Source organism: Amycolatopsis mediterranei (assembly GCF_026017845.1).
GTDB lineage: Bacteria > Actinomycetota > Actinomycetes > Mycobacteriales > Pseudonocardiaceae > Amycolatopsis > Amycolatopsis mediterranei.
This window is the reverse complement of the sequence record NZ_CP100416.1, coordinates 2,010,902-2,067,250: the sequence shown is the minus strand read 5'-3', so window position 1 is coordinate 2,067,250 and position 56,349 is coordinate 2,010,902. Positions and strand designations below refer to the sequence as shown.

The following is a 56,349-nucleotide window of genomic DNA, read 5'->3' as shown; positions in this document are numbered from 1 at the left end:
CCAGCACGACTTTCTGCTGGTTGCCGCCGGAGAGGTCCGACACGGGCTGCTCGGCGCTCGCGGCCACGATGTCGTAGTCCTTCAACGCCTGCGACGCCCTCGCGAACCGGGTGCGCGGCGACGCGATCCCGCCACGGCCCAGCTTGTCCAAAATGGACATCGTCGCGTTGTCGGCGATCGAGTGCTCGAGGACCAGGCCTTCGTGGTGCCGGTCGCGCGGCACGCAGCCGATCCCCGCCCGCAGCGCCGCCGGGATGTCGCCCGGCCGCAGCGGCGAGCCGTCGACGCGGATCGTGCCCGCGGACGGCGTCCGCAGGCCGTAGACCGTCTCGGCGACCTGGTGCTTGCCGCTGGCGTTGCTGCCCGCGAGCCCGACCACCTCGCCGCGGCGCAGCCGGAAAGAGACATCACGGAAGCTGTCGCCGGACAATCCGTCCACCGAAAGGATCTCCGCGGCGTCCGCTTCCAAGGACTCCCGGGAAGCGGCGTCCCGGACCGAAAGACCGCCGGGTTCGCCCGTCATCGCGTCGACCAGCTCGGCCTTGCCGACCTCGGCCACCGGTGCGGTGAGCACGTGCTTCGCGTCGCGCAGCACGGTCACCGCCTGGCAGACCTCGTAGACCTCGTGCAGGTGGTGCGAGATGAACAGGAACGTCACCCCGCCCGCCTGCATCTGGCGCATCCGCTCGAAGAGCCGCTCGATGGCCTGGCTGTCCAGCTGCGCGGTCGGCTCGTCGAGGACGATGAACCGGGCGCCGTAGGACAGCGCGCGGGCGATCTCGACGAACTGCCGGTCCTCGACCGACAGGTCCCCGGCGGGGGTGTCGACGTCGACGTGCACGTCCCACGAGTCGAGCAGCTCGCGGGCCTTGCGCCGCAGGGACCTCCAGCCGATCGAGAACCCGCCGCCCGCCTGCCGGTTGAGGAACAGGTTCTCGGCCACGGTGAGCTGCGGGACGACCATCGCGTGCTGGTACACGCAGGCCACGCGCGCCTTCCAGTCGTCCTGCCTGGTCAGGGGCGGGGCCGGCTCGCCGCCGAACTCGACGTGCCCGGTGTCCGTGGCGGACAGGCCGGTGAGGATGGAGACGAGCGTCGACTTGCCGGCCCCGTTGCGCCCGACGAGCGCGTGCGACTCGCCGGGGTGCACGGTGAGGCTGACGTCGTGCAGTGCCACGGTCGGGCCGTAGCGCTTTCCGACACCGACAGCGCTGACCACCGGGACGGCGGATTCGCCGGCGGGCAGCGCGGTCACAGGTTGTTCCCCCAGAGGGCCTTGTCGTCCACGTTGTCCTTGGTGATGACGGGCGCGGGCAGCTGGTCCTCGAGGATGCCGGGGCTGATCTCGACGATGGTGCTGGCGTGGTCGGTCGGGCCCGGCTTGAACGTCTCGCCCGCCATGGCCTTCTTCAGCCAGTACAGGCCGTACTTCGCGTACGCGTCGGCCGGCTGGGACACCGTGGCGTCCAGCTCGCCGGCGCGGATCGCGGCCAGCTCCTGCGGGATGCCGTCGTTGGAGACGAGCACGATGTGCTTCGGGTCCCCGACCGGGAAGAACAGGTTCTTGCGCTTGAGCGCCTGCTCGGTCGGGGCCAGGTAGACGCCGCCGGCCTGCATGTAGACGCCCTTGATGTCCGGGTTCGCGGTCAGCATGCTGTCGAGGCCGGAAGAGGCCTTGTCGGCCTTCCACTCGGCCGGGATCTCCAGCACCTGGATGCCGGGGTACTTGGACTTCATGCAGTCGCGGAAGGCTTCCGAGCGGTCGCGGCCGTTGACCGAGGCCAGGTCGCCCATGATCTGCACGACCTTGCCGGACTTGACCTTCTCGCCGATCGCTTCGCAGGCCTTGGTGCCGTAGGCCTTGTTGTCGGCCCGCACCACCATGGCGACCTTGCCGCTCTCGGGGGCGACGTCGACCGCGACGACCGGCACGCCCTTGTTCTCCGCCTGCTTGAGCCCGGCGACGATGGCGGCCGAGTCCAGCGGCGTCACGACCAGGCCCTTGACGCCCTGGTTGAGGAACGTGCCGATGTCGGTGATCAGCTTCGCGGGGTCGCTGTCGGCGTTGACCGTCGGGAGGACGTCGACGCCCTCTTCCTTGGCCATCTTCGGGACGTAGTTGTTGTAGGCCTGCCAGAACGGCGAGGTCAGCAGGGGCAGCGTCGCGCCGACCTTGCCGCCCGCGCCGCCGCCTGCCGCCGGGGCGGCCGCATTGTCCTTGGTGGACCCGCACGCGGCCAGAACCAGGCCGCAGACGGCGGCCGTGGCGGCCACCTGGATCACTCTGTTGTGAAATACCACAGCGCGCACCGCATCCTCCTTGATGACAGCGGAAATCAAGTCTTGTTAGTCGTGGTGAACGGGACCGCGAGGACGCAGGCCGTACATGCCGCCGTCGACCGCGAGCGCGGTGCCGGTGGTCGAGGCGGAAAGGGGACTGGCGAGGTAGACGATGGCGTTCGCGACCTCGTCGGCGGTGACCAGCCGGCCCATCGGCTGGCGCGCCGCGAGGGCCGCGCGTTCGGCCGCCGGGTCGTCGGCGGTGTCGAGCAGCCGGCCCACCCAGGGGGTGTCCGCCGTGCCCGGGCACACGCAGTTGACGCGGATCCGGTCGGGCAGGTGGTCGGTCGCCATGGCCAGGGTCAGTGAGAGCACGGCGCCCTTGCTGGCCGAGTAGAGCGCGCGGCTGGGCAGACCCGCCCAGGCCGCGATGGAGCAGGTGTTGACGATCGCCGCGGACGGCGAGTTCTTCAGGTGCGGCAGCGCGGCCCGGGCGAGCCGGACCATCCCGACGACGTTGACGTCGAACACGCGGTGCCACTCGTCGTCGCCGTTGGCGGTGACGTCGCCCTGCGCGCCGATCCCGGCGTTGTTCACCAGGATGTCGAGGCGGCCGAACCGTTCCACGACGGCGTCGATCGCCGCGCGCACTTCGTCGTCCGAGGAAACGTCGCAGCGGAAGCCGTCGTCGTCCGGCTGTGCTGATGAGCCCTCAGCGGTAGAGCGCGCTTCGGGCTTGAGATCGAGCACCGCCACCTGCGCACCGCGTTCGGCCAGCAGGGTGGCGACGGCCTTGCCGATCCCCGAGGCGCCTCCGGTGACGGCGGCCACCAGGCCCTCGAATTCACTCACTTGCGGTCTCCGTCCACTCGGGACCGTCCGGGAAGCGGAACCGGCGCAGCGTGGCGTCGTGCATGCGCGCGGAGAACCCGGGTGCGGTCGGGGCGAGGTAGCGGCCGCGCTCGACGACGGCCGGGTCGGTGAAGTGCTCGTGCAGGTGGTCGACCCACTCGATGGACCGGTCCGCGTCGGTGCCGGACACCGCCACGAAGTCGAACATCGACAGGTGCCGGACGAGCTCGCAGAGCCCGACCCCGCCGGCGTGCGGGCACACCGGGACGCCGAACTTGGCCGCCAGCAGCAGGATCGCCAGGTTTTCGTTGAAGCCGCCGACGCGGGCGGCGTCCAGCTGCAGCACCGAAATGGCGTCCGCCTGCAGCAGCTGCTTGAACACCACCCGGTTCTGGACGTGCTCGCCGGTGGCGACCTTGATCGGCGCCAGGGCTTTCGCGATCGCCGCGTGGCCAAGAACGTCGTCCGGCGAGGTCGGCTCCTCGATCCAGTACGGGTCGAACGGCGCCAGCGCGGTCATCCAGGTGACCGCGGCGGAGACGTCCCAGCGCTGGTTGGCGTCGACGGCGATCCGGATGCCGTCGCCGACCGTCTCGCGCGCCAGCTTCATCCGGCGGACGTCGTCCTCGAGGTTGCCGCCGACCTTCAGCTTGATCATCTCGAAGCCGTCGGCGACGGCCTGCTCGGCCAGCCGCACGAGCTTGGCGTCGGCGTACCCGAGCCAGCCGGGTGAAGTGCTGTAGGCGCGGTAGCCGTTCGCCTGCAGCTGCTTCTCCCGTTCGGCGCGGCCGGGTTCCGCGCGGCGCAGGATGTCCAGGGCTTCGGTTTCGGTGAGCGCGTCGGTGAGGTACCGGAAGTCGACGAGCGACACGAGTTCTTCGGGGGTCATCCGCGCGGCGAACTGCCAGACCGGCAGGCCGGCGCGGCGCGCGGCGAGGTCCCACGCGGCGTTGACCACCGCCCCGACGGCCATGTGCGCGACCCCCTTTTCCGGGCCCAGCCAGCGGAACTGCGAGTCGCCGACGAGCGTGCGGGACAGGTCGCCGAGCGCGGCCGCGTCCTCCGGGACCTCGCGGCCGACGACGTGCGGGGCCAGCGCGCGGATCGCGGCCGCCTGGACGTCGTTCCCGCGGCCGATGGTGAACGCGAGGCCGTAGCCGTCCGGGCCGCCGTCGGCGTGCAGCACGACGTACGCGGCGGAGTAGTCCGGGTCGGGGTTCATCGCGTCCGAGCCGTCGAGCTCCTTCGACGTCGGGAACCGGACGTCGAGGACCTCCATGCCGATGATCTTCGCCATGGTCAGGCCTGCCTCGCGGTCTGGCGCTGCCGCCCGAGACCGTCGATCTCGAGCTCGATGACGTCGCCGTCGCGCAGGTACGGCTTCGGGTCGGGCTGCCCGAGCGCGACGCCCTCCGGGGTGCCGGTGTTGATCAGGTCGCCCGGCCGCAGCACCATCACCTGGCTCAGGTGGTGGACGATCTCGGCCACGCCGAAGATCATGTCCTTGGTGGACGAGTCCTGCTTCTTCTCGCCGTTGACCCACAGCCGCAGGCCGAGGTCCTGCGGGTCGGGCACCTCGCCCGCCGGGACCAGCGCCGGGCCGAGCGGGTTGAAGTTCTCGCACGACTTGCCCTTGTCCCACTGCGGGGTGCGGAACTGCAGCGCGCGCTCGGAGACGTCGTTCGAGACGACGTAGCCGGCCACGTGCTCCAGGGCGTCGTCGACGCTCTCGAGGTAGCGGGCGGTATTGCCGATCACGACGCCGAGCTCGACCTCCCAGTCGGTGCTGACCGACCCGCGCGGGATGAGGACGTCGTCGGACGGGCCGACCACGACGTCCGGCGCCTTCATGAAGACGACCGGTTCGGTGGGCGGGGTCGCACCGGTTTCCTCGGCGTGGCGGCGGTAGTTCATGCCGATGCAGACGACCTTGCCGGGCTGGGCGATCGGCGAGCCGACGCGCAGCCCGGTCTCCGAAGCGGCCGGCAGTTCTCCCGCGGCAAGGGCGGCGGCGGCGCGCGCGATCCCGTCCGCGGCGAGGAAGCCGCCGTCGATGTCGGCGGTGAGGCCGCCCAGTTCGTAGGTCGTGCCGTCGCCGGCGCGCACGAACGGACGCTCACTCCCCGGCTCCCCGAGACGCAGCAGCTGCACGGATGTTTCCCTTCACCCACACCGACCAGACATCCGATGTATATCGCAGTCGAGACCGTCGATCCAGAGGCTTCGCCGAATCGGTCGCAAAATTGATCGGATCAGTGTCGGTTCCTGACCGGGTGACCACGGGGTGTCACCGGTCACAGCCGGAATAGCACCGGGGCCCTTCCCGCTGGTCCACGGAGAGGGGACGAAGGGACGTGCATGACCATCGCGGCGGAACCTACCGCGCCGAGCCGGCGGGCGCAGCTGAAGTTCGTCCTCGTCCTGGGCGGCCTCACCGCGTTCGGGCCGCTGTCGATCGACATGTACCTGCCCGCGCTGCCCCGGATGGCGGCCGACCTGCACGCGGCGGACAGCACGGTCCAGCTGACGCTCAGCGCGTTCATCGTCGGACTGGCCCTGGGCCAGCTGGTGCTCGGCCCGCTGTCGGACGCGCTGGGCCGCCGTCGTCCGCTGCTCGCCGGGCTGGTGCTGTACGTCGTGGGCTCGGTGCTGTGCGCGGTGAGCCCGGACGCCTGGCTCCTGGTCGCGGCGCGGCTCGTGCAGTCGCTCGGCGCCGCCGCGGGGATCGTGATCGCGCGCGCCACCGTGCGGGACCTGTTCTCCGGGACCGCGATGACGAAGTTCTTCTCGACGTTGATGCTGGTCAGCGGCCTGGCGCCGATCCTGGCGCCGCTCATCGGCGGGCAGCTGCTGAACTGGACGTCGTGGCGCGGGGTGTTCGTCGTGCTGACGGCGTTCGGCGCGCTGCTGCTGGCCGTGGTGGTGTTCTTCCTGCCGGAGCCGTCGGCCGCGCGGTCTCCGCTCCGGCTCGGCCCGGTGCTGCGGACGTACGGGCGGCTGGCGCTGGACCGGTCGTTCGCCGGCTACGCGCTGGCGTCGGGGCTGCTGTTCGCCTCGATGTTCGCCTACATCTCGGGCTCGTCGTTCGCGTTGCAGGGCGTGTACGGGCTCAGCCCGCAGGCCTACAGCGTGGTGTTCGGGGCGAACGGCGTCGGGATCGTGCTGGCGGGTCAGCTCAACGGCCGTCTGGTCGGGCGGATCCGGGAGCGGGCGCTGCTGCGCTCCGGCCTGCTGCTCGGCGTGACCGGCGGAGCCTCGGTGCTGGCCTCGGTGCTTTTCCACGCGCCGCTGGCCCTGCTCCTGGTGTCGCTGTTCCTGCTGGTGTCGAGCATCGGCCTGGTGATGCCGAACGCGAGTTCGCTGGCGCTGGCTTCGCACGCGCGCTCGGCCGGGGCGGCTTCGGCGCTGCTGGGCGTGCTGCAGTTCGCGGTGGGCGCGGTGGCGACGCCGCTGGTCGGCCTGGGCGGACCGGGCACGGCGGTGCCGATGGCCGCGACCATGGCCGGGTTCGCCGTCCTGGCGCTGGTGGCCTACCTGGCGCTGACGCGCCCGGCTACTTCCTGAGCAGGCGCTCCAGCTCGTCACCGGCGGGTTCGTGGCCGGCGTCGGCGATCCGCTGCAGCTGCAAGAGGTCTTTCGCGGCGACCGCCCGGCGGGTGAGCAGCTCGCCGGCGTGGTCGCAGCCTTCGTCCAGCAGCTCGCTCAGCTCCTCGACGTCCCCGCGGGCGTCGGCGAGGTCGGCCAGCCGGTCGAGCGCGGTCTCGTTGCCCTCGTCGGCCAGCGCACGCAGGGTTTCGTGATCGGTCATGCGGCCAGCATGCAACCTTGCCCCCAGGGCAAGGTCAAGTGCGACGATGGCGAGGTGCTCACCATCGGACAGCTCGCCGGGTACGTCGGGGTCACGACCAAGACGATCCGCGTCTACCACGCGAAGGGCCTGCTCCCGGAGCCGGACCGCGACCGTTCCGGCTACCGGCGGTACCGCGCGTCCGACGCGGTCGAGCTGATCAAGATCCGCACGCTCGCCGAGGCCGGCGTCCCGCTGGCCCGCATCCGCGAACTCCGCGCCGGCGACGGGCTCGCCGCGGCGCTCCGGCGGATCGACGACGACCTGGCCGCCCGGATCGAGGCCCTGCAGGCCACCCGCTCCCGGCTCCGGCGCCTGGCCGACGGCGACCTTTCGCCCCTGCCGGACGAGGTGGTGGCCCACCTCGGCCGGCTGCCGGGCCTCGGGTTCAGCGAGCGGTGGGTGACGCTGCAGAACGACCTCTGGCTGCTGGTGTTCGCCACCCACCCGGAGACGGCACACCGCAACTTCCGCGACCAGTCGGCAATGCTGGGCGACCCGGCGTTGCTCTCCCTGGTCCTCGAGTACGACCGGATCCACGACCTCGACCCGCACGATCCGCGCGTCGAGGCGCTGGGTTCGCGGCTCGTCGCCGCGACCCGAGCCCGCTACGGCGCGGAACTGCCTTCGTACGAACGGGATTCCGCGATCCCGGCGCTGGTGCAGGGTGCGGTCAACGCGTCGTCACCCGCTTGGCGCCGGCTCGACGCGCTGATCCGCGAACGCCTCACACCAGCGAAGCCAACTCCGCCGTCCTGAGCTGCTCCGCCGTCACCTTCGCGTCGCCGTCGACCAAGGCACCCAAGGCATCCCCGTCGTCCCACATGTTCACGTTCATCGCCGCCGCCACTTCGCCCTCGTGCAGCCAGAACGCCGTGAACTCGCGGGACGCCAGGTCGCCGCGGACCACCAGTTCGTCCGCGGCCGGGTCGGCCAGGCCGCGGTATTCGCAGCCCAGGTCGTACTGGTCGGTGAAGAAGTACGGCGAGGCCAGGAACGGCTCGTTCTCGCCCAGCAGGTTCTGCGCCACGTGCGTGCCCTGGTCCTTGGCGTTCGCCCAGTGCTCCACGCGGACGCGCCGCCCGTACCGCGGGTGGAAGTGGGCGGCGATGTCGCCCACCGCGTAGACGTCGGGCGCCGCCGTGCGCAGGCCCGCGTCCACGGCCACCCCGCCGTCGTCGGCGAGCTCCAGGCCCGCCGCGTGGGCCAACTCCACCCTCGGGGCCGCGCCGACCGCGATCAGGACCACGTCCGCCGTCAGCTCTTCGCCGCCGCTCAACCGGACGCCGCGGACGCCGTCCGGGCCGCCCGTGATCTCCGCGACCTGCTCGCCCAAGCGGTAGTGGACGCCGTTCGAGACGTGCAGGTCGCGGAACACCCCGCCGACCGTCTCGCCGACCACGTTCGCCAGCGGCACCGGCACCGGGTCGACGACCGTCACCTCCGCGTTGTGCTTCCGGGCCGCCGCGGCCGCTTCGGAGCCGATCCAGCCGGCGCCGACGATCACCACGCGCTCGGCCGCGGCGAACGCCGAACGCAGCTTGAGCGAGTCGTCCAGGGTGCGCAGCGTGTACAGCCCCGGCAGGTCGCCACCGGGCACCGGCAGCGGGCGCGGCCGGGAGCCGGTCGCCAGCACCAGCCGGTCGTAGCGGTGTTCGCCGCCCGCGTCGTCGAGCACCAGCCGGGCGCCGAGCTCGATCCGGGTCGCCGTGACGCCGGCGCCGAAGCGGATGTCCTTCTCGGCGTAGAACTTCTCTTCGTGCACCCAGTCGGGTTCGTCGGCGTTGCCCAGCAGCACGCCCTTCGACAGCGGCGGCAGCTCGTACGGGCGGTGTGGATCCGCGCCCATCAGCAGGATTTCGCCGGTGTACCCGCGTTCGCGCACCGCGGCCGCCGCGGACGCCCCACCCAGGCCCGCACCGACGATGACGATCTTCCGCGGTTCCGACATCCAGACCTCCCGAAGACGGCTCGTGCCCCGGACGCTACTACCGAACCGGCCGCGCCACGACCGCAGCTACGCCGAAAACCCGCAAAGCGCAAGACAAAACTCGCGAGTAGGCAGATCGGGTGAACCCGCGTCATAGGGCCGCCGGGGTCCGCTCCCACCCTCGCACGGAGCACGACCACGACAAGGGAATCGGAGGGCGGCGACCATGAGTCGGGGCGAGTGGTCGATCGGCTGCCGGGATCTGGCCGGCAGGCGCAGGGATGTGACGGTGTTCGTCAGCAACGACAAGGTGGTGCTGGTCGCGCCGCCGGGCGAAGCGGCGGTGCTCGGGCCGCTCGACGTCGGACGGCTGCGGGCCGCCCTGCGGGACGCGGTCGTCGCGACGGCCGACGAAGAAGAAAGCTGATCGGGGGTTCCGAGGGGGCGCAGCCCCTTCGGCGGGGCCCGGGGTTCGACCCCGGACAACACTGACAACTATCGTTCCTACTTTCCAGTAGGTTAGAGTCGGGCCCGACGGAAGGGACCGGCCATGACGACCTACTTCGTGACAGGCGCAACCGGCTTCATCGGAAAACGCCTGGTCGCACGGCTGCTTCAGCGGCCCGAGACGTCCGCGGTGTACGCGCTGGTGCGGGAGACCTCCCGCGAGCGCCTGGCCGGCTTGGCGCGCGACTGGCCGGGCGCGGACAAGCTGCACCCGGTGCCCGGCGACCTCGCCGAACCCCGGCTCGGCGCCGACCCCGCCGATCTGCCCCACCTCGACCACGTCGTCCACCTCGGCGCGATCTACGACCTCACCGCCGGCGAGGACGCCAACCGGCGCGCCAACGTCGAGGGGACCCGCCACCTGCTCGCCTTCGCCGCCGCGGCGCGGGCCGGGCTGGTGCACCACGTGTCGTCGATCGCCGTCGCCGGCGACCACGCCGGGCGGTTCACCGAAGCCGACTTCGACCTCGGCCAGCGCTTCGGCTCGCCGTACCACGCGACGAAGTTCCAGGCCGAACAGCTCGTCCGCGAGCAGCCGCTGCCCTTCCGCGTCTACCGGCCCTCGGCCGTCGTCGGCGACTCGCGCACCGGCGAGATGGACAAGGTCGACGGGCCCTACTACTTTCTCCCGGCGATTTCGCGGCTGGCGGCGCTGCCCCGGCGGCTCCCGCTGGCCGCACCCGACCTGGGCGCGACGAACCTGGTGCCGGTCGACTACGTCGTCGAGGCGATGGAATACCTGATGCACCGGGACGCGCCCTCGGGGACGACCTACCACCTCGCCGCCGCGCGCCCCCAGTCGCTCAACTCCGTCTACAACGCCTTCGCCCGCGCCGCGGGCGGGCCGGTGATCCGGGCCGTGCTGCCCGCCGGGCCGTCGGGCGCGCTGCGGCGCGCGGGCGGCCGCCTGGCGCACGCGGCCGCGGCCGGGATCGACCGCGTGCCCGGCGGCCGGGGTGGCCGCGCGGCCGTCCTCGAGGAACTGGGCGTCCCCCTGGCCGTGCTGCCGCACCTGACCATGGACGTCGTCTTCGACACCGCCCGCACCACGACGGCGTTGTACGGCAGCGGCATCGAACTCCCCGAACTGCGGGACTACGCGGCGCCGCTCTACCGGTACTGGCGGGCCCACCTCGACCCCGACCGCGCGCGCCGCACCCACGGCCTGGCCGGGCGCACGGTGCTGATCACCGGCGCGTCGTCCGGGATCGGCCGGGCGTCCGCGCTCGCCGTGGCGCGCAAGGGCGCGAAGGTGATCCTCGTGGCCCGCCGCGCTTCCGAGCTCGAAGAGGTGCGGGCGGAGATCCTGGCGGCCGGCGGCACCGCCGCGGCGTACCCGTGCGACCTCACCGACGGCGACGCCGTCGACGCGCTGGTCAAGGACGTACTCGGTGACCACGGCGCAGTGGACGTGCTGGTGAACAACGCCGGCCGGTCGATCCGGCGCTCGGTCGCGCTGTCCACGCAGCGGTTCCACGACTTCGAGCGCACGATGGCGATCAACTACTTCGGGCCGGTCCGGCTGATCCTCGGCTTCCTGCCGTCGATGGCCGAGCGCCGGTTCGGCCACGTCGTCAACGTGACGACCCAGGGCCTGCAGACCGACACCCCGCGCTTTTCGGCCTACCTGGCATCGAAGGCGGCACTGGAGGAATTCGGGCTGACGGCCGGGCGCGAGACGCTCTCGGACGGCGTCACCTTCACGTCGGTGCGGATGCCGCTGGTGCGGACGCCGATGATCGCGCCGACCGGCTACCGCGGGATCCCGTCCAGCAGCCCGGAACGCGCCGCGGCGCTGGTGGTGAAGGCGTGCGAGGAGCGGCCGGAGATCCTCAGCCTCCCCGAAGGCCGCGCCGCCGAACTGGCGACGCTGGCCGCGCCGCGGCTCGCCCGGTTCGCCGCGCACCTGGCCTACCGGGCGGTGCCGGAGTCCGCGCCCGAGGCGCGCGGACTGCCCCGCCGGTCCGCCCCGGCGTCGGTCGCGGCGGCGGTGACCCGGCTCATCTGGCGCCATCGTGCTTGATTCCCGCGAATTCCGCCGAAACAGTGGCACGGGGGCGACGGTACTTCTACCCTCGCGCGAGTCCCGTGCACCCGTACGGGCTTCAACTGGGGAGTTCGGAATGCCGGAATTCAGCGTATTCAGCTCAGGGCAACGCAGCGCCGTGACCGACAAAACGGCCGTGATCGGCACCGCGCGGCGCACCCTCGGGTGACGTCCGGCGGACGCCACGCCGGTCTCCCGGGGTGGCGTCCGCACCGGTCCGCCGGGTGCGGCGCCCCGGCCGCTACCATCGCTTCCCGGGTGTGATCGGGAGCGGAAGGCGGGCGGGGCGTGGACGTGGCGAGTCCTGCGCAGGTCGCCGCGACGCCGGCGCCCGCCAGGCAGGCCCGGCCGCTGCTGCGCTGGAGCGTCCACGCCGGCTGGGTGCTGCTGCTCGCGCTGGCCACCGAACTGCGCGTCGGCCGGTTCGGCTTCCACCCCTCCGACCAGGGCTTCATCCTCGCCCAGGCGTGGCGCGTGCTGCACGGCGAAGTCCCGCACGCCGACATCATCTCGGCCCGCCCGCTGGGGTCCGCGGTGCTGCACGTCGCCGACTACGCGCTGCCGATGCCGCTGTTCTTCGGCTCCAGCTTCCTGTCCATGATCGAGATCACCGTGGCCACGATCGCGTTCGCCGCGCTGGTCACGCGGCGCCGGGTGCTCGAGTGGGGCCCGGGGATGACGGCGATGGTCGCGGCCGCGTCGCTGATCAACCTCAACGCGTTCCCGCTGATGGCCTGGCACACCGTGGACGGCATCGCGCTCACCGCGTGCGGTGCCTGGGCCCTGGACGCGGGGCTGGGCAGCGGCCGCGCGCTCGCCCGCCGCGGCGGGCTGGTGCTGCTCGGCTGCGCGGTGTTCGTCAAGCAGAGCTTCGCGCTGGCCGCCGTGATCGGCGTGCTGTGGCTGCTGCTGCACCCGGCCACCCGGGCGGGCGCGCTGCGCACGGCGAGCTGGTGGCGCCGGCTGGTCCTCGACCTCCTCGCGCTCGCCGCGCCCGGGCTGGCGTACGTGGCGTGGGTGAGCCTCGGCGGCGGCTTCACGGAGATGGTCGAGCAGCTCACCGGCGGCGTGCCCGCGTACGGCGAGCGGCTGCTCGGGCTGTGGCTCGACGACCCGGAGGTGCTGACCAGGGCACCCGTGCGGGAGCTGAGCTTCTTCGCCGCGATCGCCGTCGTGCTCCTGGCCGTCCGGCTGCCGGGTGACCGGCTGGGCGTGGCCGGGCGGATCGCGTCCTGGGTGCTGGTGTTCGCGGGTGCGGCGGCAGTGGTGTGGACCGTCGTCGACGGCCGGTTCACCGGCTCCTCGCGCTGGGCGGACGTCCTGTGGTGGATCGTCGCGGTCAGCGTGCCGGTGAACGCGGCCGTGCGGCGGAAGGTGCCCTGGGCCGGCCTGCTCGTGCTCGCCACCGGGTTCATGACCAGCCTGTCCTGGGGCAACGACACCCCGACGCTGCTCACCGGCACCCTGGCACTGACGGCGTTGCTGCTGCTGAGCCACCTGGTCCCGCCCCGCCCGCGGCCGGCCCGGCGCTGGGTGACGGCGACGGCCGGGTGTGTGGCGGTGGCGGTCTGCGGGTGGGTCGTCGTCGCCCGCCACGACCAGGCGGCGTACTTCGACCTCGGGCACGACCGGCTGACCGAGGACCTCGGGGCGGTCACCCCGGCGATGGCCGGCATCCGCACGAACCCCTCGACGTTCACCTTCGTCCGGCAGATCCGCGACTGCCTGGACCGCTTCCCGGCCGCGCGGACGGCGATCCTGCCGGACAGCCCGTTCGCCTACCCGGCGTTCGGCCTGCGCAACCCGTTCCCCCTCGAATGGCCGCTGCCGCTGGAGATCGTCGGCACCGCCCCCGAGCGCATGCTCGCGACGGCGGACGAGCTGAACCGCGAAGGCGGCTACCTGGTCCTGTTCGAGACGGATTCGATCCGGATGCTCGCGACGGGCGGCCCGGTGCCGGAGTCGATCCCGCCCGACACGCCGGTGTTCGACTACCTCGGCCTGGAGAAGGCGCTGCAGGCCCGGCTCACCGGCCGCGTCGTGACCTGCGGCAGCTTCGTGGGCAAGTACGCCACCTAGGACTCCCGCGCCGCTCCGGTGAACTCCCGGAACGCGTCGATCAGGATCCGCGGGACGTCGTCCTCCCCGACGCCGGCGAGGAGCTCGTCGAACCGCTTTCCTTCGGCGCCGACCTTGGCGCTGCGCGGGAACATCGCCTGCTCGTACTCCGTGAGGGCGGCTTCGGCGTCGCCGGGGTGTGCGGCGAGGGCGACGGCGAGCTCCGCGCCGTCGAGCATGGCCAGGTTGGCGCCTTCGCCGTTGGCCGGCATGAGGTGGGCCGCGTCGCCGATCAGCGTCACCCCCGGCACGCGCGCCCAGCGGTGCCCGATCGGCAGCGTGTACTGGGGCCGCAGGACGGGCTCGGTGTCGCCGTCGGTGATCAGCGCGGTGAGTTCGGGCGCCCAGCCGTCGAACTCCGCCGCGATTCGCGCGGCGGCCGCGGCGGGATCGGTGAAGTCGATGGCGGCGAACCACTCCGGCGGCCGGCTGAGCGAGACGTAGGTGTGCAGCGTGTCGCCGCTCTCGCGGTGGGCGTGGATGCCCTTGTCCACCGAGGGCACCATCAGCGAGCCGCCGCCGACCGGCAGGCGCTGTCAGTCCGCCAGCAGGTCGTCCGGGCTCCCGTTCGCCAGCTCCGCCAGGACGTCGAGTGCCGAAGCGAGCGTCGGCACCGGTGGGGCCGACACCGCGAGCCGGACCGCGTTCGGCGCGTGGCCCGGCAGGACCGCGAACGCCGCCGCCGGGGACAGGGCGATCCCCCGGCGGGCCGCCGCCGCGACGAACGTCTCCGCCCGCCAGCGGTCCGGCAGCTCCCACCAGCGGTGGTACGACGCCGGATCCCCGCGCAGGCCCGGCAGCTTCGCCGCCACCACGGCCGCGCGCACGGCCGCGTCACGGCGTTTCGCCGCCTCGACCTCGGCCAAGGTGCCGGTCACGATCCACTGCGTCGCCGCCTCGACGGCGAAGCGCGACGCGGCCCAGGCACCCGAGCGCACCGACGACGCCAGCCGGGCCGTCCAGGCCGGGGGCGGCGCCAGGAACCCCACGGTCAACCCCGGCGCGACCCGCTTGGACAGGCTGTCGACGAACACCGTGCGCTCCGGCGCGTACGCGGCGAAGGGGCGTACGTCGTTGCGCAGGAACGTGTAGATGCCGTCCTCGATCACCGGGAGGTCCAGGCGCGCCACGACCGCGGCGAGTTCGGCGCGGCGCTGCGGCGGCATCGTCGTGCCGAGCGGGTTGTGCAGTGTCGGCTGGACGTAGAGCGCGCGGACCGGGCCGGCCGCGGCGAGCGCCTCCGGCACCAGCCCCGACTCGTCGGTCTCGATCGGCACCAGCTCGACGCCGAGGCGCGCCGCGAGGCCCTTCACCACCGGGTACGTCAGCGACTCCACCGCGAGCCGCTCGCCGACCGGGACGAACGCGGCGATCGAAGCCGCGAGGGCCTGCCTGCCGGATCCGGTGAACAGCAGCGTCGCCGGGTCCGGGCGCCAGTCGCCGCGGGCGAGCAGGCCGGCCACCGCGTCCCGGGCCGGCGGCGTGCCCGCGGCGCCGATCGGGTGCAGGGCCGCGGTCAGGACGTCGGCGCGCAGCAACGGTTCGAGCGCGCGGGCCAGCCGCGCCGACTCCTCCGGCAGGACGGCGAAGTTGAGCTCGAGGTCCACGCGGGCGCCGCCGGGCTCGGCGAGCGCGGGTTCGGGCGGCGGTTTCGCCGCGCGGACGAACGTGCCGCGGCCGACCTCGCCGACGGCCAGGCCGCGCCGGACGAGCTCGCCGTAGACGCGCGCGGCGGTGGAGCCGGCGATGCCGCGCTGCCGGGCGAAGCGGCGCTGGGGCGGGAGCCGGTCGCCGGGGCGGAGGCGACCGGCCTCGATGTCGGCGGCGAGGGCGTCCGCGACGACGCGGTAGTCGTCCATGGTCACCTTCACTTCCGCCGGGAACGCTCGACGAGCATGATCCCACCCGGGCTAGATTGGCGGTGGAGGTGCCATGACCGACCAGATCTGGACCGAAGTCGACGACTACCTCGCCGGCGCCCTGCTCGCCCCCGACCCGGTGCTCGACACGGCATTGGCCGACGCCGACGCCGCCGGGCTGCCGCACATCGCCGTCGCGCCCAACCAGGGCAAACTGCTCAACCTGCTGGCCCGGCTCGCCGGCGCGCGCACGATACTGGAGATCGGCACGCTCGGCGGGTACAGCACCATCTGGCTCGCCCGCGCGCTGCCGGCCGGCGGCAAGCTCGTGACCTGCGAGTACGAGCCGAAACACGCCGAGGTCGCGAAGGCCAACCTGGCGCGGGCGGGCTTCGGCGAGGACGTCGTCGACATCCGCGTCGGCGCCGCGCTCGACACGCTGCCGACGCTGACCGGGCCGTTCGACTTCGTGTTCGTCGACGCCGACAAGGTCAACCTCGCCAACTACGTGCGCGCCTCGCTCGAGCTCGCCCGGCCGGGCACGGCGATCGTCGTCGACAACGTCGTCCGCCAAGGCCGGGTGGCCGACGCGGGCGACGACGACCCGAACGTCCGCGGCGCGCGCGAGCTGTTCGACCTGCTGGCCGCCGAGGACCGGATCGACGCGACCGCGATCCAGACCGTCGGCGGCAAGGGGTATGACGGGTTCGTGCTCGCCCTGGTCCGCTGACTCACCGCCCCGGCCGCGAGCCGCCCGGGGCGGGGCGGACCGGCAGGCCCTGGTGCGCGTTCGTCATGAACGCGCGCCAGATGTCGGCCGGGACGACGTCGCCGGTCAGCTTCCGGCCGCTCGCGTCCTTGAGCCGCCGCTCGTCGTCGGAGCCGACCCAGACCGCCGTCACCAGCTGCGGGGTGTAGCCGACGGCCCAGGCGTCCTGGTTGTCGGGGCTGTTGCCGTGCTCGGCTTCGCCGGTGCGCAGCGCGGCCGGGCGGCCGCCGGGCAGGACCGTGCCCAGCGTGCTGGTGACCTCCGCGGCGACGCGGCGGCTCCGGTCGTCGCCGCCGAACGCCGCGCGCGTGGTGTCCGGGCTTTCCCAGACGACCGTGCCGCTTTCGTCGCGCACCTTCGCGACCAGGTGCGGGGTGGCGCGCCGGCCTCCGGCGGCGAAGGTCCCGTAAGCGCCGGCGACGTCCAGCGGCCGCAGCGGGTACCGGCCGATGGCGATGCCCGCGCCGATCAGGAAGCCGTCCTTTTCGCGCAGGGTCGGGACGCCGTCGACGGCGTCCGGGATGCCGGCCTGCCGCGGCTTCGCTCAGCGCGTCCGGGCCGAGCTTCTTCGCCAGCGCGATGAACGGGCCGTCGGCGTGCGCCGCCATCGCCGAGCGCGGGGTGCACTTCGGGCCGCAGACGTCCGGGTACTGGAAGTTCTCGCCGAGGAACTCCTGCTTCGACGGCGACGGGATCGGCCGGTCCGGGTCGTAGCCGTGGCCCAGCGCCGCGGCGAGCGTGAACGGGTAGAACGCCGTGCCGAGCGCGTGCTGGCTGCCCGCGTAGTCGCGGACGCCCTGGTCACCGCCGTAGTAGGCGCGCACGGCCCCGCTTCCCGGGTCGATCGCGACGACGGCCCCGCGGAACTCTTTCGGCTCGCCCTCCAGCCGCTCCCGCAAGGCTTTCTTCGCGGCGTCCTGCCGGCTGCGGTCCAGCGTCGTCTCGACGGTCATGTTCCCGTGCTGGAGCCGGCCGAGCGGGAAGCCGTCCCGTTCCAGCTCGGCGAGGACCTGCTGCTTGATGTGGAACTCGTCGTAGGTGACGCGGCCGGCGCGGGTCTCCGACGGCGGCTGGATCTCGTCGCCGGGGTAGGCCATCGCTTCGTCGTCCTTGACGTACCCACGGCTCACGAGCTTGTCGCGCACGTACTGCCACCGCCGGGCGGCGTGGAGGTCGCCCGAGGCGGCGGGGTCGTGGACCGACGGCGACTGGATCATCCCGGCGAGGAAGGCGGCTTCGCTCCAGGTGATCGAGTCGTCGAGCTTCTTGCCGAAGTAGGCGTTCATCGCCGCCGCGGGGCCGAACGTGCCGCGGCCGAAGGAGATGATGTTGACGTAGCTTTCGAAGATCTGTTCCTTGCCCTGTTCCTGGGTGATCTTCGTGGCCAGCACGAGCTCGGCGAACTTGCGCCCGAGCGTCGCGTCGTCGTCGCCGGTGGACTTCTTGATGTACTGCTGGGTGATCCCGGACCCGCCGCCGACGCCGGTGAGGAACGCACGGCCGATGCCGGTCGGGTCGAAGCCCTGGTTGTCCCAGAAGGTCGGGTCCTCGGTGGCGATGATGGCGTCGCGCAGCTTCGCGGGCACCCGCGAGTAGGGGACGAAACTCCGGTCGCCGTCGGCCGGGATCACCTTGAACAGCTCGGACCCGTCCGCGTACTTCAGGACGACGGTCTTGCCGAGGCCGGCCAGCACGTCCTGGGGGCTGCGGACCTCGAGCACGAGGTAGGCGACCCAGAAGGCGATCAGCGGGCCGCCGACGAGGACGCCGAAGGTCCAGTAGGCGATCCGCCGGACGCGGCGCCACCTCGGGGTGCCGGGCTCGGCCTTTTCCGCGGGTTCCTTGGGTTGCTCGGTCGACAAGGTCACGAACGGATGACGACCGGACGGGTGAGAAGGTTCTGCGGAAGCCTGTTCGATTCCGATGAAGATTGAAACTGTCGAAAATCAGGACAGGAACGCGCGCAGCAGCGAAGCCGTGCCTTCGATGTGCTCCGCCATCGCCCGGCGCGCGGCGGGCGCGTCGCCGGCCAGGATCGCGTCCACGATCGCCTCGTGCTGGGCGTTCGAGTGCTCGAGGTTGGGCGGCAGCAGGGGGATCCGGTCGAGCAGCTGGTTGACGCGGGTGCGGGCGTCGGCCATCGCCGTGGTCAGCGAGCCGGACGCGGTCACCTCGGCGATGGCCAGGTGCAGCCGCGAGTCCTTGCGCCGGTAGTCGTCGAGGTCCGCGCCGGCGGCCTCGGCGAGGGTGCCGGTGAGGTGCTGCCGGTCGGCCGGGCTCAGCGACCGCGCGGCGGCCATCTCGGCGGCGCCGGTCTCGAGGACGTAGCGGAGGCTCAGCGCGTCTTCCAGCGAAGCGGTGTCGACCTTGCCGCCGGGCTCCGGCGGGGCGGGCAGGGTGTCGTGCACGAAGGTGCCGCCGTAGCGCCCCCGCCGTGACTCGACGTAACCGGCGTCGGAGAGCGCCCGGATGGCCTCGCGCAGCGTGACGCGGCTGACGCCGAGCCGTTCGGCGAGTTCGCGTTCGGACGGGAGCCGCTCCCCCGCGCCGACGACGCCCAGCCGGATCGCCTGCAGCAGCCGCTCGACGGTCTCCTCGAAAGCGTTGCCGGTGCGGACCGGCCGGAACAGCGCTTCGCCGGCATTCACCACCGAGGTCGACTCCATCCCGCGAGTCTAGGCGCCGCACGGAAGCGGCGGTCACCCTGCGTTCGCGGCGGTGTTCGCGACAGTGTTCGCGGTGGTGTTCGCCGCGCGGAAAACCGGTGGATCAGCACGGCCACGGTGAGCGACGATGGAGCGACCGACACCGAACATCGACGCAGGGGGCGATCCGGTGCACTTTCTGATGGCCGAGGACCTGGTCCACGAACGGGAGAACGAGTTGCGCCACGGCGTGCGCAACCGCCCACCCGGCCGCGCGACCCCGAGCCGGCGCACGGGGACGAGGAAACAGCAGTTCGGGTGGACGCTCGTGGAGGTGGGGCTGAAGCTGGCGGCGGAGCCGGAGAACCGGCCGGAGTGACCGTGCCATCCGGGGCTCCGCCACTCGGACTCCCCGAAAGACCGGCGCCCGCCGATCGCCACCGCTGCCGATCGGCGTGCTCCACCGGGCTCGTCAGCCGCGAGCTGTCAGCACTCGATGACGTTCACCGCCAGGCCGCCGCGGGCGGTTTCCTTGTACTCCACCTCGTGACCGGTGTCGCCGTGCGTGTCAGCTGATCACGGCGAGCGATCGAGCAGTATGGTCGTAGCGAGAGGAGGACGCATGGACGGTGACGTCAGGTTCGCCCGGCCGCTGATGAGCATGGCCGATGCCGCTCGACACCTGGGCATCCCGCAGCAGACTTTCCATCGCTGGGCGCGCGGATATCCCCGAGGCGGTCCACTCCTCCACATCTCCGAGCCGGAGAGCATCCGGCAGGCCAGCGTCCCTTTCATCGCTCTTGCCGAAGCGTGGGTCCTGGAAGGGCTCCGGCAGGCAGGCGTCCGTCCTCAACGAATCCGTCCCGCGCTGGCGCAACTGCAGCGGGAATTCGGTCGCGAGTACGTCCTCGTGTCGCCGGCCCTGGTGACCGACGGGATTTCGGTGCTGTGGGACTTCGCCAAGACCGAAGCCGGAGCCGGCCTCATCGAAGGACGTTCGGGTCAGACCGTGATCCGTGAGATCGTGCAGGACTACCTGACCTACGTGGGCTTCGGTTCCGACGACTACCCGAATCATCTGAAGCTCAAGACCTTCGAACCGTCGAAGGTCGCCATCGACCCCTACCGCTCGTCAGGGCAGCCGATCTTCGTGGGCTCCGGTGCACGCGTCTCCAACGTGGCAGCCATGCTGAAGGCGGGTGAAGAACCTGCCGTCGTCGCCGAAGAACACGGAATCGGCATCGAAGCCGTCCGCGCCGCCGCCCGCGTCCTCCTGGGCCGCGCCGCCTGAGTTCTACCTCGACGAGAACGCCGTCACCCGAACCGTACGGCGGTGTCTTGTTTCTCTCGGCTACGTCTGTCACACGCCACCGGAGGTTTTCGGTACCCGAGCCGAATCACTCGGCGCAGCGGATACCGAGTGGCTGCGCCGCATCGCCCGCACCGGCTGGGTGGTGCTGAACCGGGACGCCAAGATCATGGAGCGACCCGATGAATTGGCCGCTTACCGCTCCGCGAAGGTGCACATGTTCTACCTCCCTGGCGAAGCCACACGCGACCAGCTCCTGCACCTCGTCGAGTTCAACCTCGCGGAGATCATTACGCTTTCGGCCGATCGGACACCGGATGTCAGGAAAATCACCGGCCACGGAGTCGAGCGGTTCGTAGTGCGCAGGCGAAGACGTTGATCAGCACTCGATGACGTTCACCGCCAGGCCGCCGCGGGCGGTTTCCTTGTACTTCACGCTCATGTCCGCGCCCGTCTCGCGCATCGTCTTGATCGCCTTGTCCAGGGTCACCACGTGGCTTCCGTCGCCGCGCATGGCCATGCGAGCCGCGTGGATCGCCTTCGACGCTCCCACCGCGTTGCGCTCGATGCACGGAATCTGGACCAGGCCGCCCACCGGGTCGCACGTCAATCCCAGGTGGTGCTCCACGCCGATCTCGGCCGCGTTCTCCACCTGGGCCGGCGAACCGCCGAGGACCTCCGTCAGGCCCGCCGCCGCCATGGCCGAGGCCGAACCCACTTCACCCTGGCAGCCGACCTCGGCGCCGGAGATCGAGCCGGTCTGCTTGAGGATCGAGCCGATTGCGCCCGCGGTGAGCATGAACTTGACGATGCCGTCGTCCGACGAATGCCGGATGAAGCGCTGGTAGTAGTGCAGCACGGCCGGGATGATCCCGGCGGCGCCGTTGGTCGGCGCGGTGACCACGCGGCCGCCCGCGGCGTTCTCTTCGTTGACCGCGAGGGCGTACAGGCTGACCCAGTCCATCGCGTACAGCGGGTCGTCCAAGCCGTCCTCGGCCAGCAGCTTCTCGTGCAGCGCCTTCGCGCGCCGCGGCACCTTGAGGCCGCCGGGCAGGACGCCTTCGTGCGTGCAGCCGTTGCGGACGCACTCCGCCATGACCGCCCAGATGTCGAGCAGGCCGGAGCGCACTTCCGAAGCGCTGCGCCAGGACAGTTCGTTCGCCAGCATGATCTCGCTGATCGGCAGGCCGGTCGACGCGCAGTGGCCGAGGAGGTCCGCGCCGGTGCGGAACGGGTACGGCACCGGGGTCGAGTCCTCGACGAACACCGCGTCCGTCTCGTAGGACTCGTCGCGGACGAAGCCCCCGCCGACCGAGTAGTACGTCCGCTCGCGTAGCAGCGAGCCCGACGCGTCGAACGCGCGGAAGACCATGCCGTTCGGGTGCGCGGGCAACGACTTGCGCCGGTGCATCGTGAGGTCGGTGTCCTCGTCGAACGCGATCTCGTGCGTGCCGGCCAACCGCAGCCTGCCGGACTCGCGGATCTCCGCGACGCGCACCGGCACGGTATCGGTGTCGATCTCTTCGGGACGTTCACCCGAAAGCCCGAGCAGCACGGCCTTGTCGCTGCCGTGGCCGAACCCGGTCGCGCCGAGCGAGCCGAACAGCTCGGCCTGGACGCGGGACACCGAGGAGAGTTCCGCGCCGAGTCCGTCCACAAAGGTCAGTGCGGCCCGCATCGGCCCGACGGTGTGCGAGCTCGACGGGCCGATGCCGATGGAAAACAGGTCGAAGACGCTGATCGCCATTGATCCGCCCCTCCCTATCGCGCCAGCAAGGAGCTGGCTTCTTGCGCGGCCGGGCCCTGGTCGGCGAGGTGCTGCAGGTTCTCCGGCAGCTCCTCCCCACGGTAACCCTTGGTCTGCGCGTAGAGCCGTCCCGCGCGGTACGACGAACGCACCAGCGGCCCGGCCATCACCCCGGCGAAGCCCATCGCTTCGGCAGCCTTCGAGTGCTCGACGAACTCCTCCGGCTTCACCCACCGGTCCACCGGGTGGTGCCGGGCAGAAGGACGCAGGTACTGCGTGATCGTCAAGATCTCACACCCCGCATCCACCAGATCCCGCATCGCCGGAGCCACCTCATCGGGCGTCTCCCCCATCCCCAGGATCAGGTTGGACTTCGTCACCAAACCGGCCTCACGCGCCGCCGTGATGACCTCCAACGACCGCGCATAACGGAAACCAGGACGGATCCGCTTGAAAATCCGCGGCACCGTCTCCACGTTGTGGGCAAGGACCTCCGGCCGCGACCCGAACACCTCAGCCAACTGGGCAGGCTCAGCGTTGAAGTCCGGAATCAGCAACTCGACACCCGTACCCGGGTTCAGAGCGTGAATCTGGCGCACGGTCTCCGCATACAGCCACGCACCACCATCAGGCAGATCGTCCCGCGCGACACCGGTGACCGTCGAGTACCGCAAGCCCATCGCCTGCACCGACTCCGCGACCTTCCGCGGCTCAGTCCGATCCAGCTCAGCGGGCTTACCGGTGTCGATCTGGCAGAAATCACAACGACGGGTGCACTGGTCGCCGCCAATGAGGAACGTGGCCTCCCGGTCTTCCCAGCACTCGTAAATGTTGGGACAACCGGCCTCTTCACACACCGTGTGCAGACCCTCGCGACGCACGAGACCCTTGAGCTCGGTGAACTCCGGCCCCATCCGCACCCGCGTCTTGATCCACGACGGCTTCTTCTCGATCGGCGTCTCACTGTTGCGAACCTCGAGACGCAACAGCTTCCGGCCCTCGGGCGACGCGCTCATCGGGAAAGGTCCGCGTACAGCGGGTGCTTCTTCGCCAGCGTTTCGACGCGGTCGCGGAGCTTCGAACGCACGGCGTCGTCGAAGTCCGGTTTGAGCGCTTCCGCGATGACGTCGGCGACCTCGGCGAAGTCGTCGGCCCGGAAGCCGCGGGTGGCCAGCGCCGGCGTGCCGATCCGCAGCCCCGAGGTGATCATCGGCGGGCGCGGGTCGAACGGGACGGCGTTGCGGTTGACCGTGATGCCGACTTCGTGCAGCCGGTCCTCGGCCTGCTGGCCGTCCAGCGCGGACTGCACCAGGTCGACCAGCACCAGGTGGACGTCGGTGCCGCCGGTCAGCACGCGGACACCAGCCGAAGCGCAGTCGTCCTGCGACAGCCGCGCGGCCAGGATCCGCGAACCCTCCAGGGTGCGCTCCTGACGCTCGCGGAACTCGTCGCTCGCGGCGATCTTCAGCGCGACGGCCTTGGCCGCGATGACGTGCTCGAGCGGGCCGCCCTGCTGGCCGGGGAACACCGCCGAGTTGATCTTCTTCGCCAGCTCCTCGCGGCAGAGGATGAGCCCGCCGCGCGGGCCGCCGAGGGTCTTGTGCGTGGTCGTGGTGACGATGTCGGCGTGCGGCACCGGCGACGGGTGCAGCCCGGCCGCGACCAGCCCGGCGAAGTGCGCCATGTCCACCATCAGCCGCGCGTCCACGAGGTCGGCGATGCGGCGGAACTCGGCGAAGTCGAGCTGACGCGGGTAGGCCGACCAGCCGGCGATGATCAGCTTCGGCCGGTGCTCGACGGCCAGGCGCTCGATCTCGGCGAGGTCGACGATCCCGGTCTCTTTGTCGACGTGGTAGGCGACGACGTTGTACAGCTTGCCCGAGAAATTGATCTTCATCCCGTGCGTCAGGTGCCCGCCGTGGGCCAGGTCGAGGCCGAGGATCGTGTCGCCCGGCTTGAGCACGGCGAACATCGCGGCCGCGTTGGCCTGCGCGCCGGAGTGCGGCTGGACGTTGGCGTGCTCGGCGCCGAACAGAGCCTTCGCCCGGTCGATGGCGAGCTGCTCGACGACGTCGACGTGCTCGCAGCCGCCGTAGTAGCGGCGGCCCGGGTAGCCCTCGGCGTACTTGTTGGTCAGTACCGAGCCCTGCGCTTCGAGCACGCCCACCGGGGCGAAGTTCTCGGAGGCGATCATCTCCAGGGTGGACTGCTGGCGGTTCAGTTCGTCGGCGACGGCCGCGGCGACCTCGGGGTCGACTTCGGACAGGTGCTGGTCGAACGTCGTCATCAGTTCTCCTGGGTGAGCTGGGCGTACGCGGCGGCGTCGAGCAGGTCCGGCACGTCCCCGGTCAGACGCACCTTCAGCAGCCATCCTTCGGTGTAGGGGTCGGAGTTGATGACCTCGGGGGTGTCCGATGTGGTGCCGTTCACCTCGACGACCTCGCCGGAGACCGGCGCGTACAGCTCGCTGACCGACTTGGTCGACTCGACCTCGCCGAACACCTCGCCGGCGGTGATGGCCGAGCCCGCGTCGGGCAGCTGGACGAACACGATGTCACCGAGCGATTCGGCGGCGAAGGCGGTGATCCCGACGGTGGCCACGCCGTCCTCGACCTTCAGCCACTCGTGTTCCTTGGTGTACTGCAGGTTCTCGGGGATGCTCACAGGGAAAAGTCCTTACGCGCGGGAGTAGAAGGGCAGGGCGACGACCTCGACGGGCTCGATCCTGCCCCGGATGTCGACGGAGAGCTCGGTGCCGGGCTCGGCGTACGCCCGATCGACGTACGCCATGGCGATCGGGTAACCCAGCGTCGGCGACAGGGCGCCGCTGGTGACCTCGCCGATTTCGGTGTCGCCGGCCAGCACCGCGTAGCCGTGCCGCGGCGCACGACGACCGGCGCCCTTGAGCCCCACCCGCACGCGCGGAACGTCCTGCTTGGACCGCTCTTCCAGGGCCGCGCGGCCGACGAAGTCGCCCGGCTTCTCGAACTTGACCACGCGGCCGAGCCCGGCTTCGAACGGGCTCTGCCCGACGGTGAGTTCGTTGCCGTACAACGGCATCCCGGCTTCGAGGCGCAGCGTGTCGCGGCAGGCGAGGCCCGCCGGGACCAGGCCGTGCGGCTCGCCGGCCTCCAGGAGCAGCCGCCACAACGCGGGTGCCTCGTCGGCGTCGACGAACAGCTCGAAGCCGTCCTCGCCGGTGTAACCGGTGCGGGCGAGCAGGACGTCGTGGCCCTTCACCGACGCCGGGACGCTGGCGTAGTACTTCAGCGCGTCCAGGTCCGCGTCGGTGACGGCGCTCAGGATCTCGACGGCCTTCGGGCCCTGGACGGCGATCAGCGCGGTGGTCTCGGACCGGTCGTCGACGACGGCGTCGAAGCCCGCGACCCGCTCTTCCAGGGCGTCCGCGACGACCTGCGCGTTGCCCGCGTTCGCGACGACCAGGTAGTGCTCGTCGGCCAGGCGGTAGACGACCAGGTCGTCCAGCACACCCCCGGACTCGTTGCAGATCATCGTGTACCGCGCCCGGCCCGGCTTGACGCCGGTCAGGTTGCCGACCAGCGCGAAGTCCAGGACGTCCGCCGCCTGCTTGCCGGTGACGTGGATTTCGGCCATGTGCGACAGGTCGAACAGCCCGGCCGCCTCGCGGACGGCCTTGTGCTCGGCCAGCTCGCTGGCGTAGCGGACCGGCATCGACCAGCCGGCGAAGTCGGTGAACAGCGCACCGAGTCCCTTGTGGACTCCGTGCAAGGAAGTTTCGCGTGACACGGGTCAGCCTTCGTAAGCGTTGAGGGGCGGGCAGGAGCACACGAGGTTACGGTCACCGCGGGCGCCGTCGATGCGACGCACCGGGGGCCAGTACTTGTTCTTGCGCGAAACACCCGCCGGGTACACGGCCAGCTCGCGGCTGTACGGCTTGTCCCATTCCCCGACCAGCGTCTCCGCGGTGTGCGGGGCTCCGCGCAGCGGCGACTCCTCCGCGCTCCAGCGACCCTGCGCGACCTCGTCGATCTCGGCGCGGATGGCGATCATCGCGTCGCAGAACCGGTCGATCTCGCCCAGGTCCTCGGACTCGGTCGGCTCGACCATCAGCGTGCCCGCGACCGGGAACGACATCGTCGGCGCGTGGAAGCCGTAGTCGATGAGCCGCTTGGCGACGTCGTCGACCGTCACGCCGGTCTCCTTGGTGATCTGGCGCAGGTCGAGGATGCACTCGTGGGCGACCAGGCCGTCCTGGCCCGTGTAGAGCACCGGGTAGTGCGGCGCCAGGCGCGAAGCGACGTAGTTCGCGGCCAGCACGGCGACCTCGGTGGCCGCGGTCAGGCCGGGCGCGCCCATCATCCGGACGTAGGCCCAGGAAATCGGCAGGATCGACGCCGAGCCGTAGGGGGCGCCGCTGATCGGGCCGACCCCGGTTTCCGGGCCGGCGGCCGCCAGCAGCGGGTGGTTCGGCAGGTAGGGCGCGAGGTGCGCGCGCACCGCGACCGGGCCGACGCCGGGGCCACCGCCGCCGTGCGGGATGCAGAACGTCTTGTGCAGGTTCAGGTGCGAGACGTCGCCGCCGAACTCGCCCGGCTTGGCCAGCCCGAGCAGGGCGTTGAGGTTCGCGCCGTCGACGTACACCTGGCCGCCGCCGTCGTGGACGATCTTGGCCAGCTCGTCGATGTCGTGCTCGTACACGCCGTGCGTGGACGGGTACGTCACCATGATCGCGGCGAGCGTGTCCCGGTGGGCGTCCACCTTGGCCCGCAGGTCGGCGAGGTCGACGTTGCCCTCGTCGGTGCACTTGACGACGACCACGCGCATCCCGGCGAGCACCGCGGACGCGGCGTTGGTGCCGTGCGCCGACGACGGGATCAGGCAGACGTCACGGGCTTCGTCGCCGTTCGCGCGGTGGTAGGCGCGGATCGCGAGAAGGCCGGCCAGCTCGCCCTGGCTGCCCGCGTTCGGCTGCAGCGACACCTTGTCGTAGCCGGTGACCTCGGCCAGCCAGTCGGCCAGCTGCGCCACCAGCGTGTGGTACCCGGCAGCGTCCTCGGCCGGCGCGAACGGGTGGATGCCCGCGAACTCGCGCCAGCTGATCGGCTCCATCTCGGTGGTGGCGTTGAGCTTCATCGTGCAGGAGCCGAGCGGGATCATGCCGCGGTCGAGCGCGTAATCCTGGTCGGCCAGGCGACGCAGGTAGCGCAGCATCGCCGTCTCGGAGCGGTGGGTGCCGAAGACCTCGTGGCCCATGAAGCCGCTCTCGCGGGCCAGGCCGTTGGGCAGCGCAGTGTTTTCCGGCAGGGCGGGGCCGTCTTGGATGTCTTCGTCGACCCCGAACGCGCGCAGGACCTTCGCGGCGATGGCGGGGGTGCTGACCTCGTCGAAGGCGACCCGGACGTGGTCGGCGTCGACGTGCCCGAGGTTGATCCCGGCCTCGCGAGCCGCCGCGTGGATCTCGGCGGCCTGGCCGGGGACGTGCGCCACGACGGTGTCGAAGAACGACTCGTGCACGACCTCGACGCCGGTCCGGCGCAGGGCGCCGGCGAAGCCCGCGGCGAGGCCGTGGACGCGCTGGGCGATCTTCTTCAGGCCGTCCGGACCGTGGTAGACCGCGTACATCGCGGCCAGCACGGCGGGCAGGACCTGCGCGGTGCAGATGTTGGACGTCGCCTTCTCGCGACGGATGTGCTGCTCACGCGTCTGCAGCGCGAGCCGGTAGGCGGAGTTGCCGTCGGCGTCGACCGAGACGCCGACGAGACGCCCGGGCAGCGACCGCTCGAGGCCGGAGCGGACCGACATGTACCCGGCGTGCGGGCCGCCGTAGCCGAGCGGGACGCCGAAGCGCTGGGTCGACCCGGCGGCGACGTCCGCGCCGAACTCGCCGGGCGAGGTGATCAGGGTGAGCGCGAGGAGGTCGGCGGCGACGGTGAACAGCGCGCCCGCGGCCTTCGCCGACTCGGAAATCGCGTGGTAGAAGCCGCGGCCGCGCAGCACGCCGGACGCGCCCGGGTACTGGACGACGACCCCGAAGAACTCGTCCGGCAGGCCGGTGAGCAGGTCGCGGACCTCGACCTCGATGCCCAGGGCCTCGACGCGGGTGCGCACGACGGCGATGGTCTGCGGCAGGCACTCGGCGTCGAGGACGACCTTGTTCGACTTGGACTTCGACGCGCGGCGCATGAGCGTGACGGCTTCGGCGACGGCGGTCGACTCGTCCAGCAGCGAGGCGTTCGCGGTGGCCAGGCCGGTCAGGTCGGCGACCATGGTCTGGAAGTTGAGGAGGGCTTCGAGCCGGCCCTGGGAGATCTCCGGCTGGTAGGGCGTGTACGCGGTGTACCAGGCCGGGTTCTCCAGCACGTTGCGGCGGATCACGCCGGGCGTGACGGTGTCGGAGTAGCCGAGGCCGATCATCTGCGTCATCGGCCGGTTGCGCGCGGCGAGGGCGCGCAGCTCCGCGGTGGCTTCCTCTTCGGACGCGGCGGGCGGGAGCCGCAGGTCACGGGTGGCGCGGATGGCGCTGGGGACGGCCGCGCCGACCAGGGCGTCCAGGCTGCCGTAGCCGCACTCGGCCAGCATCTTCGCGCGTTCGGCCTCGGACGGGCCGATGTGGCGGGCGTCGAACTGCGTAGAAGTGATCGGGAGCTCCTCGGGCCGGGCACCGGACAGAACGGTGCGCTGGGAACTCCCCCTCTGTCATGGCACCTGAGAGTTTCACCGTGCCGCTGGGAGAAGACACAGCACGGCTTTCACCTTGGGTGAGGCGCGGGTGCGCCTGCTTTCCAGAGTGGCCTCGCGCGAAGCGGTAGCGGGTACCTGAGAGATTCCGGGGAGTTTGCTCCTTCGGTGCCCCACCGACTTCGTGAGGGCTCTCCCGCCTCGGCTCGACGGCCCGATCTGCAGTTGTGGCAGTCACGGTACCCGGCGCGTCCCGCGGCCGTCTACTTCACCCGGCCAACACCACATCAGTCTGCGATCCCGCTGCGACCGGCTGCTCGCCGCACCACCTTCCCGGCCAGCGCCGGTGGGCGCCGCACCCTCCCCGAGGGCAGGACCAGGCGTTTCAGCGGCCCGCCCAGGGGTACCGGGGGCAGGCCCGCGCCCAGCAGGACCTGCTCGACGAGCTGCTCGGCGTGCCACGCCACCGAGTCGTTGAGCCGGTCCAGCGAGGGACGGTCGCCGTCGAAGACGTCGGCGTCGGCCAGGGTCACCTCGAAGTACGCACAGCCCGGCGGGACCGCAATCGCCTCCTCGATCGCGCGGGCGCCTTCCAAGGGGTCCGCGAACCCCGCCTCGAGCAGCGGCTCGCGGTAGATGCGGGCGGCGCGGGCGCGCATGCGGGGGCCGTAGCGGACCACGACCGGGAGCCGTCCGGCCAGATCCGGCACGGCCAGGCCGTGCAGCAGCATGATCGGCGGTACCGAGTGCACCAGCCGGGGCGCGGGTTCGGCCAGCTCACGAGCGGTGATCCGGACCCGGTCGGCCATCTCGTCCGGCAGGCCGAAGTAGCGGAAGTCGACGTTGCCGAACCCGAGGCCGTCGGCGACCAGCGAGGCCAGCAGCTCGCCGTAGCCCCAGATCGGCGACAGCACGACCACCGGCGGCGCGGAGACGACCGGCGACGGCACGGGCGGCCGCGTCGCCTCCTGCTCGGGCACCTGGATGACCAGCCGGGGCGGCTCGTGCCAGTCGTGCACCTCGGCGACCCGCCAGTACAGCCCGAGCGGCCGCCACAGCTCGCCGAGGACGTCGTGCTCGAGGATGCGGCGCACCTCGGCGTCGTCGTAGGGCAGGTCCCGCGGCGCCACGATCCCGACGTAGTGATGGTAGGTGATGCGGATCTCGTCGCCGCGGGTGGCGGACCGGATCCGGATCTCCCAGTCGATCGGCGACGCGGCGATGGCGTTCGCCACCTGCGTGCCGGGCGAGGAGTAGACCAGCACGGTGGCCTGGCGGAGGAACTGCCCGGCCTGGTCGATGCCCTCCCGCAGCGCCTTCGCCGCCTGGGCGACGTGCACCGGCGACGCCAGCGCGTCGGGCAGCACCCCGGCGACGCGCAGCAGCTCGGCCTCGCCGAGGCCGGTCACCTCGGCGAGCTGGGCCCAGTGGTCGAACACCGTCACCTTCGGCGCGTGCCGGTGCTCGATCCAGCTGCGCAGCGTCGACGTCGGGACGCCGATGCGCCGCGCGGCCTCGTCCAGGGAGAGACCGTGGGAGCGGATGCCGGCCCGGACCGCTTCCGCCCACTCGTCGGCGCGCCAGTGCGTCACCTCACAAAGCTAACGAAACCCGCTAGCTTTGCGCAGGGACAACCCGCCCACGGCGCTCCGACGCTGGTCACCATGACCACCACCGTCATCGCCCTGACCCTGATCGTCGGCGTGCTGACCTTCGCCGCCGGCGCCTTCCTGGCCTCGGAGATCGCCGTCCGCGTGCTGCGCCGCCGCGAAAAGCTCGTCTCGGAAGAACGCAAGAAGCTCAACGCCGCCTGGAGCTACCTGCGGGAAGTCTACGGCGTCAAGAAACCGACCAAGCGTTAGAGCGGGGTGACGTACGCGCCGGAGATGCCGCCGTCGACCAGGAACTGGGACGCCGTGATGAAGCTGGCGTCGTCGCTGGCCAGGAAGGCGACCGCGGCCGCGATCTCCTCCGGCTCGGCGAACCGGCCGACCGGCACGTGCACCAGCCGCCGCGCCGCGCGTTCGGGGTCCTTGGCGAACAGCTCCTTGAGCAGTGGGGTGTTCACCGGCCCCGGGCACAGCGCGTTGACGCGGATGTTCTCCCGCGCGAACTGCACCCCGAGCTCGCGGCTCATGGCGAGCACGCCACCCTTGGACGCGGTGTAGGAGATCTGCGAGGTCGCCGCGCCCATCACCGCCACGAACGACGCCGTGTTGATGATCGAGCCCTTGCCCTGGCGCTGCATGTGCGGCAGGACGGCCTTGCAGCAGTGGTACACCGACGTCAGGTTGACCCGCTGCACCCGCTCCCACGCCTCGATGCCGGTGGTGAGGATGGAGTCGTCCTCCGGCGGCGAGATGCCGGCGTTGTTGAAGGCGACGTCGACCGAGCCGAACTGCTCGACCGTGCTGTGGAACAGGTTCTCGACCTGCTCGGCGTCGGTGACGTCGGTCTGGATGAACGCGCCGCCGATCTCGTCGGCCGCGGCTTTGCCCGAATCCGGCGTCAGGTCCCCGATGACGACCTTCGCGCCTTCGCTCGCCAGACGGCGGGCCGAGGCGAGCCCGATGCCGCTCGCGCCGCCGGTGATGACCGCGACGCGGCCTTCGAAACGCTGGACCATTACTCCTCCGTGCTCAGAAAGACGTTCTTGGTTTCGGTGAACGCCGCGGCGGCGTCCGGGCCGAGCTCGCGGCCGAGGCCGGACTGCTTGAAGCCGCCGAACGGCGTCCAGTAGCGCACCGAAGAGTGCGAGTTCACCGAGAGGTTGCCGGCTTCGACGCCACGCGCGACCCGGAACGCGCGGCCGGCGTCGCGGGTCCAGATCGACCCGGACAGGCCGTACTCGGTCGCGTTGGCCATCCGGATCGCGTCGGCTTCCTCCGCGAACGGCACGACGGCGACGACCGGGCCGAAGACCTCCTCCGCCGCGACCGGGTGCCGCAGGTCCGGCGGGGTGAGGACGGTCGGCGGGAACCAGAAGCCGCGGCCCGCGGGGGCGGTGCCGCGGAACGCGACGGGCGCGTCGTCCGGCACGTAGGAGGCGACCTTCTCCCGGTGCGCGGCCGAGATCAGCGGCCCCATCTCGGTCTTCTCGTCGCCGGGGTCGCCGACGACGACGCCGTGCACCGCGGGTTCGAGCAGCTCCATGAACCGGTCGTACGCGCTCGCCTGCACCAGGATGAGCGAGCGGGCGCAGCAGTCCTGGCCGGCGTTGTCGAAGACGCCGTAGGGCGCGGTCGCCGCGGCTTTTTCCAGGTCGGAGTCGGCGAAGACGATGTTGGCGTTCTTGCCGCCCAGCTCCAGCGTCACGCGCTTCACCTGCGCCGCGCAGCCCGCCATGATCTGCTTGCCGACCTCGGTCGAGCCGGTGAACACGACCTTCCGCACGGCCGGGTGCTCGACGAACCGCTGCCCGACCACGGACCCCTTGCCGGGCAGCACCTGGAAGACGTCCTCCGGGATGCCCGCCTCGCGCGCCAGCTCGGCCAGCCGGATCGCGGTCAGCGGCGTCAGCTCGGCCGGTTTGAGGACGACGGTGTTCCCGGCGGCGAGCGCGGGCGCGAACCCCCAGCCGGCGATCGGCATCGGGAAGTTCCACGGCACGATCACGCCGACCACGCCCAGGGGCTCCTGGAAGGTGACGTTGATGCCGCCCGGCACCGGGATCTGCTTGCCGATCAGGCGTTCCGGCGCGGCCGAGTAGTAGTTGAGGACGTCGCGGACGTTGCCCGCCTCCCAACGGGCGTTGCCGATCGTGTGCCCGGAGTTTTCGACCTCCAGCCGCGCGAGGTGCTCGATGTCGGCCTCGACGGCGTCGGCGAAGCGGCGCAGCAGCCGGGCGCGGTCGCCGGGGGCGACGTCGCGCCACGCCGGGAACGCCGCGTGCGCGCGGGCGATCGCCGCGTCGGTCTCTTCGGCGCTGGTCAGCGGGACCGTCCGCACCACCTCCTCGGTGGCGGGGTTGAGGACGTCGAAACTGCTGGTCATTCCCTCTCCTTGCTCGCTTCGACGAGCGCTTGGAACAGCCGGATGTCGTCGCTGTCCTGCTCGGGGTGCCACTGGACGCCCATGGTGAATTCGCCCGGCACCTCCGCGGCTTCGATCGTGCCGTCGGCCGACCACCCGACGGCCTGCATGCCGGTGCCGAGCCGGTCGATCGCCTGGTGGTGGTAGCACAGGGTCTTGGTTTCGGGCCCGAGGATCGCCGCGGCCCGGCTGCCTTCGGCGAGCGTGACCGTGCCCCGGCCGAACGTCGCGGGCGCGGGCTGGTGCTCCGTGGTGCGCGCGCTCTCGGGCAGGTGCTGGACCAGCGTGCCGCCGAGGGCGACGCTCATCACCTGCAGGCCGCGGCACACGCCGAGGACCGGCTTGCCCGCCTTGCGCGCGGCTGCGAACAGGCCGAACTCGAACACGTCCCGCTCCGGCCGGACGTAGGTGGCCGGGTGCGGCTCCTGCCCGTAGCGGGCGGGCTCGACGTCGGCGCCGCCGGTGAGCACCAAGCCGTCCACAGTGGACACGAGCCGCTCGTACCCGTCGGACACCGGCGGGAGCAGCACCGGGAGGCCGCCCGCCGCGACCACGCAGTCGACGTAGACCCGGTGCAGCAGCACGGCTTCGGTTTCCCAGACGCCGAACTTCGCCGGTTCGAGGTAGCCGGTGAGGCCGATGACGGGCTTGCCTCGGTTCATGTCAGAGGCGCTCGAAGCCACGGACGAGCTCCCAGTCGGTGACGGCGGCGTTGTAGGCGTCGATCTCGACCTTCGCCGCGTTCAGGTAGTGGTCGACGACGTCGTCGCCGAAGGCCGCGCGCGCCAGGCCGCTGCCGGCCAGGGCCGCGGCGGCCTCGGGCAGGGTGGCCGGCACGGTGTCCCGGTCGGAGTTGTAGGCGTTGCCGGTGAACGGCTCTTCGAGCTCCAGCTCGTTCTCGATGCCGTGGAGCCCGGCGGCGACGAGCGCGGCGACGGCGAGGTACGGGTTGACGTCCCCGCCCGGCACCCGGTTCTCGACGCGCAGCGACTCGCCGTGCCCGACGACGCGCAGGGCACACGTGCGGTTGTCGGTGCCCCACGCGATCGCGGTCGGGGCGAAGCTGCCCGGCACGAACCGCTTGTAGGAGTTGACGTTCGGTGCGAGGAAGTAGGTCAGCTCGTGCAGCGCGGCCAGCTGGCCGGCGAGGAAGTGCTCCATCAGCTTCGAGAAGCCGTGCTCGCCGTCGCCCGCCAGGACGGCCCGGCCCTCGGTGGAGCGCAGGCTGATGTGGATGTGGCAGGAGTTGCCCTCGCGCTCGTTGTACTTCGCCATGAAGGTGAGGCTCTTGCCCTCCTGCGCGGCGATCTCCTTGGCGCCGTTCTTGTAGACGCTGTGGTTGTCGCACGTGCTCAGGGCGTCGGTGTAGCGGAAGGCGATCTCCTGCTGGCCGGGGTTGCACTCGCCCTTGGCCGACTCCGGGTAGAGCCCGGCGCCCGCCATGTCGTTGCGGATGCGGCGCAGCAGCGGCTCCAGCCGAGCGGTGCCGAGCATCGAGTAGTCGACGTTGTACTGGTTGGCGGGCTTGAGGCCGTGGTAGCGCTTGTCCCACGCGGCCTCGTAGGTGTCGTCGAAGACGATGAACTCGAGCTCGGTGCCGACGAAGGCGGCGAGCCCGCGTTCGGCGAGGCGGTCGAGCTGCCGGCGCAGGATCTGGCGCGGCGACACCGAGACCGGGCCGCCCTGCACGCGCTCGACGTCGGCGAGGACGAGCGCGGTGCCCTCCTGCCACGGGATCTCGCGCAGTGTCTCGAGGTCGGGGCGCAGCACGAAGTCGCCGTAGCCGCTGTCCCAGGAGGAGAGCGCGTACCCGCCGACGGTGTTCATGTCGACGTCGACGGCGAGCAGGTAGTTGCAGGCCTCGGTGGCGTGGCCGACGACCTCGTCCAGGAAGTACTCGGCCGAGCAGCGCTTGCCCTGCAGCCTGCCCTGCATGTCGGTGAGCGCGACGAGCACGGTGTCGACCGTGCCCGCGTCCACGCGCGCCCGGAGTTCGTCGAGCGTGAGCATGCCTCGCCTGCGTGCCATCCGTCGCCCCAAAGGTTTGGTATGAATCCTTTGCCGGTCCTTCCTACCCGGTCACCCGAGCTGGGTCAACCCGAAATAAGGTATCTTTTTGTACCATTGGAGCGGCGGTCGGATTGTCCGGCTTGCCCGGCTGAGAAGAGTCTGTGAATTCGCTCGTCCGGGAGGAAAAGGGGGTCCCCGCACGTTGAAGGGGACAAGAGAGGTGAGATCGATGACCACAGCATTCACGCAGCAGACCACGATCGGACAGCAGCAGGCCCGGCCCCAGCTGCCGACCCTGCCCACCGGCTGGCCGATCGGTTCGTACGAGTCCTACGAGCAGGCACAGCGGGCGGTCGACCACCTCGCGGGCACCGACTTCCCCGTCACCGACGTCACGATCGTGGGCGTGGAGCCGATGCTCGTCGAGCGGGTCGCGGGCAAGATGACGTGGGGCAAGGTCCTCGGCAGCGCGGCGACGTCCGGTGCGCTGTTCGGCCTGTTCCTCGGCCTGATGCTCAGCCTGCTGAACCCGGGCGCCGGCCTGGTCCCGATCGTGATCGGCCTCGTCGCCGGTCTCGGGTTCAACCTGCTCTTCGGCGCGCTGGGCTACGCGGCGAACCGGAACAAGCGCGGGTTCGTCTCGCAGAGCCAGCTGGTGGCCCGCCGCTACGACGTCCTGTCCCAGCCGCGCAACGCCGAGAAGGGCCGCGCCCTGCTGGCGGACCTCGCGGCGCGCAGCGCGTTCGGTCACTGACGGTTCTTCACCGAGAAGGCCGCCTCCCCCGGGAGGCGGCCTTCGTCGTGCCTGGGGACAACTCCGCCGGCTGCCCCGGAACTGTCGGTGCCCGCCGGTAGCGTGGAAAACGGGGGCTGCTCAGGTGCCCGACCACACGGCCGAGATCCCCGCCGGCTCGGGAGTCTCCGCCGGACGGCCCGCGCGCAGCAGCTTGCCGCGGGTCCCGCTCAAGTCCCGGACGACACCGTCGGCACGTCCGGCACCCCCGCCGTCTCGGGAGCTTCCGCCGGACGGCCCGCGCGGAGCAGCTTCCCCCACCGCGCCCGGTCGTACCGCGCCGGTGGCGTTGTCGCCAGGAACTCCCGCAGGATCTCCAGGAACCGCTCCGGGTCCGCCCGGTGCGGGAAGTGGCCCGCGCCCTCGAAGAGGACCAGCCTGCTGCCCGGCATCGCCCGGTGCGCACGCAGCGCGTGGCCGCTCGGCACCACCCGGTCCTCCGTGCCCCAGATCAGCAGCGTCGGGATGCCCTCGGTCAGGTAGCACCGATCCAGCATGTTGACCACCTGCCCACGCCAGTCGACGACCGAGCGCAGCGTCCGCAGGAACGCCGAGCGCGTGCCCGGCTCGACCAGCCGCGCGTACCGGGTCAGCACGTAGTCGAGATCGGCGTCGTCGAAGAGCCGCAGCAGCCCGGCGAACCCGCGCAGCGCCGCCACCGCGGGCGGCGTCCCCAGCAGCGGCAGCACCAGCCCCGCCCCCGGTGCCGCGGCCAGCCGCAGCAGCGGGTGGACGCCCGCCCCGACCCCACCCGAGCCGACCAGCACGAGCCGTTCGCACCGTTCCGGGAACTGGTAGGCGAACTGCATCGCAACCCCGCCGCCGAGCGAGTGCCCGACCACCGTCACCCGGTCGACGTCGAGGGTGGTCAGCAGGTCGCGCATGCCGCACGCGTAGGCCGCGACCGAGTAGTCCGCGCGCGGCTTGGCCGAAGAGCCGTGGCCGAGCAGGTCGGGCGCGATCACCGTGAAATCGGCCGACAGCGACGCCAGCAGGTCCAGCCAGGTCGACGAGTCGTCGCCGATGCCGTGCAGGAAGAGCAGGGCCGGCCCGCTTCCGGCCATCCGGTAGGCGCGCTCGTACCCGTGGACGACCCGGGTGTGCGGGGCGAGACTGTCCGTGCGTGGCGTCACCCGCCCAGCTCAGCACGCTCACGTTCGCCCGGCGTTTCGGGCGCGTTCGGAACGGGTGAACGCGCCCGAGCGGCCCCGGCCGCTTACCTGGTCGGTGTCGGTGTCGGTGTCGGTGTCGGCGTCGGTGACGTCGACGGCGTGGTGGTCGCGGCCGGCACCGTCACCTTCGGGATCGCGGCGCTGAACGGCACGCCGGCGAGCTCGCGGCAGGCGCCGCGGTAGCCGTTGTAGCCGTTGTAATTGCCCCGGTCGTCCGTGACCCCCTGCTCGATCTTCGGCCGGGGGAACCGGTTGTCCTCGCCGAGCTTGCGCGTGCCGCCGGTCGCGGGTTCGCAGGCGTAGCGGGTCAGCGTGAGCGGCCTGCCCTCTTCGTCGTACAGGTAGACCTCGGTCAGCGGCTTGCCCTCGGCGTCGAAGGCGTAGACGTTCTCGACCTCACGGCCGCCGTAGGTCAGCTGGTCGTTGCCGTAGTGGTCGACCGAAGACGGGGAGTACGACGTCGGGCCCGAGTAGGCGGTCCCGCGGGAGACCAGGTCGATCGCGACGCTGAACCCGCCGAGGGCACCACCGATGACGAACGCCGAGATCGGCACCGCCATCCACAGCAGCCGCCGGTCGGTGCGGACCCGCGGGCCCGCCCACAGCGCCCCGACGGCCCCGAGGACCAGGAGCGGCAGCAGCAGCACCGCACTCCGGTGCCGCAGCATGAGCAGCAGCCCGAACGAGACCAGCACGACGGCGCACACCACCCACCACGCCGGCTTGAGCGAACCGGCGTAGCGCAGGAACTTGCCGGTGTCCTGCTGCTCGCGTCCCTTCGCCATCGTGGCACGCAGCCACCCCACCTCGGGCAGCGCCAGCACCGGCTCGACCCCGCCGCGCAGCAGCAGCGTCAGGCTGACGAAGAAGACCGGCGCGAACAGGAGCAGGCCGCCGAAGGCGTCGAGGCTGCGGGAGACGGTGGCGCTGAACGCGAGCAGGGCGAGCCCCAGCGAGCAGAACACCAGGCCCCACAACGCGATCCGCGGCTTCACCAGGCCGGTCCCGGCCGTCGCGAGCACCTGCGTGCCGCCCTCCCCCGGCGCCGGGTACCCGCCGGACGCGCGCAGTTCGGCGGCGTAGCTCTCCGGCGAGCCGAGCCGTTCGATCAGGGCCTCGACGCGGGCGCCCTCCCCCAGTTCGGCCTCCAATTCGGCCAGGTGCGGGCGGACGTCCTCGAGGATCTCTTCGATCTCGCTCGCGGGCAGGTCGGCGAGCGCGGTCCGGACCCGCGCCAGATACACCCGCACGGCGGTCGGCTTGTCGCTCATGCTGCCTCTCCCAAAAGCGCGTTCATCGTCGATGCGAAGCTCTGCCACGTCTTGCCGGACTCCGCCAGCCGGACCCGGCCCGGTTCGTTCAGGCTGTAGTACTTGCGGTGCGGTCCCTCTTCGCTGGGTACCACGTACGAAGTCAGCAGGCCGGCCTTGTAGAGCCTGCGCAACGTCCCGTACACCGACGCGTCCCCCACCTCGTCCAGGCCGGCGGCCCGGAGTCTTCTCAGTACGTCGTACCCGTAGCCGTCTTCGTCGCGGAGCACCGCGAGAACGGCGAGATCGAGCACGCCCTTGAGCAGCTGACTGATCTCCACTGCACCCTCCAGTCTTACGCTTGGGAAGGTACCACGCATAGCGCAGTAGTGTGCACGGCGGAGGGCCATCGGCGTGGCGGTGCGATCTACTTCGTCCATGGACGTGGTCAAGACGGACTTCCAGCTGCTGGACGAGCGGTTCGCGCGCGTCAACGGCGACGAGTGGACGCAGCGCCTGCACACGGGCTGCCGCTGGACGGAGGGTCCGGCGTACTTCCCGGCCGGCCGCTACCTGGTGTTCAGCGACATCCCGAACGACCGCACGCTGCGCTGGGACGAGACGACGGGCCGGGTCGGCGTGTTCCGTCAGCCGTCCCGGTACGCGAACGGCCACACGGTGGACCGCCAGGGCCGGTTGATCAGCTGCGAGCAGGGTCCGCGCCGCGTGACGCGCACCGAGCACGACGGCTCGATCACGGTGCTGGCGTCGGAGTACCGGGGGAAGCGGCTGAACAGCCCGAACGACGTCGTCGAGCACTCGGACGGGTCAATCTGGTTCACCGACCCGAGTTACGGGATCGACAGCGATTACGAGGGGTACCGAGCCGAGAGCGAGATCGGCGCCTGCCACGTGTACCGCGCGGCCCCGGACGGCTCGGTGACGATCGTCGCGGACGACTTCAGCCGGCCGAACGGGCTGGCGTTTTCGGCGGACGAATCGCGGTTGTACATCGCGGACACGCGCCAGGACCCGAGCCACATCAGGGTGTTTTCCGTGGCGGGCAACGGAAAGCTCACGGGCGGCGAGATCTTCGCAACGAGCGACAGCGGCGGCTTCGACGGCGTGCGGGTGGACAGCGAGGGCCAGGTCTGGGCGGCGGCCCACGACGGTCTGCACTGTTTCGCTTCGGACGGAACGAGGATCGGCAAGCTGCGGATCCCGGAGGTGTGTTCGAACTTCACGTTCGGCGGCGCACGGGGGAACGAGCTGTTCATCACGGCTTCGAGCTCGCTGTACACCTTGAGGGTGACGGTGAACGGCGCCCGCTACCCGCGCTGAGGCCGCTGGGGAGACGGCGGGGGAACGCCGGGTGCGCCGTCGGCAGTGGTCTGGGCGCCGCGGCGAGCCGGGCGCCGCAGGCAGCGGGTCCGGACGCCGCAGCGAGCCGGGCGCCGCAGGCAGTGGTCCGAGCGCCACAGCGAGCCGGGCGCCGCAGGCAGCGGGTCCGAGCGCCGCGGCGACGAGCCGGGCGCCGGGGCGAGCCGTTCGCGGTGGCTAGCCGGGCGTGGCCGCCTCCACCCGCTCCACCACCGCGTCGCGGCGGCGCCAGGCCCGGCTCACCTGGACCAGCCAAGCCGCCTCGGTGGCCACGTCCGCTGCCGTGTCCGGTTCCGCCGGGTGGTCGGGTTCGCGGGCGAAGCGGCGGCCCGCGCGGCCCGCCTCGATCGCCGCTGCCAGGGTTACCGCTTCCACCGTCGCCGCCACCTCGGCCTCGCGGACTCCCGCCCGGCGCGCCGCCGCCTCCGCCCGGGCCGGGAGGTCCGGGTCGAAGTGGGCTCGCAGCGCCAGGTGGCCGTCGCGGATTTCGATGACCCTGCGGTACAGCGCGAACTCCGCGCCGCCCGCCAGTTTGCGGCCCGGGTCGAGGGCGATGCCCGGGACCGCCGTGCGCAACGCCGTCCACAGCGGCTCGATGCGGCGGTACGCCCGGTACGCCCGGACCCGGCCGACCACCGACGACACCGCCGGTGACCACGCGCTGAGCGTGGCCCCCGCCGCCACGAAGACGATCGTCACGGCCGCGAGCACCGAGGACGGCAGGTCCTCGCGGGCGCCGATCCGCCCCGTCCGGGCCAGCTGCACGACGTCGTCGACGTCCCAGAACGTCCACGCCGCCGCCGCGCCCACGCCGACGACCAGCAACCACAGGCCGGCGCGCAGCGGTCCCGGCTCCGCGTGCCACGCGCTGCGGACGAACACCGCGAGCAGCAGGCCGAGGCTGATCAGGCTGTACACCAGGAACAGCACCTTGTCGCCCACGGCGAACGGCAGGGCGGCGTCCGAAAAGATCGTGTCGTCGCCCACGCGCCGCGGTTCGGAAAGCGCGAAGCACGCCGCGAGCAGCACCATCGTCGCCGCGGTGAACAGCGCGTGCGGGGCGAGCCGGGCGCCGTCGCCGCGCCACACCGACTGCGTGAAGGCGACCGCGAACCCGATCGCGCCCAGCTTCAGCTCGTCGCCGGCCAGGTTCAGGACCCACTCGGCCACCGGGCCCGGGCCGGCCAGTGCCGACATCGCCGGCGTCAGCACGAGGATGCCGGCGGCGATGCAGGTGCCGAAGCCGGCGAGGAACCACATCGTGCGCACCGGCTGGCTGCGGCGTGCCTCGATCAGCTTGTACCCGAACCCGGCGAAGCCCGCCGTGCAGAGGTAGTAGGCGAGGGTTTCGATCACGGCGCGCGGCGGCCGAACAAGGAATCGAAGCGCCGCACGCCTTCCGGGACGCCGGGCGCGGGGTCGCGCGGCTCCGCGGGCCGGACGACTCGTTGGGCGAGCAGGCTCGCGACGAGCTCGGCTTCGCGCTCCTCGACCTCCGAGTAGGTGGTGCGCCCGAGCACGCGCCGGACGAGCTCGGGCGAGAGGTTCGGCATGAGCTGCCGTCCGGCCGCGGCATCGATGGCGACGCCGTCGGCACCGGCGTCGGCGCCGACGTGGCCGCACAGCAGGTGCCCGACCTCGTGCAGCAGGATGTGCCGCCGGTGCAGCGCGGTCGTGTCGGTCGGGTAGAGGATGTAGTCGGCGCGTTCGGTGCTCATCAGCAACCCGCACGGCGCGCCTTGGGGCGCGCTGACCGGCATGAGTTCGATGGGCCGCCCGCGCTCGGCGGCCAGGCCCGCGACGAAGTCCTCGGCGTCGAACGGTTCGGGCAGGCTCACGCCATCGGCGACCTGACGGGCCCGCCGCCACAGCGAGCGGGCCGGTTGCCGCCGCCACCCTGGTCGCGCCACCCTCAGCCCTCCTTCACCACGCCGCGGACGGTTCCAGCCGGATCAACGCGGCAGAGCGCCCGTGGTTGCGCGGCCGTCGAACAATCCGACGCGCGGACGCGGAAGACGGTGCCCCGCAGGCGGCCCGGCGGCCGGAACGACGATTGGCGACGATACCCGGCGCACCCGGGCCACGGCCCGCGGAGGTGAGATGCGGCTCCTCCGCGGCCGCGAACCGGCAACGGCGACTCACGGCGGCGAGGGCGAGCGGCCAGGGGCGATGCCACGCGAGCACGCCCGCCCGCACCAGCAACACACGGCAACACTCCCCTCGCGGCAGTCGGACGCGATGCCACCCGAGCACGCCCGCGCCACGACTTCCCGCAGCCTCGGGTGGACGCCGAGACGATGTCCGGTCCGCCGGCTGCGAAAACCGCTGCCCTCAGCTCTCCTTCTTCGGGCCGCCGCGGCCGGCCTCCCTCCGGGCGATCGCGTCGATCATGTCGCTGATCGTGTCCAGGCCGTCCGAGGACAACGTCACCGCGCGCAACGCCAGATCCCGGACCCCCGCGTCGCGCAGGGCGCCCAGCAGGGCCAGCTCCTCCGCGATCTTCCGGCTCTGCTCGTCGTCGAAGAAGTACGCCGGGGGGACTCCGAAGAACTGCGCCAGTGCCTCGAGGTGCCGCTTGGTCGGGTTGTCGCGGCGGCCCGTGCGCAGCTGCCACAGGTACGTCGTCGAAAAGCTCTCGCCCGTCGCTTCGCGGCAGGCCTTGGCGACCTCTTCGTTGCTGTACGGCTCCCGATCGGGCCTGCGGACCACGTGGAACAGCCGGTCGATCTTGTCGGCCAGCGTCGACTTTCCGGGCTCCTTGACCACGATGCACTCCCTCAGCTACCAGGCGTATTCATCCTAGCTGAAAGGTGAACCCCCTTTATCAACCCGAGTTCGCCCTCGGCCGCGGCTGGCACCGCGGGCACGAGAACGACGACCGGTTCATGAACGGCTCCCGCCGGATCGCCGTGCCGCACCGGTGGCACGGCATCCCTTCCTGGCCGTACGCGTCCAGCGACCGGTCGAAGTACCCCGATTGCCCGTTGACGTTCACGTACAGCGCATCGAACGACGTGCCGCCCGCGCCCAGCGCCGCGTTCATCACGTCCGACGCCGCGGACAGCAGTTCGCGGCCCTTCGCCATGGTCAGCTTTTCGGTCGGCCGAGCCCAGTGCAGGCGGGCGCGCCACAAGGCTTCGTCCGCGTAGATGTTGCCGATGCCCGACACGAGCGTCTGGTCGAGCAGCGCCCGCTTGACCTCGGTGCGCCGCGACCGCAGCGCGCGCACCGCCGCGTCGAGGTCGAACTCCGGGTCCATCGGGTCGCGGGCGATGTGCGCGATCGTGTCCGGGAGCAGGACCTCGCTGCCGATATCACTGAGGTCGTCGAGCGCCAGGCCGCCGAACGTCCGCTGGTCGACGAACCGCAGCTCCGGCCCGTCGTCCTCGAAGCGCAGGCGCACCCGCAGGTGCTTCTCGTCGGGCGCGCCCTCCGGCTGGACGAGCATCTGCCCGCTCATGCCGAGGTGGGCCAGCAGCGCTTCCTTGTCGGACAGCTCCAGCCACAGGTACTTGCCCCGGCGCCGCGCCGCCTCGACGCGGGTGCCGGCGAGCCGCTGCGTGAAGTCCTCCGCGCCCAGGGCGTGCCGGCGGATGGCGCGCGGGTGCAGGACCTCCGCCTCGCGGATGGTCCGCCCCGCGACGTGCACCTGCAGGCCCAGGCGGACGACTTCGACCTCGGGAAGTTCGGGCATACGGCCATTGTGCCCGGCGGGTACGACACTTTTTGACCGACGCCGCCCGACGCCGCCGCTACGGAGCGCTGGGGCCGACGTCCGCCTTCGTCAGCGGGACCCGCGTCGCGCCCGTCGCGAAGTACTCGTCGGCGCCGACGTCGTAAGCACCGCCGCGTGCCTGCAGGTCGAAGTCCTTCGCGGCGAACGGGTACGAGCCCACGCCCGCGTCGATCGCCGGGCTGCCCGAAGCCAGCCGGTACAGCCCCGCCGCGTCCTTGACCAGCTTCGGATCCACCGACCGGGACGGGATCCCCGCGGTGCCGCCGGAGGTGATGTTGCCTTCGTACTTGACCGTCGACCCGCTCGGCAGCGTCACGAGCGTTCCCGACGTCCCCTCGACGATGTTGTCCGCGACCACGCAGTCCTTCGGCTTGAAGTTCCCGCCGTCGCCGTCGATGACACTGCTGGACCCGATCACCGTGTTGTAGGCGACGGTGTCACGGTCCGGGCGGTCGTGCAGCTTGCTCGTGGGACCGCTGTCGGCTTCGTCGCCGGAACCGAACACGATCGCCCGCCCGCCGGAGTTCGCCACGTAGTTGTTGACGATCTTGTGGTCGTTGCCGTGGAACCGGATGCCGGAGCCGAACAGCACATTGCCCTCGACGGTGCTGCGGTTGCCGTGGCGCAGCACGATGTAGCCCCTGCTGTCCCGGATCGTGTTGTACCGCACCACGTTGTCGGACGACTTGACGGAAATCGCTTCGCTGTCGCCGTCGGCCTTCTCGAACAGGTTGTTCTCGATCAGCGCGTTGGCCGTGTACGACTGGTGGTCGCTGAGGCCCAGCCTGATCGACTCACCACCGTTGGAACCGCTGAACTGGTGGTTGTAGAAGTAGTTGTGGTGCACGTGAACGCGCTTCGCCATGGCGCCGGACGGCCCGAGGATCTGCAGGAACACGCCCTGGCTGGTGCGGTTCTGGAAGACGTTGCGGTCGACCACGGTGTCGTCGCCGCTGACCGTCACCCAGTTGCCGTCCGCGGTGAGCTGGAAGTCGTTGCGGGTCAGCCGGTTGTTCGACGCGCCGGCCGGGACGCTCAGCTTTGCACTGCCCCGGAACTTGAAGCCGCGCAGCACCACGTTGGAGACGCCGCTCGCGAAGGCGAACGTCTTCGAGCCGGTGATGGTCGCCTGGCCGGTGTGCTCCGCGGCGACGGTCACGGGCGCGGTGGACGTGCCGGACCGCTTGATCGACAGCGTCGAGCCCGCGGAGTAGGAGCCGTCGGCCAGCACGATCGTGTCGCCGGGGTTCGCTTTGTCCATTGCGGACTGCAGCGCCGCCAGCGAAGTGACGCGGACCTGCGCGGCCGAGGCCGCCGGTCCGGGCACGACGACGAGCGCCGCGGCGATCAAGGGGACGAAGAACAGACGCATCCGCCAAACCTCTCAGTGAGCTTCGGGCGGCGGATGTCCACACGCTACTGAGCGTTCCGGGAAAGCGTCAACCGGAGTTCCCGCTGATCAGGACTCCGGTTCGGCCTTCTTCTGCGCCTCGACTTCGGCGGACAGCGAGCGCCAGGCCGTCTCGGCGGCCTTCTGCTCGGCTTCCTTCTTCGTCGACCCGGCACCGTGGCCGAGGGGACGGCCCGCGACGAGCACCGTGGCCGTGAACTCCTTGCGGTGGTCCGGTCCGGTGTCCTCGACCTTGTACTCGGGCACGCCGAGACCGGCCGACGCGGTCAGCTCCTGCAGGCTCGTCTTCCAGTCGAGCCCGGCCCCGCGCAGCGGCGCTTCGGCGAGCAGGCCGTCGAAGAGGTGGTGCACGAGCTTGCGCGCGATCTCGATGCCGTGTTCGAGGTACACGGCCCCGATCACCGCCTCCAGCCCGTCGGCGAGGATGCTCGCCTTGTCCCGGCCGCCGGTGAGCTCCTCGCCCTTGCCGAGCAGCAGGTGCGCACCGAGGCCGCCCTCGCCGAGCCCGCGCGCCACCCGCGCCAGTGCGTGCATGTTGACGACGCTGGCGCGGAGCTTCGCGAGCTGGCCTTCGGGCAGGTCGGGATGCGTGTTGTAGAGGTGATCGGTGACGACGAGGCCGAGCACGGCGTCACCGAGGAATTCCAGCCGCTCGTTCGGCGGCAGCCCCCCGTTTTCGTACGCGTACGAACGGTGGGTCAGCGACAGCCGGAGCAGCTCGGGGTCGAGGATGACCCCGAGCGCTTCGAGCAACGGCGCCGGATCGGCTGGTGGTCCCCCGGGCGTCTTGCCCCCCATATCGGCTACCCGATCAGGCGGGCTCGACGACCTGGCGGCCGTTGTGCTGGCCGCACGACGGGCACGCGATGTGCTGGAGCTTCGGCTGCTTGCAGGCGCGGTTGGAGCAGGGCACCAGCTGCACCGGAGCCGCCTTCCACTGGCTGCGGCGGGAGCGCGTGTTGGATCGCGACATCTTCCGCTTCGGGACGGCCACGAGTAGATCTCCTTATGACGGTCTGCTCGCGGTGCGAGCGAACTTTCTCACCGGATCGAGCTGGACGCTCGTCTGGCTTGCTCTTGTTCAGCTGGGCCCGGGCTTTTCGCCCGCATTTTCGTCGAAGCGCTCGACCAGTGCGGCCCACCGAGGGTCTATCTTCTCATGCCCGTGTCCGGGCTCGAGATCGGCCCACTTGACGCCGCACTCGATGCAGAGCCCGGCGCAGTCTTCGGTGCACAGCGGCGCCAGCGGCAAGGCCAGCACGACGGCGTCGCGGACGATGGGCTCGAGGTCGATCCGGTCGTCGATCAGCCGGGGGATCTCGTCCTCGTCCGTGGTCTCCTCGGTGGCCGACCCCGGGTAGGCGAACAGCTCCTGGACCTCGACCTCGACCTCTTCGGTCAGCGGGTCGAGGCAGCGGGCGCAGGTGCCCTTCGCCAGGGCTTTCGCGGTACCGCTGACGAGGACGCCTTCGACGACGGACTCGAGGAGCAGGTCGAGTTCCAGCTCGGAGCCGGCTTCGATGGTGATGACATCGGGGACGCCGAGCGGCGTCTCCACCGGCACGCTGCGCTGGAGGGCGCGGCTGAGGCCGGCGTGACGGCCGAGCTCACGGGTGTCGATCACCCACGGGCTGCGGTCGTCGAGCTGGGGGGTCTTGTTCTCGGACATCCAGTCCAGGGTACGCACCGGTCGCCACCGGTTTTGAGCTGGGACGGCGTACCAGGGCCGGGTGACGGGTCCGAGGGTCGCCCCTGGAGGGTCCCGAATGACTCATTCGGGACCTCGGACGTCCCGAATGAGTCATTCGCGACGTCCGGAGCGAGCGGCAGCAGCCGGCTGAGAAGCTCGTCACACCTGGTAGTCGTAGAGGGTCGGCCGGCCGCCCGAGCTCGGCAGGTTCGCCGGCGAACGCAGGTGGTTGCGGCCCGAATCGACCGTCCGCAGCGTGGTCGCCAGCAGCTCCGAGAACTCCGCCAGCTTGCCGTCCACGTACGCGTCGCAGTCCGCTCGCTGGCGGTCCGCCTCCGCGTGGGCCTCGTCCACGATGCGGGCCGATTCCGCGTGGGCCGCCTGGACCACCTCGGTCTGGGCCACCAGGCGCGCCTGCTCGGCGCGGCCGTCTTCGATGGCCCGGTCGTACGCGTCGCGGCCGGCCTGGATCATGCGCTCGGACTCGGCGCGGGAGCGGTCCGTGAGGTTCTGGTACTCCGCCTGGCCCGCCGCCACCGTGCGGTCGGCCTGGTCGTGCGCGTCGGCGAGCATCTGCTCCGCCCGGGCCCGCGCGTCGGCGAGGATGCGCTCCGCCTCGTCCGTCGCGTCGGCGATCGCGCGCTCGGCCTCGGCGTTCGCGCCCGCCACCGTCTCGCCCGCTTCCTTGCGGGCCGCGTGGATCAGGTCGTCGCGCTTGTCGAGGACGTCCTGGGCGTCGTCGATCTCCGCCGGCAGTGCGTCGCGGACGTCGTCGAGGAGCTCGAGCACATCACCCCGGGGCACGACGCAGCTGGCCGTCATCGGGACGCCGCGCGCCTCCTCGACGATCGTGACGAGCTCGTCGAGCGCCTCGAAAACCCGGTACACGGCAACTCCAATCCCCTGTCGCTGTGTCCAGTCTGCCCGCATCGGGCGCCGAAGCGGTGAAGGTCCACGGCGCCGGGCGTGTCCCCCTCGGCCACGCCCGGCGCCGAAGTCGCTAGCGCAGCACGAAGGCCGGATCGGTGATCACCTTCGTGACCTGCTCCTCGCTCAGCGGGTAGCGCAGGCCGCCGGTCAGGATCACCGTCGAACCGTCGGGGCGGTAGAGGAACCCGTTGATGCCGACGCGCACGAAGGTGCCGTTCCCGTCCTTGTACCCGAGTTCGGAGAGCACCAGGACACCGCCGCCGGGCAGCGGGAGCCTGACGCAGTGCGGAGTCTGGTCCGGCCAGGTGCACAGCCCGTCGATCGGGACGACCTCCCGGGCGGCACGCGCTCCGCGCACGGTCAGCTGGAAGGTGCTGGGCCGTCCGCCCGCGTCGACGAACTCGGCCGTCACGCTCATCCGCGCCGGCCCGGTGCTGTCGGCGGACGACCGGCCCAGGATCAGGTCGTGGACGCCGGGCAGCGCCCGGGTGACGGCTTCGGCGAGCGCCAGGCGGATCCGGGACTGCTCGGCGAGGGACGGCACGGGCGCCGCCGCGGGCACCACCGGTTCGCGCACCGTGGTCGGGAACAGCGCGGCCAGAGCCGCGACGGCCGTGAGGAGCACCGTGGCGGACCGCCGCCGGGCGTGCCGCGCGGCGCGGTCGGCGACCTCGTCCGGGTCGAAGCCGAGCGGCGGTTCCGGGACGTCCACCTCGCGCAGGCGGGTTTCGAGTTCGGGCATCACGCGCTCCTCTCCGCACTGTGCTCGAGCACGCCCCGGAGGGTCTCGAGCCCGCGGGCGGCCTGGCTCCGGACGGTTCCCTCCGAGCAGCGCAGCACCTCCGCGACCTCCGCCGCCGGGAGGCCGGCGCAGTAGCGGAGGACGACGGCGGCGCGCTGCTTCGGCGGAACCTCGGCGAGGGCGCGCAGGAGCGGGTCGGAAATCCCGGCCTCGGGCGAGGAAGTGGGCTGGTCCGGCACGACGCCGTCACGGCGTTCGCGCCGCCGCCACGGCCGCCGGGATTCGTCGAGCCAGCAGCGCAGCAGGACCTGCCGGGCGTAGTTGTCGACGGGCCCGCGCCGGGTGATCTTCGGCCAGACCCGGTACAGCTTGAGCAGGGCGTTCTGGACCAGGTCCTCCGCGAGGTGCCAGTCGCCGCACAGCAGGTACGCCGTCCGTCTCAGCGTCAAAGCCCGCGCTCGGGCGAACTCCCGGAAGTCCGCGTCGTCCGCAGCCCGCATCGCGCCTCCTCGTCCTCGTTCCGGTGTATCTCACGGACGAGGGGGCGCGGCGCGTTGCACGGATCAGGAATTCAGGTCGATCCGCTTGAAGGTGGCGTAGTGGTCGGGCGTGTAGGCCAGCTCGCCCGCCTTGCCGGAGATCACGCGGTCGTTCGTGCCGACGGCGAAGAGCTTGTAGTAGCCGGACGCGCAGGCCGGGAGCACGCCTTCGCGGTTCTCGTAGGTCGTGCCCGCCGAGGTGCCGTTCCGGACGTCGTCGACGACCGTGCGGGCCGCCGACGACAGCTGCGAGTAGCCGATCTTCGCCAGGCCCGAGAGGTCACCGCAGGCGTGCGTCGTACCGCCGCCGATGTCGATGACCTTGAAGGTGGCGTAGTGGTCGCCGGTGTAGAAGTACTCGCCGGCGCTGCCGGTCACGATGCGGCGCGTGCCGCGGGTGCTCGAGCCCGGTGTGGGCACCGTGTACTCGTGGTAGTAGCCCGACGCGCAGGCCGGGAGGACGCCTTCGCGGTTGTCGAAGACGACGCCGTCGTTCTTCGGGTACGGGAACGGCCCGTCCGTCTGGATCAGGTGGTACGTCGTCGTCGCTTCGGGCGGCAGCGCCGAGAGCGTCGTGTGCGAGTAGCCGGAGAGGTTCCCGCAGGCGTTCTGCGCGACGACGGCGGGGGAAGCCGCGGAGGCGGCGGTGACCCCGGCGAACAGCGTGGCGAGGAGCGCGAAGAGGACCGCGACCAGGCGTGATCGGTAGTTGGCCATTTTCGGACCGTAACTCGATCGGATGATCGTCGGGAGACGTCGACGTGAACTCCCGCACCACCGCGCCCAAGTACCGACGAACGGACGGGGCCGAACGACGGGAACCGGACACCCGGGGTCCGATGTGGACTCGGTGGCGGGTCAGCGCCCGAGCTTGGGGAACTTCTCCGACAGCCGCTCGTAGACGATCGCCGGCACGAGGTGCTCGATGTCGCCGCCGAGCGCGGCGACCTCCTTGACCAGCGAGCTGGACACGAAGCCGTACGCCGGGTTGTTGGCCATCAGCAGCGTCTCGACGCCGGTGAGCTCGCGGTTCATCTGCGCCATCTGCAGCTCGTAGTCGAAGTCGCTGACCGAGCGCAGGCCCTTGGCGACCGCCGCGATGTCGTGGTCGCGGCAGTAGTCGACCAGCAGGCCCTCCCAGGAGTCGACCCGCACGTTCGGCAGCTTCGCGGTGATTTCGCGGAGCATGTCGAGCCGTTCGGAGACCTCGAACAGCCCCTTCTTCGTCCGGTTCACCCCCACCGCGACGACGACCTCGTCGAACAGCACGCTCGCCCGTTCGATGATGTCGAGGTGGCCGTTGGTGGCCGGGTCGTAGGAACCGGGACAGACCGCACGCCGCATGGCGCGGACGCTACCGTGCCGGACCCGGTCTCCGCCGCGTGGCTCACGCCACAGCCGTGTACTCCGCCCAGAAGACGGCCGTGTCGCCGTACTTCTTCGCGCGCGCCTGCTCGAAGCCCGGCGGCCAGTCCGGCTCGCCGTCACGGGCTGCGCGCTCGATCACCACCAGGGCCGACGACCCCAGCCAGCCGCCCGCGGCCAGCGCCGCCAGGACGGAGCCGAGCGCCGCCGCGTCCACGGCGTACGGCGGGTCGGCGAGCACGAGGTCGAACGAGGCGGGCGCGGGCGCCGCGACCACCGCCTCGACCTGCCCGGCCCGGACCGTGCCGCCCAGCCCCAGCGCCGCGACGTTGCCGCGCAGGACCTCCACCGCGCGCCGGTCGGACTCCACGAACAGCGCGTCCGCCGCGCCGCGGGAGAGGGCTTCCAGGCCGAGCGCGCCGGACCCGGCGTAGAGGTCGAGGACGCGGGCGCCGTCCAGCTCGCCGGCCGTCCCGAGGGCGTTGAACAGGGCTTCCCGCACGCGTTCCGACGTCGGCCGGGTGCCCTTCGGCGGCACCTTCAGCCGCCGCCCGCCCGCCGTCCCGGCCACGATCCTGGTCACCCCCCGATTGTGCAGTGCCCTGCGGGGCCGCGCCCCGCACCCCACGCCGGGGGCTCCGCCACCCGGACCCCCGCAAGCGCCTGGGGACGGCACGCGGCGCGGATGACCGGGACACGGGTGTCCCCGCCCGGGCCACCGCGTAGAGTCGTTCTTCGCCCTCGGAGGCGATCCCAAAAGCTGTCAAGGAGCCATGCGTGTCCGAACCTCGGGTCAGACGGGCCGAGATCGCCATCGAACAAGCCCACGTCGATCGCGTTTACACCCGTCTGGACGAACTGAAGGCCCAGGCCGAGGCGATGCGTACGAAGGGCTACGAGATCGGCCAGGGAGCGCAGCGCGAGGCGATCTTCGAGCAGGCGTCGATGCTGTTCGAGCGCGACATGATGGTCCACCACGCCAACCAGACGCTGCAGACGCTCGACGCGGAGTACGAAGGCCTCGTCTTCGGCAGGCTCGACGACCGCGAGGGGGAACGCACCTACGTCGGCCGGCTCGGCATCCGCGACGCCGAGTTCGACAACCTCGTCACGGACTGGCGCGCGCCGGCCGCGGCGGCGTTCTACCAGGCCACGGCCGAGGAGCCGATGGACGTCGTGCGGCGGCGCGTGATCCGCTGCTCGGGCCAGAACGTCCTCGACGTCGACGACGACGTCCTGATCGCCGACGCCGTCCCCGAAGACATGCAGATCGTCGGCGAGGGCGCGCTGATGGCCGCGCTGGGCCGCTCGCGCGGCGAGAAGATGCGCGACATCGTCGCGACCATCCAGAAGGAGCAGGACGAGGTCATCCGGGCGCCGTGGCGGGGCGTCACCGAGATCACCGGCGGCCCGGGCACCGGCAAGACCGCGGTCGCGCTGCACCGCGCCGCCTACCTGCTCTACCGCTACCGCCGTCAGCTCGGCGGGGCCGGGGTGCTGGTCATCGGGCCGTCGGGCGTGTTCACCAGCTACATCTCGCGGGTCCTCCCCTCCATGGGTGAAACGAACGTCGAACTGCGCGCGCTCGGCGAAGTCCTCGACGGGCTGGAGGCGACGCGGCAGGACGCGGCGCCGCTCGCCGCGGTCAAGGGGTCGCTGCGGATGCGGAAGGTGCTGCTGCGCGCGCTGCGCGACACGCCGCCGGAAGCGCCGGAGGAGATGCGGATCGTCTACCGCGGCGAGGTGCTGAAGCTGAACGCGCGCGAGCTGGAGAAGGTCCGCCGCAAGGCCCACACGCAGGGCGCGCCGCCGAACCGGTCGCGGATCCGGGCCGCCGAGATGCTGCTGGACGCCCTCGCCGCGAAGGCCGAGGAGCACGCGAAGGACGACGGCAGGCAGCTCGACCGCGCCGAGCTGATCACCGACCTGGGCGAGCGGATCGACTTCCACCGCTTCCTCGTCGTGTGGTGGCCGGTGCTGTACCCGGCGCAGATCCTCAAGTGGCTGGCCGACGAAAAGCGGCTGGCCTCGGCGGCGAAGGGCGTCCTGAACCGCCAGGAGATCTCGATGCTGGCCGCGGACTTCGCGGACCGGTCGCGGGGCTGGTCGATCGCGGACGTGGCGCTGCTGGACGAGCTGCGCGTCCTGATCGGGCCGGAGCCGAAGCGCAAGCGGCGCCAGGTGATCGAGGTCGAGCTGCAGCGCTCGGGCGGCGCGCCGACGCGGCCGGAGCACTACGACGAGTACTCGCACGTGGTCGTCGACGAGTCGCAGGACCTTTCACCGATGCAGTGGCGGATGGTGGGCCGTCGCGGCAAGTACGCGAGCTGGACGGTGGTCGGCGACCCGGTGCAGAGCTCGTGGCCGGACCCGGCGGAGGCGGCTTCGGCGCGGGACCAGGCGTTCGGCGTCAAGACGGCCCGGCGCCGGTTCACGCTGCGCACGAACTACCGGAACTCGGCGGAGATCTTCGACCTGGCGGCGAAGGTGGTGGCCGGGCACGCGGAGTCCGGTGAGCTGCCGGTGGCGGTCCGCCGCACCGGCGTGGAGCCGGAGGTCCGCCCGGTGGAGGCGGCCGGCCTGGCCGCGGCGACGCAGGCGGCGGTGAAGGAACTGCTGGGCGCGGTCGAGGGCACGGTCGGCGTCATCACGGCGATGGACCGGGTGCCGGAGGTCGCGGGCTGGCTGCCGGGGCTGGCGGACGAGCGGCTGAAGGTCGTGGGCAGCCTGGATTCGAAGGGCCTGGAGTACGACGCGGTGGTGCTGGTGGAGCCGGTCGACCTGATCACCGAATCGACGACCGGCCGCCGGGTGCTGTACGTGGCGCTGACCCGCGCGACGCAGCAGCTGATCGTGCTGGCCTCGAACCCGGACTGGATCCCGGCCGCCTGAGCCCGGGCGCCTGATTCGGGGCGCGAGACGCTGAAGGGCCCCTTCGCGGGGCGGGAGGCGGGTTCCCGTGCCCTCGAAGGAGCCCTTCAGACCCCCGGTGAAACGAACGTCGTCGGACGAGCGCGTCCAAGGGCATGTCTAGCCGATCCGGGTTGTTCGGTGTCCGCGCTCACCCACCGAACAACAACGCCGAACAACAACGCGCGCCGATCAGGGGCAGGGTGGGGCGTAATCGAGGTCCGGGAAGCTTTCGCTCCACTCGGCCGGGGTGATCCGGGGTGACACCGCCGCGCAGATCCGCTCGGCCGCCCGGTCCGGATCGGCTTCCCAGAACCGTACGGTCCCGTCGCCGCTCGCCCCGGCGAGGGTGTGGCCGTCCGGGGCGTACTGCGCGGCGTAGACGCGGTCGCGCTGCTCGGGCAGCACCGCGTACGGCTTCGCCGTCGCGACGTCCCACAGCCGGATCGTCCGGTCGTAGCTGCCGGACGCCAGCGTCCGGCCGTCACCGCTGAAGGACACCGACATGACCAGGTCGGCGTGGCCGTCCAGCACTTCCGGGGGCGGCACGTGCGCCGGGTCCGTGACGTCCCACAGGCGCACCATGCGGTCGGCGCTGCCGGTCGCGACGTGCTTTCCGTCGGGACTGTAGGCGATCGAGAAGATCGTGTCGGTGTGCCCCGTCAGCTTCGCGAGCGGCCGCGGGGCGCGGGGCGACGAGATGTCCCACAGCCGCGCGGTGTGGTCCCAGCCGGCGGTGGCGAGCGTGCGGCCGTCGGGGCTGAAGGCGATCGCGTGGACGTCGTCGGTGTGGCCTTCGAGCTTCGCGATCTCCACCGGCCGGGTGCGGTCGGCGAGGTCCCAGAGCCGGGCCGTGTGGCCGTCGCCCGCGGTGGCGAGCAGCCGGCCGTCCGGGCTGAAGACGACCGCGTCGACGTCGTCGTGGAGCCGGTTGAACACCACCGGCGGCCCGGGCGCGGCCGGGTCGGTGATGTCCCGCAGCGTCATCGTGTGGTCCCAGCTGCCGGTGGCCAGGGTCCGGCCGTCCGGGCTGACGGCGACGCCGCAGACCGCGTCGCCGAACCCGCCGATCGTGGCCGAGGTCCGTGGAGCGCGGGGGTCGGTGCGGTCGTGCAGCCGCACCGTCTGGTCGTAGCCGCCGGAAACCAGCAGCTTGCCCGCGGGGCCGAAAGCGAGGTGGCAGGCCTGGGCCGGGTGCGCGGGGATGGCCGGGCCGGGCAGGTCCCAGAGCCGCACGGACTGGTCGTCGCTGGCGGTGGCGAGCGTCCGGCCGTCGGGGGTGAACACCGCGGAGACGACCGCGCCGATGTGCCCGGGCAGCGACTGCAGTTCCCGTGGCTGCCGCGGGTCGGCGACGTCCCACAGCCGGGCCGTGCGGTCGAAGCCGGTGGTGGCGAGCGTGCGCCCGTCGGCGGTGAACGCCACCGAGCGCACGATCGCCTTGTGCGTGGTGAGCGAGGACAGCGGCGCCGGGTGGGCCGGGTCGGCGATGTCCCACAGCCGCGCGGTCTGGTCCTGGCTCGCGGTGGCGAGGACGGGCGCGCCGGGGCTGAACGCGACCGAGTGCACGACGTCGGTGTGCCCGGCCGCGACGCCGAGCTGGCTGCGCGAAGCGACGTCCCAGACGCGCGCGGTCTTGTCGGCCGACGCGGAGGCGAGCAGCCGGCCGTCGCCGCTGAAGGCGAGGTTGTTGACGTAGGAAGTGTGTCCGGTCAGCTCCCCCGCCGGCCGCGGGTGGGCGGTGTCGGTGGTGTCGTAGAGTCGGATCGTGCCCTTGACGTCGGCGGTCGCGAGCAGCGGCGCGGTCGGGCTGAACGCCACGGCGTAGGCCTTGCCCTCGTGCCGCTCGATCGTGGTGCCGGGCCCCGGCCGCGCCGGGTCGGAGACGTCCCAGACGCGGACGGTGCCGTCGAAGCCCGCGGTGGCGACGGTCCGGCCGTCGGAGGCGAAGGCGACGTTGTTCACGTTGCCGTCGTGCCCGGCGAGCACGCCGAGCGGCACCGGGTGGTGCGGGTCGTGGACGTCCCAGAGCCGGGCCGTGCCGTCCCAGCTGGCCGTGGCGATGACCCGCCCGTCCGGGCGGAGGGTGACGGTGTTGACCCGGCCGGTGTGCCCGGTGAGCCGGGTCGCGTACGGCGTGCCGAACATGCCGAGCAGGCCGCTGCGCTCGTCCGCCCCGGGATCCAGCCGGTACGCGGCGAGCGCGAGCTGCGCGGCCAGCGCGGGGTTGGTGGCGCGCATGGCCAGCGCCTGGCCGGCGACCTTCTGGGCGAGCGCGTCGTTGCGCTGCTCGGTGGCCGTCGACTCGGCGCGCACGGCGTAGGCGGTGGCAGCCACCGCGAAGACCAGCAGCACGGCGAGCAGCGCGACCAGCTGGCGCAGTTTCCTGGTCTGTGCGGCGGCCCGGGTCGCCTCGGCGTGTTCGACGGCGAGGCTCGCGTCGAGGAACCGCCGTTCGCGCCGCGACAGCGCGAAGTCCTGGCGCGCGGCCCATTCCCGCGCGATGGCCAGCCGGGTGCCGCGGTAGAGCCAGCCGGGATCCTCGTCGACGGACTCCCAGGCGCCGGTCGCCTCGGTGAGCTGCCGGTGGACGCGCAGCCCTTCGCGGTCTTCGGTGAGCCACTCGCGCAGCCGCGGCCAGCCGCGGATGAGGGCTTCGTGGGCGATCTCGATGCCGGTGTCGTCGAGGGTGACCAGCCGGGCCGCGGCCAGCTCGCCGAGGACGACGGCGGTGTCGGTGTCGTCGGTGTCGTCGGCGTCGAGCTCGGCGCGGGAGATGCGCCGCTTGGTGTCTTCGGTGCCCTCGCCGAGCGCGGTCATGCGGAGGAAGATCTGCCGCGCCAGCCGCTGCTGCCGCGGGGAAAGCTTCGCGAAGGTGCCTTCGGACGTCTGCGCGATGGCCCGCTCGATGCCGCCGGTCGACTCGTACCCGGCGAGGGTCAGCGTGGTGCCGCGGCGGCGCCGCCAGGTTTCCAGCAGCGCGTGCGAAAGCAGCGGCAGCACGCCGGGCTGGCCGGTGGCATCGGCGACGAGCCGGGAGACCAGGGCGTTCTCGACGCGGTACCCGGTGTCGACGGCGGGCCGCGAGATCGCCTGCCGGAGCTCCTCGGTCGTCATCGGGCCGACCAGGACCTGGGCGTCCTGCATGGCCTCGGCGAGCTCGGCGTGCCGCGCGCAGTGGGTGTAGAAGTCGGTGCGGATGCCGAGGACGACCCGGGTCCGGCTGCCGGGTTCGGTGGTCGCGCTGACGAGCGCGTCGAGGAAGCGGTCCCGCTCCTGGTCGTCCTGGCAGAGGGTGAAGACCTCTTCGAACTGGTCGACGACCAGCACCAGGTCTTCTTCCCCGCTCTCGGCCAGCTGACGCGCGGAGAGGCCGAGGTTGCGCGGGTGCGCGGCGAAGTCGTCGAGCAGGGCCCCGGGCGCGAGGCCGAGCGCGGCGGCGAACTTGACCGCGCACTCCTGCAGCGGGCGGTGCCCGGGGGTGAGCAGCACGGCCGGCCCCTTCACCGAAGGCAGCAGCCCGGCCCGCAGCAGGGACGACTTCCCCGAACCGGACGCGCCGAGGACGGCGAGAAAACGCTGTCTCCCCAGGCGTTCGACAAGGTTTTCGACGAGTCGTTCCCGGCCGAAGAATCGCCCTGAGTCGGCGGGTGTGAAAGCGGCCAGCCCGACGTACGGCGGAATCTCGCCGGGTTCGGAGTCCGGCGGTGAATCGGCACGCACCGCGCGTGACTCTTCGGCGACGGCGTGCCAGCGTTCCTCCCATTCGCCCGGCACCCCGCCACAGGCCCGTACGTAGGCCAGGGTGACCGCCAAGCT

The 56,349-nt window shown here is 71.7% G+C and carries 53 protein-coding genes, 1 pseudogene and 1 riboswitch (2 of these 55 only partly in view); of the genes and pseudogenes, 13 read left to right on the top strand and 41 right to left on the bottom strand.

The annotated features are described in order from the left end of the window. The 5 genes from ISP_RS09835 to ISP_RS09815 form a co-directional block, all read right to left on the bottom strand. Positions 1-1,255, bottom strand: the 5' portion of a protein-coding gene (locus tag ISP_RS09835) for a sugar ABC transporter ATP-binding protein (RefSeq protein ID WP_013223731.1). The gene continues 269 nt to the left of window position 1, outside the view; the window shows 1,255 of its 1,524 coding nt (coding positions 1-1,255); it begins with the start codon at positions 1,253-1,255; the stop codon falls past the left edge of the window. Continuing rightward, positions 1,252-2,283 carry a sugar ABC transporter substrate-binding protein gene (locus tag ISP_RS09830; RefSeq protein ID WP_013223730.1) on the bottom strand — a complete coding sequence of 344 codons (1,032 nt, stop codon included), beginning with the start codon at positions 2,281-2,283 and terminating at the stop codon, positions 1,252-1,254. The genes ISP_RS09835 and ISP_RS09830 overlap by 4 nt, the downstream gene beginning before the upstream one ends. A gap of 63 nt (positions 2,284-2,346) precedes the next feature. Further along, positions 2,347-3,132, bottom strand: a complete 786-nt coding sequence (locus tag ISP_RS09825; protein WP_013223729.1) for an SDR family NAD(P)-dependent oxidoreductase — start codon at positions 3,130-3,132, stop codon at positions 2,347-2,349. Then, positions 3,125-4,429 carry a mandelate racemase gene (locus tag ISP_RS09820; RefSeq protein ID WP_013223728.1) on the bottom strand — a complete coding sequence of 435 codons (1,305 nt, stop codon included), beginning with the start codon at positions 4,427-4,429 and terminating at the stop codon, positions 3,125-3,127. Before ISP_RS09820 ends, ISP_RS09825 begins: the two co-directional genes overlap by 8 nt. 2 nt (positions 4,430-4,431) lie before the next feature. Beyond that, complete coding sequence (locus tag ISP_RS09815) at positions 4,432-5,283, bottom strand: fumarylacetoacetate hydrolase family protein (RefSeq protein WP_013223727.1); 852 nt, start codon at positions 5,281-5,283, stop codon at positions 4,432-4,434. Between the two features lie 207 nt (positions 5,284-5,490). Here ISP_RS09815 and ISP_RS09810 point away from each other — a divergent pair, with 207 nt between their 5' ends. Then, complete coding sequence (locus tag ISP_RS09810) at positions 5,491-6,696, top strand: multidrug effflux MFS transporter (RefSeq protein ID WP_013223726.1); 1,206 nt, start codon at positions 5,491-5,493, stop codon at positions 6,694-6,696. Here the strand turns inward: ISP_RS09810 and ISP_RS09805 are convergent. Next, positions 6,686-6,940: a hypothetical protein gene (locus ISP_RS09805; protein ID WP_013223725.1), complete on the bottom strand. Its 255-nt coding sequence runs from the start codon at positions 6,938-6,940 to the stop codon at positions 6,686-6,688. The genes ISP_RS09810 and ISP_RS09805 overlap by 11 nt on opposite strands. Before the next feature lie 54 nt (positions 6,941-6,994). On the opposite strand from ISP_RS09805, the gene ISP_RS09800 reads away from it, so the two are divergent. After that, on the top strand, positions 6,995-7,738 hold the full coding sequence (locus ISP_RS09800) for a MerR family transcriptional regulator (protein ID WP_013223724.1): 744 nt from the start codon (positions 6,995-6,997) through the stop codon (positions 7,736-7,738). Here ISP_RS09800 and ISP_RS09795 read toward each other — a convergent pair. Next, positions 7,707-8,930 carry an NAD(P)/FAD-dependent oxidoreductase gene (locus tag ISP_RS09795; RefSeq protein ID WP_013223723.1) on the bottom strand — a complete coding sequence of 408 codons (1,224 nt, stop codon included), beginning with the start codon at positions 8,928-8,930 and terminating at the stop codon, positions 7,707-7,709. The two genes, ISP_RS09800 and ISP_RS09795, sit on opposite strands and share 32 nt — an antisense overlap. 205 nt (positions 8,931-9,135) lie before the next feature. On the opposite strand from ISP_RS09795, the gene ISP_RS09790 reads away from it, so the two are divergent. The 3 genes from ISP_RS09790 (at position 9,136) to ISP_RS09780 (ending at position 13,542) form a co-directional block, all read left to right on the top strand. Then, positions 9,136-9,336: a hypothetical protein gene (locus ISP_RS09790; RefSeq protein WP_013223722.1), complete on the top strand. Its 201-nt coding sequence runs from the start codon at positions 9,136-9,138 to the stop codon at positions 9,334-9,336. Positions 9,337-9,459: 123 nt separating this feature from the next. Beyond that, on the top strand, positions 9,460-11,439 hold the full coding sequence (locus ISP_RS09785) for an SDR family oxidoreductase (RefSeq protein ID WP_013223721.1): 1,980 nt from the start codon (positions 9,460-9,462) through the stop codon (positions 11,437-11,439). Positions 11,440-11,751: 312 nt separating this feature from the next. Beyond that, positions 11,752-13,542: a hypothetical protein gene (locus ISP_RS09780; RefSeq protein WP_013223720.1), complete on the top strand. Its 1,791-nt coding sequence runs from the start codon at positions 11,752-11,754 to the stop codon at positions 13,540-13,542. On the opposite strand, the gene ISP_RS09775 is transcribed toward ISP_RS09780, so the two are convergent. Together ISP_RS09775 and ISP_RS09770 are read right to left on the bottom strand one after the other, a co-directional pair. Continuing rightward, the gene (locus tag ISP_RS09775; RefSeq protein WP_378251320.1) at positions 13,539-14,075 is read right to left on the bottom strand and encodes an FAD-dependent oxidoreductase; all 537 of its coding nucleotides are present in this window, start codon (positions 14,073-14,075) and stop codon (positions 13,539-13,541) included. The two genes, ISP_RS09780 and ISP_RS09775, sit on opposite strands and share 4 nt — an antisense overlap. A 42-nt stretch (positions 14,076-14,117) precedes the next feature. Continuing rightward, the gene (locus ISP_RS09770; RefSeq protein ID WP_014466721.1) at positions 14,118-15,440 is read right to left on the bottom strand and encodes an aminotransferase-like domain-containing protein; all 1,323 of its coding nucleotides are present in this window, start codon (positions 15,438-15,440) and stop codon (positions 14,118-14,120) included. Positions 15,441-15,513: 73 nt separating this feature from the next. On the opposite strand from ISP_RS09770, the gene ISP_RS09765 reads away from it, so the two are divergent. Further along, positions 15,514-16,170, top strand: a complete 657-nt coding sequence (locus ISP_RS09765; protein ID WP_013223717.1) for an O-methyltransferase — start codon at positions 15,514-15,516, stop codon at positions 16,168-16,170. A 1-nt stretch (position 16,171) separates the two neighbouring features. On the opposite strand, the gene ISP_RS09760 is transcribed toward ISP_RS09765, so the two are convergent. The 3 genes and pseudogenes from ISP_RS09760 to ISP_RS09750 form a co-directional block, all read right to left on the bottom strand. Then, the gene (locus tag ISP_RS09760) at positions 16,172-16,666 is read right to left on the bottom strand and encodes a penicillin-binding transpeptidase domain-containing protein (RefSeq protein WP_326938648.1); all 495 of its coding nucleotides are present in this window, start codon (positions 16,664-16,666) and stop codon (positions 16,172-16,174) included. Between the two features lie 733 nt (positions 16,667-17,399). Further along, positions 17,400-17,795: pseudogene (locus ISP_RS09755) on the bottom strand (transglycosylase domain-containing protein); the annotation flags it as partial. A 360-nt stretch (positions 17,796-18,155) separates the two neighbouring features. Next, a complete protein-coding gene (locus ISP_RS09750; RefSeq protein ID WP_014466719.1) occupies positions 18,156-18,875 on the bottom strand; it encodes a FadR/GntR family transcriptional regulator in 720 nt (239 codons plus the stop codon). A 127-nt stretch (positions 18,876-19,002) separates the two neighbouring features. Here ISP_RS09750 and ISP_RS09745 point away from each other — a divergent pair, with 127 nt between their 5' ends. The 3 genes from ISP_RS09745 to ISP_RS09735 all read left to right on the top strand — a co-directional run bounded on the left by ISP_RS09745 (position 19,003) and on the right by ISP_RS09735 (position 20,542). Continuing rightward, positions 19,003-19,233, top strand: a complete 231-nt coding sequence (locus tag ISP_RS09745) for a hypothetical protein (protein ID WP_013223714.1) — start codon at positions 19,003-19,005, stop codon at positions 19,231-19,233. A 243-nt stretch (positions 19,234-19,476) separates the two neighbouring features. After that, the gene (locus ISP_RS09740) at positions 19,477-20,145 is read left to right on the top strand and encodes a DUF433 domain-containing protein (RefSeq protein WP_013223713.1); all 669 of its coding nucleotides are present in this window, start codon (positions 19,477-19,479) and stop codon (positions 20,143-20,145) included. After that, positions 20,054-20,542, top strand: a complete 489-nt coding sequence (locus tag ISP_RS09735; protein ID WP_158314390.1) for a PIN-like domain-containing protein — start codon at positions 20,054-20,056, stop codon at positions 20,540-20,542. The genes ISP_RS09740 and ISP_RS09735 overlap by 92 nt, the downstream gene beginning before the upstream one ends. On the opposite strand, the gene ISP_RS09730 is transcribed toward ISP_RS09735, so the two are convergent. The 7 genes from ISP_RS09730 to ISP_RS09700 form a co-directional block, all read right to left on the bottom strand. Continuing rightward, entirely contained in the window at positions 20,543-21,910 is a 1,368-nt protein-coding gene (locus tag ISP_RS09730) for an L-serine ammonia-lyase (RefSeq protein WP_013223712.1), read from the bottom strand. A 14-nt stretch (positions 21,911-21,924) separates the two neighbouring features. Further along, the gene (gene lipA / locus ISP_RS09725) at positions 21,925-22,926 is read right to left on the bottom strand and encodes a lipoyl synthase (protein WP_013223711.1); all 1,002 of its coding nucleotides are present in this window, start codon (positions 22,924-22,926) and stop codon (positions 21,925-21,927) included. Next, positions 22,923-24,197 (bottom strand): serine hydroxymethyltransferase, encoded by a 1,275-nt coding sequence (locus ISP_RS09720; protein WP_013223710.1) that lies wholly within the window; start codon positions 24,195-24,197, stop codon positions 22,923-22,925. Before ISP_RS09720 ends, lipA begins: the two co-directional genes overlap by 4 nt. Then, complete coding sequence (gcvH, locus tag ISP_RS09715) at positions 24,197-24,574, bottom strand: glycine cleavage system protein GcvH (RefSeq protein ID WP_013223709.1); 378 nt, start codon at positions 24,572-24,574, stop codon at positions 24,197-24,199. The genes ISP_RS09720 and gcvH overlap by 1 nt, the downstream gene beginning before the upstream one ends. Before the next feature lie 12 nt (positions 24,575-24,586). Then, positions 24,587-25,678, bottom strand: coding sequence for a glycine cleavage system aminomethyltransferase GcvT (gene gcvT, locus ISP_RS09710; protein ID WP_013223708.1), 1,092 nt, complete (start codon positions 25,676-25,678; stop codon positions 24,587-24,589). A 3-nt stretch (positions 25,679-25,681) separates the two neighbouring features. After that, entirely contained in the window at positions 25,682-28,531 is a 2,850-nt protein-coding gene (gene gcvP / locus ISP_RS09705) for an aminomethyl-transferring glycine dehydrogenase (protein ID WP_034284375.1), read from the bottom strand. Positions 28,532-28,685: 154 nt separating this feature from the next. Further along, positions 28,686-28,779, bottom strand: a riboswitch (glycine riboswitch). 78 nt (positions 28,780-28,857) lie between these two features. Further along, positions 28,858-30,162 carry a helix-turn-helix domain-containing protein gene (locus tag ISP_RS09700; protein WP_013223706.1) on the bottom strand — a complete coding sequence of 435 codons (1,305 nt, stop codon included), beginning with the start codon at positions 30,160-30,162 and terminating at the stop codon, positions 28,858-28,860. Between the two features lie 72 nt (positions 30,163-30,234). Here ISP_RS09700 and ISP_RS09695 point away from each other — a divergent pair, with 72 nt between their 5' ends. Continuing rightward, positions 30,235-30,432 carry a hypothetical protein gene (locus tag ISP_RS09695; protein WP_013223705.1) on the top strand — a complete coding sequence of 66 codons (198 nt, stop codon included), beginning with the start codon at positions 30,235-30,237 and terminating at the stop codon, positions 30,430-30,432. On the opposite strand, the gene ISP_RS09690 is transcribed toward ISP_RS09695, so the two are convergent. The 4 genes from ISP_RS09690 to ISP_RS09675 are packed head-to-tail and all read right to left on the bottom strand — an operon-like array spanning position 30,429 to position 34,630. Beyond that, positions 30,429-31,196: a 3-oxoacyl-ACP reductase gene (locus tag ISP_RS09690; protein ID WP_013223704.1), complete on the bottom strand. Its 768-nt coding sequence runs from the start codon at positions 31,194-31,196 to the stop codon at positions 30,429-30,431. The genes ISP_RS09695 and ISP_RS09690 overlap by 4 nt on opposite strands. Continuing rightward, on the bottom strand, positions 31,196-32,563 hold the full coding sequence (locus tag ISP_RS09685) for an aldehyde dehydrogenase family protein (protein WP_037374781.1): 1,368 nt from the start codon (positions 32,561-32,563) through the stop codon (positions 31,196-31,198). Before ISP_RS09685 ends, ISP_RS09690 begins: the two co-directional genes overlap by 1 nt. Continuing rightward, positions 32,560-33,264, bottom strand: coding sequence for a gamma-glutamyl-gamma-aminobutyrate hydrolase family protein (locus tag ISP_RS09680; RefSeq protein ID WP_013223702.1), 705 nt, complete (start codon positions 33,262-33,264; stop codon positions 32,560-32,562). Before ISP_RS09680 ends, ISP_RS09685 begins: the two co-directional genes overlap by 4 nt. 1 nt (position 33,265) lies before the next feature. After that, positions 33,266-34,630, bottom strand: a complete 1,365-nt coding sequence (locus ISP_RS09675; RefSeq protein ID WP_200876257.1) for a glutamine synthetase family protein — start codon at positions 34,628-34,630, stop codon at positions 33,266-33,268. A gap of 211 nt (positions 34,631-34,841) precedes the next feature. Between ISP_RS09675 and ISP_RS09670 the strand changes: the two genes are divergently transcribed. Next, a complete protein-coding gene (locus ISP_RS09670; RefSeq protein ID WP_013223700.1) occupies positions 34,842-35,366 on the top strand; it encodes a YflT domain-containing protein in 525 nt (174 codons plus the stop codon). A gap of 209 nt (positions 35,367-35,575) precedes the next feature. Here the strand turns inward: ISP_RS09670 and ISP_RS09665 are convergent, their stop codons facing one another. From ISP_RS09665 to ISP_RS09655, 3 genes are all read right to left on the bottom strand, one after another. Next, positions 35,576-36,538, bottom strand: coding sequence for an alpha/beta fold hydrolase (locus ISP_RS09665; protein ID WP_013223699.1), 963 nt, complete (start codon positions 36,536-36,538; stop codon positions 35,576-35,578). A gap of 83 nt (positions 36,539-36,621) precedes the next feature. Next, a complete protein-coding gene (locus ISP_RS09660) occupies positions 36,622-37,848 on the bottom strand; it encodes a DUF1700 domain-containing protein (protein ID WP_013223698.1) in 1,227 nt (408 codons plus the stop codon). Then, positions 37,845-38,168 carry a PadR family transcriptional regulator gene (locus tag ISP_RS09655; protein WP_013223697.1) on the bottom strand — a complete coding sequence of 108 codons (324 nt, stop codon included), beginning with the start codon at positions 38,166-38,168 and terminating at the stop codon, positions 37,845-37,847. Before ISP_RS09655 ends, ISP_RS09660 begins: the two co-directional genes overlap by 4 nt. Before the next feature lie 97 nt (positions 38,169-38,265). Between ISP_RS09655 and ISP_RS09650 the strand changes: the two genes are divergently transcribed. Further along, the gene (locus ISP_RS09650) at positions 38,266-39,168 is read left to right on the top strand and encodes an SMP-30/gluconolactonase/LRE family protein (protein WP_013223696.1); all 903 of its coding nucleotides are present in this window, start codon (positions 38,266-38,268) and stop codon (positions 39,166-39,168) included. Positions 39,169-39,384: 216 nt separating this feature from the next. On the opposite strand, the gene ISP_RS09645 is transcribed toward ISP_RS09650, so the two are convergent. From ISP_RS09645 to rsmD, 14 genes are all read right to left on the bottom strand, one after another. Next, positions 39,385-40,563: an MAB_1171c family putative transporter gene (locus tag ISP_RS09645; protein WP_013223695.1), complete on the bottom strand. Its 1,179-nt coding sequence runs from the start codon at positions 40,561-40,563 to the stop codon at positions 39,385-39,387. Beyond that, entirely contained in the window at positions 40,560-41,045 is a 486-nt protein-coding gene (locus tag ISP_RS09640; RefSeq protein WP_013223694.1) for a hypothetical protein, read from the bottom strand. Before ISP_RS09640 ends, ISP_RS09645 begins: the two co-directional genes overlap by 4 nt. 493 nt (positions 41,046-41,538) lie before the next feature. Continuing rightward, positions 41,539-41,973: a helix-turn-helix domain-containing protein gene (locus tag ISP_RS09635; RefSeq protein ID WP_013223693.1), complete on the bottom strand. Its 435-nt coding sequence runs from the start codon at positions 41,971-41,973 to the stop codon at positions 41,539-41,541. A 58-nt stretch (positions 41,974-42,031) separates the two neighbouring features. Then, a complete protein-coding gene (mutM, locus tag ISP_RS09630) occupies positions 42,032-42,901 on the bottom strand; it encodes a bifunctional DNA-formamidopyrimidine glycosylase/DNA-(apurinic or apyrimidinic site) lyase (RefSeq protein WP_013223692.1) in 870 nt (289 codons plus the stop codon). 58 nt (positions 42,902-42,959) lie between these two features. Continuing rightward, positions 42,960-44,315 (bottom strand): polysaccharide lyase 6 family protein, encoded by a 1,356-nt coding sequence (locus tag ISP_RS09625; protein ID WP_013223691.1) that lies wholly within the window; start codon positions 44,313-44,315, stop codon positions 42,960-42,962. 87 nt (positions 44,316-44,402) lie between these two features. Then, positions 44,403-45,152: a ribonuclease III gene (rnc, locus tag ISP_RS09620; RefSeq protein ID WP_176742189.1), complete on the bottom strand. Its 750-nt coding sequence runs from the start codon at positions 45,150-45,152 to the stop codon at positions 44,403-44,405. Positions 45,153-45,165: 13 nt separating this feature from the next. After that, complete coding sequence (gene rpmF, locus ISP_RS09615) at positions 45,166-45,348, bottom strand: 50S ribosomal protein L32 (protein WP_013223689.1); 183 nt, start codon at positions 45,346-45,348, stop codon at positions 45,166-45,168. Positions 45,349-45,435: 87 nt separating this feature from the next. Beyond that, complete coding sequence (locus ISP_RS09610; protein ID WP_034284376.1) at positions 45,436-46,023, bottom strand: YceD family protein; 588 nt, start codon at positions 46,021-46,023, stop codon at positions 45,436-45,438. 180 nt (positions 46,024-46,203) lie between these two features. Beyond that, positions 46,204-46,932: a DivIVA domain-containing protein gene (locus ISP_RS09605; RefSeq protein WP_013223687.1), complete on the bottom strand. Its 729-nt coding sequence runs from the start codon at positions 46,930-46,932 to the stop codon at positions 46,204-46,206. A 112-nt stretch (positions 46,933-47,044) separates the two neighbouring features. Continuing rightward, positions 47,045-47,716: a hypothetical protein gene (locus tag ISP_RS09600; RefSeq protein WP_013223686.1), complete on the bottom strand. Its 672-nt coding sequence runs from the start codon at positions 47,714-47,716 to the stop codon at positions 47,045-47,047. Continuing rightward, complete coding sequence (locus ISP_RS09595; protein WP_013223685.1) at positions 47,716-48,216, bottom strand: SigE family RNA polymerase sigma factor; 501 nt, start codon at positions 48,214-48,216, stop codon at positions 47,716-47,718. Before ISP_RS09595 ends, ISP_RS09600 begins: the two co-directional genes overlap by 1 nt. Before the next feature lie 63 nt (positions 48,217-48,279). Further along, on the bottom strand, positions 48,280-48,972 hold the full coding sequence (locus ISP_RS09590; RefSeq protein WP_013223684.1) for a ribonuclease domain-containing protein: 693 nt from the start codon (positions 48,970-48,972) through the stop codon (positions 48,280-48,282). A 141-nt stretch (positions 48,973-49,113) separates the two neighbouring features. Continuing rightward, complete coding sequence (gene coaD / locus ISP_RS09585; RefSeq protein WP_013223683.1) at positions 49,114-49,599, bottom strand: pantetheine-phosphate adenylyltransferase; 486 nt, start codon at positions 49,597-49,599, stop codon at positions 49,114-49,116. Positions 49,600-49,642: 43 nt separating this feature from the next. Continuing rightward, positions 49,643-50,203, bottom strand: a complete 561-nt coding sequence (gene rsmD, locus ISP_RS09580; protein ID WP_014466716.1) for a 16S rRNA (guanine(966)-N(2))-methyltransferase RsmD — start codon at positions 50,201-50,203, stop codon at positions 49,643-49,645. 194 nt (positions 50,204-50,397) lie between these two features. Between rsmD and ISP_RS09575 the strand changes: the two genes are divergently transcribed. After that, positions 50,398-52,512, top strand: coding sequence for a HelD family protein (locus ISP_RS09575; RefSeq protein ID WP_013223681.1), 2,115 nt, complete (start codon positions 50,398-50,400; stop codon positions 52,510-52,512). A 210-nt stretch (positions 52,513-52,722) separates the two neighbouring features. On the opposite strand, the gene ISP_RS09570 is transcribed toward ISP_RS09575, so the two are convergent. Continuing rightward, positions 52,723-56,349 carry the 3' portion of an nSTAND1 domain-containing NTPase gene (locus ISP_RS09570; RefSeq protein WP_434088663.1) on the bottom strand. It continues 174 nt past the right edge of the window, so the window shows 3,627 of its 3,801 coding nt (coding positions 175-3,801); the start codon falls outside the window, past its right edge — the gene reads right to left on this strand; it ends in the stop codon at positions 52,723-52,725.

Excerpts from the sequence above, each read along its gene's own strand:
- ISP_RS09820 (WP_013223728.1), bottom strand. The coding sequence starts at position 4,429 with ATGGCGAAGATCATCGGCATGGAGGTCCTCGACGTCCGGTTCCCGACG.
- ISP_RS09810 (WP_013223726.1), top strand. The coding sequence starts at position 5,491 with ATGACCATCGCGGCGGAACCTACCGCGCCGAGCCGGCGGGCGCAGCTG.
- ISP_RS09805 (WP_013223725.1), bottom strand. The coding sequence starts at position 6,940 with ATGACCGATCACGAAACCCTGCGTGCGCTGGCCGACGAGGGCAACGAG.
- ISP_RS09795 (WP_013223723.1), bottom strand. The coding sequence starts at position 8,930 with ATGTCGGAACCGCGGAAGATCGTCATCGTCGGTGCGGGCCTGGGTGGG.
- ISP_RS09790 (WP_013223722.1), top strand. The coding sequence starts at position 9,136 with ATGAGTCGGGGCGAGTGGTCGATCGGCTGCCGGGATCTGGCCGGCAGG.
- ISP_RS09785 (WP_013223721.1), top strand. The coding sequence starts at position 9,460 with ATGACGACCTACTTCGTGACAGGCGCAACCGGCTTCATCGGAAAACGC.
- ISP_RS09770 (WP_014466721.1), bottom strand. The coding sequence starts at position 15,440 with ATGGACGACTACCGCGTCGTCGCGGACGCCCTCGCCGCCGACATCGAG.
- ISP_RS09765 (WP_013223717.1), top strand. The coding sequence starts at position 15,514 with ATGACCGACCAGATCTGGACCGAAGTCGACGACTACCTCGCCGGCGCC.
- ISP_RS09750 (WP_014466719.1), bottom strand. The coding sequence starts at position 18,875 with ATGGAGTCGACCTCGGTGGTGAATGCCGGCGAAGCGCTGTTCCGGCCG.
- ISP_RS09745 (WP_013223714.1), top strand. The coding sequence starts at position 19,003 with ATGGAGCGACCGACACCGAACATCGACGCAGGGGGCGATCCGGTGCAC.
- ISP_RS09740 (WP_013223713.1), top strand. The coding sequence starts at position 19,477 with ATGGACGGTGACGTCAGGTTCGCCCGGCCGCTGATGAGCATGGCCGAT.
- ISP_RS09730 (WP_013223712.1), bottom strand. The coding sequence starts at position 21,910 with ATGGCGATCAGCGTCTTCGACCTGTTTTCCATCGGCATCGGCCCGTCG.
- lipA (WP_013223711.1), bottom strand. The coding sequence starts at position 22,926 with ATGAGCGCGTCGCCCGAGGGCCGGAAGCTGTTGCGTCTCGAGGTTCGC.
- ISP_RS09720 (WP_013223710.1), bottom strand. The coding sequence starts at position 24,197 with ATGACGACGTTCGACCAGCACCTGTCCGAAGTCGACCCCGAGGTCGCC.
- ISP_RS09695 (WP_013223705.1), top strand. The coding sequence starts at position 30,235 with ATGACCACCACCGTCATCGCCCTGACCCTGATCGTCGGCGTGCTGACC.
- ISP_RS09690 (WP_013223704.1), bottom strand. The coding sequence starts at position 31,196 with ATGGTCCAGCGTTTCGAAGGCCGCGTCGCGGTCATCACCGGCGGCGCG.
- ISP_RS09685 (WP_037374781.1), bottom strand. The coding sequence starts at position 32,563 with ATGACCAGCAGTTTCGACGTCCTCAACCCCGCCACCGAGGAGGTGGTG.
- ISP_RS09680 (WP_013223702.1), bottom strand. The coding sequence starts at position 33,264 with ATGAACCGAGGCAAGCCCGTCATCGGCCTCACCGGCTACCTCGAACCG.
- ISP_RS09675 (WP_200876257.1), bottom strand. The coding sequence starts at position 34,630 with ATGGCACGCAGGCGAGGCATGCTCACGCTCGACGAACTCCGGGCGCGC.
- ISP_RS09670 (WP_013223700.1), top strand. The coding sequence starts at position 34,842 with ATGACCACAGCATTCACGCAGCAGACCACGATCGGACAGCAGCAGGCC.
- ISP_RS09660 (WP_013223698.1), bottom strand. The coding sequence starts at position 37,848 with ATGAGCGACAAGCCGACCGCCGTGCGGGTGTATCTGGCGCGGGTCCGG.
- ISP_RS09650 (WP_013223696.1), top strand. The coding sequence starts at position 38,266 with ATGGACGTGGTCAAGACGGACTTCCAGCTGCTGGACGAGCGGTTCGCG.
- mutM (WP_013223692.1), bottom strand. The coding sequence starts at position 42,901 with ATGCCCGAACTTCCCGAGGTCGAAGTCGTCCGCCTGGGCCTGCAGGTG.
- ISP_RS09625 (WP_013223691.1), bottom strand. The coding sequence starts at position 44,315 with ATGCGTCTGTTCTTCGTCCCCTTGATCGCCGCGGCGCTCGTCGTCGTG.
- rnc (WP_176742189.1), bottom strand. The coding sequence starts at position 45,152 with ATGGGGGGCAAGACGCCCGGGGGACCACCAGCCGATCCGGCGCCGTTG.
- ISP_RS09610 (WP_034284376.1), bottom strand. The coding sequence starts at position 46,023 with ATGTCCGAGAACAAGACCCCCCAGCTCGACGACCGCAGCCCGTGGGTG.
- ISP_RS09600 (WP_013223686.1), bottom strand. The coding sequence starts at position 47,716 with ATGCCCGAACTCGAAACCCGCCTGCGCGAGGTGGACGTCCCGGAACCG.
- ISP_RS09595 (WP_013223685.1), bottom strand. The coding sequence starts at position 48,216 with ATGCGGGCTGCGGACGACGCGGACTTCCGGGAGTTCGCCCGAGCGCGG.
- ISP_RS09590 (WP_013223684.1), bottom strand. The coding sequence starts at position 48,972 with ATGGCCAACTACCGATCACGCCTGGTCGCGGTCCTCTTCGCGCTCCTC.
- coaD (WP_013223683.1), bottom strand. The coding sequence starts at position 49,599 with ATGCGGCGTGCGGTCTGTCCCGGTTCCTACGACCCGGCCACCAACGGC.